The sequence below is a fragment of the Daejeonella sp. JGW-45 genome (assembly GCF_029360805.1).
Lineage (GTDB): Bacteria > Bacteroidota > Bacteroidia > Sphingobacteriales > Sphingobacteriaceae > Daejeonella.
Genome location: NZ_JARKNC010000008.1, coordinates 577,760 through 618,194 on the forward strand (window position 1 = coordinate 577,760; position 40,435 = coordinate 618,194).

The 40,435-nt window shown below is 43.1% G+C and carries 31 protein-coding genes and 1 tRNA gene; 14 read left to right on the plus strand and 18 right to left on the minus strand.

What is annotated here, in order from left to right; all coding sequences use genetic code 11:
• Positions 1-187: 187 nt before the first annotated feature.
• The 3 genes from P2W76_RS12165 to P2W76_RS12175 are packed head-to-tail and all read right to left on the minus strand — an operon-like array spanning position 188 to position 3,803.
• Positions 188-922, minus strand: a complete 735-nt coding sequence (locus tag P2W76_RS12165; RefSeq protein WP_276348098.1) for a glucosamine-6-phosphate deaminase — start codon at positions 920-922, stop codon at positions 188-190.
• 54 nt (positions 923-976) lie between these two features.
• Positions 977-2,398: a Gfo/Idh/MocA family oxidoreductase gene (locus tag P2W76_RS12170; protein WP_276348099.1), complete on the minus strand. Its 1,422-nt coding sequence runs from the start codon at positions 2,396-2,398 to the stop codon at positions 977-979.
• Between the two features lie 37 nt (positions 2,399-2,435).
• A complete protein-coding gene (locus P2W76_RS12175; RefSeq protein WP_276348100.1) occupies positions 2,436-3,803 on the minus strand; it encodes a membrane dipeptidase in 1,368 nt (455 codons plus the stop codon).
• Between the two features lie 558 nt (positions 3,804-4,361).
• Between P2W76_RS12175 and P2W76_RS12180 the strand changes: the two genes are divergently transcribed.
• From P2W76_RS12180 to P2W76_RS12200, 5 genes are all read left to right on the plus strand, one after another.
• Positions 4,362-4,973, plus strand: coding sequence for a DUF3575 domain-containing protein (locus P2W76_RS12180; RefSeq protein ID WP_276348101.1), 612 nt, complete (start codon positions 4,362-4,364; stop codon positions 4,971-4,973).
• A 53-nt stretch (positions 4,974-5,026) separates the two neighbouring features.
• A complete protein-coding gene (locus tag P2W76_RS12185) occupies positions 5,027-6,544 on the plus strand; it encodes an Mfa1 family fimbria major subunit (RefSeq protein ID WP_276348102.1) in 1,518 nt (505 codons plus the stop codon).
• Between the two features lie 81 nt (positions 6,545-6,625).
• A complete protein-coding gene (locus P2W76_RS12190; RefSeq protein WP_276348103.1) occupies positions 6,626-7,570 on the plus strand; it encodes a FimB/Mfa2 family fimbrial subunit in 945 nt (314 codons plus the stop codon).
• On the plus strand, positions 7,557-8,666 hold the full coding sequence (locus tag P2W76_RS12195; RefSeq protein WP_276348104.1) for a hypothetical protein: 1,110 nt from the start codon (positions 7,557-7,559) through the stop codon (positions 8,664-8,666). The genes P2W76_RS12190 and P2W76_RS12195 overlap by 14 nt, the downstream gene beginning before the upstream one ends.
• A gap of 11 nt (positions 8,667-8,677) precedes the next feature.
• Complete coding sequence (locus tag P2W76_RS12200; RefSeq protein WP_276348105.1) at positions 8,678-9,778, plus strand: clostripain-related cysteine peptidase; 1,101 nt, start codon at positions 8,678-8,680, stop codon at positions 9,776-9,778.
• A 19-nt stretch (positions 9,779-9,797) separates the two neighbouring features.
• Here P2W76_RS12200 and P2W76_RS12205 read toward each other — a convergent pair whose 3' ends face one another.
• Entirely contained in the window at positions 9,798-10,772 is a 975-nt protein-coding gene (locus P2W76_RS12205) for a response regulator (protein ID WP_276348106.1), read from the minus strand.
• A 437-nt stretch (positions 10,773-11,209) separates the two neighbouring features.
• On the opposite strand from P2W76_RS12205, the gene P2W76_RS12210 reads away from it, so the two are divergent.
• Positions 11,210-12,031, plus strand: a complete 822-nt coding sequence (locus tag P2W76_RS12210) for a helix-turn-helix domain-containing protein (protein WP_276348107.1) — start codon at positions 11,210-11,212, stop codon at positions 12,029-12,031.
• 13 nt (positions 12,032-12,044) lie between these two features.
• Here the strand turns inward: P2W76_RS12210 and P2W76_RS12215 are convergent, their stop codons facing one another.
• Entirely contained in the window at positions 12,045-13,448 is a 1,404-nt protein-coding gene (locus P2W76_RS12215; protein WP_276348108.1) for a solute carrier family 23 protein, read from the minus strand.
• A gap of 102 nt (positions 13,449-13,550) precedes the next feature.
• Between P2W76_RS12215 and P2W76_RS12220 the strand changes: the two genes are divergently transcribed.
• Together P2W76_RS12220 and P2W76_RS12225 are read left to right on the plus strand one after the other, a co-directional pair.
• The gene (locus P2W76_RS12220) at positions 13,551-14,870 is read left to right on the plus strand and encodes a solute carrier family 23 protein (RefSeq protein ID WP_276348109.1); all 1,320 of its coding nucleotides are present in this window, start codon (positions 13,551-13,553) and stop codon (positions 14,868-14,870) included.
• Between the two features lie 10 nt (positions 14,871-14,880).
• On the plus strand, positions 14,881-15,807 hold the full coding sequence (locus tag P2W76_RS12225) for a cysteine hydrolase (protein ID WP_276348110.1): 927 nt from the start codon (positions 14,881-14,883) through the stop codon (positions 15,805-15,807).
• An 81-nt stretch (positions 15,808-15,888) separates the two neighbouring features.
• On the opposite strand, the gene P2W76_RS12230 is transcribed toward P2W76_RS12225, so the two are convergent.
• Entirely contained in the window at positions 15,889-16,983 is a 1,095-nt protein-coding gene (locus P2W76_RS12230) for an NAD(P)-dependent alcohol dehydrogenase (protein WP_276348111.1), read from the minus strand.
• Between the two features lie 198 nt (positions 16,984-17,181).
• Positions 17,182-19,578, minus strand: coding sequence for an ABC transporter permease (locus tag P2W76_RS12235; protein ID WP_276348112.1), 2,397 nt, complete (start codon positions 19,576-19,578; stop codon positions 17,182-17,184).
• 286 nt (positions 19,579-19,864) lie between these two features.
• On the opposite strand from P2W76_RS12235, the gene P2W76_RS12240 reads away from it, so the two are divergent.
• Complete coding sequence (locus tag P2W76_RS12240) at positions 19,865-20,224, plus strand: response regulator (RefSeq protein ID WP_276348113.1); 360 nt, start codon at positions 19,865-19,867, stop codon at positions 20,222-20,224.
• Between the two features lie 202 nt (positions 20,225-20,426).
• On the opposite strand, the gene P2W76_RS12245 is transcribed toward P2W76_RS12240, so the two are convergent.
• The 4 genes from P2W76_RS12245 to P2W76_RS12260 form a co-directional block, all read right to left on the minus strand.
• A complete protein-coding gene (locus P2W76_RS12245; RefSeq protein WP_276348114.1) occupies positions 20,427-22,106 on the minus strand; it encodes a RagB/SusD family nutrient uptake outer membrane protein in 1,680 nt (559 codons plus the stop codon).
• Positions 22,107-22,183: 77 nt separating this feature from the next.
• Entirely contained in the window at positions 22,184-25,453 is a 3,270-nt protein-coding gene (locus tag P2W76_RS12250; RefSeq protein ID WP_276348115.1) for a TonB-dependent receptor, read from the minus strand.
• A 185-nt stretch (positions 25,454-25,638) separates the two neighbouring features.
• Positions 25,639-26,880 carry a FecR family protein gene (locus tag P2W76_RS12255; RefSeq protein WP_276348116.1) on the minus strand — a complete coding sequence of 414 codons (1,242 nt, stop codon included), beginning with the start codon at positions 26,878-26,880 and terminating at the stop codon, positions 25,639-25,641.
• 74 nt (positions 26,881-26,954) lie between these two features.
• Positions 26,955-27,545, minus strand: coding sequence for an RNA polymerase sigma-70 factor (locus P2W76_RS12260; RefSeq protein WP_276348117.1), 591 nt, complete (start codon positions 27,543-27,545; stop codon positions 26,955-26,957).
• A gap of 94 nt (positions 27,546-27,639) precedes the next feature.
• Between P2W76_RS12260 and P2W76_RS12265 the strand changes: the two genes are divergently transcribed.
• The 4 genes from P2W76_RS12265 (at position 27,640) to P2W76_RS12280 (ending at position 32,142) form a co-directional block, all read left to right on the plus strand.
• Complete coding sequence (locus P2W76_RS12265) at positions 27,640-28,824, plus strand: TolC family protein (protein ID WP_276348118.1); 1,185 nt, start codon at positions 27,640-27,642, stop codon at positions 28,822-28,824.
• Positions 28,825-28,835: 11 nt separating this feature from the next.
• Positions 28,836-30,095 (plus strand): MFS transporter, encoded by a 1,260-nt coding sequence (locus P2W76_RS12270; RefSeq protein ID WP_276348119.1) that lies wholly within the window; start codon positions 28,836-28,838, stop codon positions 30,093-30,095.
• Positions 30,092-30,952: a chromate resistance protein ChrB domain-containing protein gene (locus P2W76_RS12275; protein ID WP_276348120.1), complete on the plus strand. Its 861-nt coding sequence runs from the start codon at positions 30,092-30,094 to the stop codon at positions 30,950-30,952. Before P2W76_RS12270 ends, P2W76_RS12275 begins: the two co-directional genes overlap by 4 nt.
• A 128-nt stretch (positions 30,953-31,080) precedes the next feature.
• Positions 31,081-32,142, plus strand: a complete 1,062-nt coding sequence (locus tag P2W76_RS12280; protein ID WP_276348121.1) for a DUF1259 domain-containing protein — start codon at positions 31,081-31,083, stop codon at positions 32,140-32,142.
• Positions 32,143-32,148: 6 nt separating this feature from the next.
• Here the strand turns inward: P2W76_RS12280 and P2W76_RS12285 are convergent, their stop codons facing one another.
• Positions 32,149-32,619: a JAB domain-containing protein gene (locus tag P2W76_RS12285; protein WP_276348122.1), complete on the minus strand. Its 471-nt coding sequence runs from the start codon at positions 32,617-32,619 to the stop codon at positions 32,149-32,151.
• A gap of 316 nt (positions 32,620-32,935) precedes the next feature.
• Here P2W76_RS12285 and P2W76_RS12290 point away from each other — a divergent pair, with 316 nt between their 5' ends.
• Positions 32,936-33,478: a hypothetical protein gene (locus tag P2W76_RS12290; protein WP_276348123.1), complete on the plus strand. Its 543-nt coding sequence runs from the start codon at positions 32,936-32,938 to the stop codon at positions 33,476-33,478.
• 56 nt (positions 33,479-33,534) lie between these two features.
• On the opposite strand, the gene P2W76_RS12295 is transcribed toward P2W76_RS12290, so the two are convergent.
• The 6 genes from P2W76_RS12295 to P2W76_RS12320 all read right to left on the minus strand — a co-directional run bounded on the left by P2W76_RS12295 (position 33,535) and on the right by P2W76_RS12320 (position 40,142).
• The gene (locus P2W76_RS12295; RefSeq protein WP_276348124.1) at positions 33,535-33,972 is read right to left on the minus strand and encodes a hypothetical protein; all 438 of its coding nucleotides are present in this window, start codon (positions 33,970-33,972) and stop codon (positions 33,535-33,537) included.
• Between the two features lie 41 nt (positions 33,973-34,013).
• Positions 34,014-36,023, minus strand: a complete 2,010-nt coding sequence (gene mobC / locus P2W76_RS12300; RefSeq protein WP_276348125.1) for a conjugal transfer protein MobC — start codon at positions 36,021-36,023, stop codon at positions 34,014-34,016.
• Positions 36,024-36,027: 4 nt separating this feature from the next.
• A complete protein-coding gene (locus P2W76_RS12305; RefSeq protein ID WP_276348126.1) occupies positions 36,028-37,272 on the minus strand; it encodes a relaxase/mobilization nuclease domain-containing protein in 1,245 nt (414 codons plus the stop codon).
• Positions 37,254-37,664 carry a plasmid mobilization relaxosome protein MobC gene (locus P2W76_RS12310; protein ID WP_276348127.1) on the minus strand — a complete coding sequence of 137 codons (411 nt, stop codon included), beginning with the start codon at positions 37,662-37,664 and terminating at the stop codon, positions 37,254-37,256. Before P2W76_RS12310 ends, P2W76_RS12305 begins: the two co-directional genes overlap by 19 nt.
• Before the next feature lie 179 nt (positions 37,665-37,843).
• Positions 37,844-38,011, minus strand: a complete 168-nt coding sequence (locus P2W76_RS12315) for a hypothetical protein (protein WP_276348128.1) — start codon at positions 38,009-38,011, stop codon at positions 37,844-37,846.
• A 2,048-nt stretch (positions 38,012-40,059) separates the two neighbouring features.
• Positions 40,060-40,142: transfer RNA gene (locus P2W76_RS12320), tRNA-Leu, on the minus strand.
• Positions 40,143-40,435: the final 293 nt, after the last annotated feature.

The window sequence follows — 40,435 nt, forward strand, 5'->3', positions numbered from 1 at the left end:
TCAACCCTTTCCCGACCCCGAAGGCGGTCGTATATATTTGAAATTCGCACATGCGACCACCTTCGGGGTCGACTTGTCGGAGATATCAATTACTATAAACATGCGACCCCGTCCGAACGGTGTTCATCCGGGCGGGCACCTCTGGGGGTCGGCAAGCAAAATCCTTTAACACTAAGTGCCTTCGGAATTAAGAAAGCAAACCGGAAGACTCCTTATCAAGGTAAAAAGAACAATTTGAATGCCCCTGCAGGATGCTTGAAGGGAACAAATTACTTACCGGGTTCTCAAGGCAATCTTTAACTGCCTGCGCCTTCCGTGCATCCGGAACAGAACAGATAATAGCTTTTGATTTAAGGATCTGCTTAATCGACATGCTGATAGCTTTACGGGGTACATCCTCGACCGACTTAAACCAACCCTCATTAAACTGTTGTTTCCGGCAGGCTTCATCCAGGTTAACAATGATATACGGATCTTCTACATCAAAATCAGCAGGAGGATCATTAAATGCAAGGTGCCCGTTCTCTCCAATTCCAACCAGGGCTACATCAATCGGGCTTTTTTCGATGATCTCGTTAAGACGCGCACACTCGCCTGCCGGATCGGTTTCACCGTTGATAAGATGAACGGCCTTTAAAGCCGGCACTTTATTCAGGAATCTTTCTTTCAGGTATTTCCTGAAGCTTGCCACTGATGATTCAGGCAGGCCGATATATTCATCCAGGTGGAACATCACTACTTTGCTCCAATCTATATCGGTTTGTGACACCAGTTGTTTTAACGTTTCAAACTGACTTGCACCGGTAGCAAGAATGATATTTGCCTTTCCGTTACGTGCAACAGCGTCCCTTATTAATCCCGCCGCTGCTATTCCTGCAGCTTTACCTAACTCAACCGGGTCATTTTTTATTATTACTTCCATTAATATTAGTTCTGTTTTTAATTTAAAATAATGTGCGTCTGTGTGGCCTCCTGATTATTTAAGCTTCACCTCTGTAGTTCCGCCTTTAGACATGCTTATATCTACAGGCTTGTTCGTTTTCCACGACCCCGCTGTAAAGTCAGGCACATCAACAGAATTCGACCGGTTGTTAACTGACTTCTCACTCAATGGGAAAACCGAACTCCAAAGTGCCGCATCATATACATCCTGATCCAGCGGCAAACCGTTGCGCAGGCAATCGATGGTGCGCCAATCCATTAGAAAATCCATTCCACCATGACCGCCGACCTGCTTGGCCAGTTCACCCACTTTTTTGATAATAGGCGGTGCATACTTTTCTTCAAGGGCTTTAAACTCCTCTTCGGAAAACCAGCCGGTATGACTGTTCGAAATGCGGGCCGGAAGAGGGTACTTCTGCGCCGTGCCTTTTGTGCCGCTTACCAGGTGAATTCTTGAATATGGACGTGGCGACGTAACGTCATGCTGCACCATAATTGTCTTACCCTTATTGGTGCGGATGGTGGTGGTGTTCATATTGCCGTTAAAAGGCTTACCAACGAACTGCTTGTAATGGTCATCCGTTGCAGCCAGCATTTTAGCCTTTTCGTTCATCATAAAATCATTGCTGGAGACAGAAACGAGAAAATCCATTTTATCGCCGCGGTTGATGTCCATAACCTGGCAAACCGGACCCAATCCATGGGTAGGGTACAGATTGCCTTTCCGGCTGGCATCCATTTTCAGACGCCACTGGTCGTAGTATTTGTCTTTCGAAAAATCACCTTCCAGAAGATCGTGTATATAAGCGCCCTCAGCATGTATTATCTCGCCGAAGAAACCCTGGCGGGCCATATTCAGTGTAAGCAGTTCGAAGAAGTCGTAGCAACAGTTTTCAAGCATCATGCAATGCTTGCGCGTCCGCTCTGAAGTTTCTACAAGCTGCCAGCATTCTTCTACAGTTGTGGCGGCAGGCACCTCGACACAGACGTGCTTCCCATGGTTCATGGCATAAACTGCCATAGGCGTATGCAGCACCCATGGGGTAGCAATATAGATCAGGTCGATATCGCCGCGCTCACAGATCTTTTTCCATTCCTCGCTATTGGCGGTGTAAAGCTGCGGATCCTGGCCTGAACCTTCCAATCGCTTTTTCACGGCATTGGCTTTTTCAGCCCGCAGATCGCCTATTGCCTTAATTTCTACACCTCCCACCTTGCTCATTCTTACTACTGCGGCAGAGCCGCGGTTCCCTGTGCCGATAAACCCTATGCGCACCTTATCTAGCTTCGGGGCAGAATAACCCGACATGTTAAAATGCTGCACACGGGGTGTTTCCCCGACCTGCTCAGGCGTCCCTTCCGCCCCCAGGGCATACGAGGGGATAATACCAGCCCCGGCGAGGCCAATTCCAGCCATGCCGGCCAGCTTTAAAAAGTCTCTGCGATTATTTTCCATGTTTATATCAATTGTTTTATGATAAATCAAATATGCTTTATACGCTTAAAGCCGCGCGGGCCACTCTCATAGTGTTTCCACTCAGTATCTTTTGGATCACATCGTCCGGGTATCCCATTTGAACCATACCAACAGTAAACAGCGGCCAGTTGGTCCATGCCATACTTTGTTCCATTTGCGGACTTTCCTTAAAAGGTTCCTCAGGCCAGAGAGCTTCCCAACGGGTTCTGGCGGGTTGCGGCTTAAGGGATAATTTCTTGCTTTCATCGGCAAAGAAGCGGGAACTGTAAGCCACATCTGTTCCGATAGCCACGTGATCACTTCCAAATTTCTTAACCACGTAGTCGATATGCTTCATCATCTGGGCGATATCCCCTGTTCCGCCCAGAAACCTCGGGATACAGCAGATCCCTATGTATCCGCCAGTATCTGCAATTGCACGTATCACATTATCGGGCTTTGCGCGGATATGGTGATTAACAGCCGCTGCCGTTGTATGACTTGCAACCATAGGTTTCTGCGAAACCTGTGCGGCCTCCAGGCTGGTTTGCCAGCCGGAATGGGCGATATCCACTATTACTCCTACTCTGTTCATTTCTTTAACAACTGCTCGCCCAAAGTCACTGAGCCCGCCGTTCGAAGTTTCCGCACATCCATCACCGATCACGTTCCGGCGGTTATAGGTAAGGTGCATCATCCTGATCCCCAATTGATAAAAGACGCTGATATATCGTAACTCTTCTTCGAGCGTGACCCATTCCTGTGGTAATGGAACTCCGTTGCCGGTAAAATAAAGAGCATGGCGACCCTCCTTTTTTGCCAGCAAAATATCGTCCGGCGTTACAGCCTTCGCAACAAAGCCGCGCATCATATCGGTAGCATAGGTGAAGTGCGACAGACGTTTTAGCAAACGTTTGACCTCATTACCTTCTTCGCCGGAATTTTGAATGATACAGGTCACCCCTGATGCCCTCCATGCTGTCTCGAATTCAGCCCTTTCCTTTGTGTCCTTAACAAAACGGGTCATCGTCATATCTTCCTGCATATCCTGCAGCTCCAAAGGTGAGGCCTTAGAACGGATGGCAGCATCAACAGCCGCACCGTCATAGGAAGCCCTCGGCATAAAGCCATAAGCGTCAATTACTACCGAGTTGCGGTGTAATTCCAATCCATGTTCCAGCTGCTTCCGGGTGGGTTTGAGAATATTCTTTGCTAATTCGAAATCAGCGCTGATCCTTTCATTTATTATAACCTGCTGCCTGTTGATATCACCGGCAGCCGCGGGGGTGATTTCCTCCGGCACTTTGAACGGCTGTGCAGTAAAGCTTCCCAGAACACCTTCTCCGGCAATTGCCAATCCGGCGATGCCTGAAAGTTTTAAAAAGTCTCTGCGCTTGTTTCCCATGTTTGCCGATTATTACCTGAATAATGTAATTGTAAAGGTGCAGTATATCTGTCCTGCAACGATCGTACAGCAATATAGCAGCTATTCGCTTCGCTTGCTAGGCATTGGCTAAAAAAAAGAGCGAGAACGTTATCGGAAAAAGGCGGTACGGGCTCAATACTTATCTCATGTAAAACAGGATCTTGCTCTACCTGGAATCTCCAGTGGAATAAACGAAGAACCTCGTAACATACCGGCCCCCGTTCGCGGTATTGATAGAAATTAGATCAATGACACTGATTTAATTTATAAAATGCTTAATAAATGTGTTTAAACTTCCAAAATACATAAGTAAAACCAGTCATTATTCAACAGCGATCGCAAATTTAATGGTCAAAAACCGTCAAAATACCTATTCCCTGGTTGGTAAAATATTATTGATAGAATTTCTTGCAATAATGACAATGTTTTCGAATATTTACCGATCCATTTAGAATAGGCCCTCAAAAGCACAATTCATTCCGTATGACAAGGAGCTGTTTTTCTCAATCGTAAAAAAGCTGCAAAACAAAGGCAACAATGAACAGACTTAAACAAATGCTCGTGCTCCTGATCGGTATTACAGGATTCCACGAAGCACATAGTCAGCGCTTTGAAGCTCCCATCACCACGATTAAGACAAACATTCTGGGAGCCACTTCCGGAAGCATCAACCTGGCGGGCGAATTTACTTTACGGCGCCAACGAACGCTCGATGACCTGATCCTGTCCATGAATCTGCCGGTTTCCTATAATCCTTTCACTTTTGGCGAGAATAAGAGAATGAAACACATAGCCTTCCAACCGGAATACCGTATCCGTAAACAAACGTCGCTGGGTTCGGGCTTTTTCGGGATCAATGCCCATTATGCATACTATAATGTAGGGGGTATCAGCCTACCCTTTAAACTGGCCCCGTCACTGAGGGAACAAAGATTCCAGGGACAACTATACGGCATGGGAGTAACAGGCGGCTATTATTTCAAAATCGGCAAAAGCATGGGTTTTGAAACTACACTCGGTGCCGGGTACGCCTACCTGAACTATGATGTTTACAGATGTGAAACCTGTGGCAGCAAGCTGGGAACTGAAGAAAAAAATTATGTCGGTCTAACACGGGCAGGCTTCTCCCTTGTCTACACCCTGCGATAATGAACAGCATTTAAAATCATTCACTATTAATAAACAAATTAACTCTACACACAATGAAAACTAAATTTTACGCAATTTTACTACTGGCTGCAATGAGCGTCGCAGCCTGTAAAAAAGAGCCTCGCAGCGGCGGCCCGGGAGCAGAAGAGCAGGGAACCGCTAAACTTACACTTAAAATAAAGCAGGCTAAGGGGATAACCACCTACACGCCGGACGACCCGAACGCAACCGATGAAGAAAGCATCGTAAACCGTATAGATGTATTCATTTTTGATGATGGGGCCCCTTTTGGAGTTATACATCGCTCGGTTACCGCAGCGGCGGATATTTACGTGGACCCGCTTAATAAGATCACCAGCGGGCTTAAGCCGATAGAACTCCTGAACGTTAAAACCGGTCGGAAGCGGGTTTATGTAGGAATTAACCTCACAACCGCGGTCGTAAACCGTATCGCTGACAATTATGCCTTCTTAACGGATGGTATATCCTTTAATACGGGTACCATTGCTCCTTATAATACTGATCAGCTGTTTGAGCATTTAGTCGGTACTCCCCTGGTACCAGCTAATAACGACGCCAATCTCGTGATGTTCAACACCTTCGATTTTGATGACGCTGTTCCAGGAAACCGGAACATTATTGACATTACCGAGGCTGGTCCAAATCCTATCACGGTAAATGTTAGCCGGATGCTTGCCAAGGTTGCAGTGAAACAGGACGCAGCCTTAAGCCTGGTAGTCCCGGGGGGTACTCTTTCAGATCTGCGGTTTACTGCAGGCCGCACCAACAACCGCTTGCACCTGGCCCCGCTTAAAAATTTCATCGATGGCAACTGGGCATCTTTCCAAAGTGCAGACTTTAACCTGAATGCCGTAGATGCCGTCTTCCAGCCTTATGCCAACGGAGTGATCGACCCCACCGATAACGATTGGGCCACAGACTTTGACTTCGAAGCTGCTGCCACGCCTAAGATCTATCTGCCGGAAAACACTTCAGAGTTGCATCGTCATAATGATGTGAGCTTTGTAAGCCTGAGAGCAACATTTACTCCAACCGATGACGGAGAGCCTGTGGGATTTGGAACAACTCCCACAGTTACCGGTGCATTCCCGGCGGGAACTTTTTATGCCGTGTTTTCCAATGACCCAGGTGCCGTTCTCACACCAACCCCGGGCATGGCGATCCACTATTTCCCAAGCACCGGCGAGGCGGATGCAGATGCTTTTGCCACTGCACATAGCGGAGTAAAAATTACCTATACCGGCGGTTTCTGTTATTACAGGATCTATCTAAACGCATCAGGAAATGGGACAACAACCGGGAATCCATACGATGTACTGAGAAATGTGTTTTATAAGGTTAATATCACAAAAATTAATACGATTGGTAACTCCCACCCCGACGATATTCCTGGCGCCAGTGGAACGCCTGCATTCCCGGGAGGTTCGGTGGTAGCTGAAAATCCAGAAGTGCTGCCGACAACGGTAATTTCACCTCCTGTAAACGCTGACATTGAAACCACCGTAACGATAGCGGATTGGGTTTCACAACCGGAAGACGTAGAATTCTAGATAGGCAGTACACCCTTAGACGATATAGAGCCAGGGTCATAAGCGCTGTTTTCAGCAGCGTTTATGACCTAAACTCGCGTGATGAAACAGTTTTTCAAAACCAGGCTGATCATGCTGCTGCCTTTACTAATGCTGCATGCTTGTATAAAGGAGGACCTGTCAGAATGCGTATATCACCTGCAGTTCAACTTTGAGCCGAAAAACCTTCCTGCAAGCAAATCGCCGTTTTTCCGGGGTGTTAAAACCTTATCCATATTCGCCTTTGATGAAGAGGGTTTATTTGTGAAGGAATTTGTTGTACAAGACCCGGAACAAAGCACATTACTGGAATTGCGTCTGCCTGACGGTTTGTATTCATTCATGGCATGGGCAGGATACAATGCGGAACAGCATGGTAACCTGGCGCTGGAGGCTGGAGTGAGCACTATTAATGATTTTAATATCCGGGCTTACACAGTGAACGGGGCGGAAAATGCTGTACCTGCGCAGACATTATTTTATGGCATGGTGAACGATATCGCTATAACGGTACCACCCAGCGTTCTCAGGGAAGAGATCGTGATGTCGGCAAGTACAAAACCGCTCAATCTGCAGATCATGGGACTCGATGTCAGTAACTATCAGCTTATCATTACCGATAACGCCGGCCGGTATGATGCTTACAACAACCTGCTCTTGCCTCACAATAACGATAAGAATAGCAAAGCTGCCATGAATCTGGTAAAAACAGACGAAGGTAAAAAGGGGGTTAAGGGAACTTATAAAGATGGAGTTACCGGCACTTATTCGGTTTCAACTGCATTGCTCTGGCCCTCGGGACATGGCGATAGAAAAATAAGTATAGTAGATCGTAATACCGGTTACACGGTGCTTTCGTTAACCCTTTCGGAGCTCCTCGGCAAACTTCCCGGCTATAACTTCGACCATGAAGCCGCTATTACTATCCTGATCAATTACCGATCCGAGATTAGCATCGACGTTAATATCAATGGCTGGTGGATAATCCATTCGAATGATGAAGTGTAAACGTTATTTATTGCCCGTGCTGTTTTTGGCCGTGTTCAGCTCCTGCAGAAAGGAAGATCTGCCCTCAAAAAGCATCGAATTGGTCAACCTGGAATTCAAACTGGGAACACCTAATTCCAGGCAGCAATCGATACAAACCTATTCCCTTACGCCTGCAGATGAAAATGCGATAAAATCTATCATCCTCCTCGCCTTCAAGGTAGTTTCTCCCGGCGTGGAAACCTTTCAATACCATAAGGAAGGCATGCAGATTTATCCGGGGTCCACCGTAAACGAAAAGAAATTTTTCACCTCAATACAGAAAAGCCCCGAAACCTACCGTTTTGTGCTCCTGGTAAACGGCGGTGACCAGGTCAGCGATCAAGTGGAAAACCTGGTTCCCAACACCGCAAAGGAAGATGTCATTCAGAACCTCAGCTATTTGATCACTACGAAATGGGATGCCAGTTCCTCCGCGACTTTCACCCCCTTACCGATGTGGGGCGAAAGCAGTGAGATCGCGGGAATTCATGCCCAAACGGTGCTGCCGCAGGTCGAGTTGCTAAGAAGTTTGTCGCGGATAGATATTAAGCTGGATCCCACCCTGTCCCCTACGCACACTATCACAGATATTTATGTACAGAACGCCAACGATAAAGCAAGCATGGCCCCCTTCCCTTCGAGCTATGATGGCCTGGGAAACCTTATATCGCCCAGCATCCCTCCGGGCACTAATCCGCTTGGCGTACAACATTATGATTTTACAGGAGATAATTTAACAAGCATTGAAGGCGAGATTTACTTGCTCGAAGCCGAAGCAGCCAGCAGTCCCGGTGCGTCCGATGCTACAGCTCTTGCTATCGGAATAAGCGAAAATGGTGGAGCGACTGAATATTACCGGATTGATTTTCTAAGCAGCGGGGTCCCTATTCCATTGTTGCGAAACAGGAAGTATTCCATAACCATCTCCAATATAGTGGGTACAGGAGAATTGAACCCATTAGATGTTTTTAGCCTGGCACCTCCTGACAGGACTGTAGCTGAAGGATATAAAATCTCCGGGAACCGTATAACCCGCGAAAACGGATTATCTATCAGAATAGACACAGAACAATAATTAGCAGGAAAATGAAAGACCAGTTCGCCTTCGGCCTCATGCACATTTGCTTCCTATTTATTCTCAGCCTTTCTGCTTGCAAAAAAAACATTTTACCTGATGAGAATCTACGTACCGTTCTTGTGTACATGGGCGGTGATAATAACCTGAGTGATGAAACTGATGAAAAAATAGCCTCACTGCGAAAATCTGTCATTCCGAATGAAGGCAGGCTGCTCATCTTCCAGGATGCATTAAATCAAAGCCCCAGGCTATTGGAAATTAAATCAGGCAATCTGACAACACTGAAAGTCTACGATCCGGAAAGTTCCGCCAGTCCGGAAGTCTTCAAACTTGTACTTCAAGATATACAAAGGCTTGCGCCGGCATCCAGCTATGGGCTTATACTGTTTTCCCACGCCTCCGGCTGGCTTCCCGAACGAACCCTTATTAAACCCTACGCCGTGGTCCAGGACGGCAAAGAAGACCTTGAGCTCAGGGACTTCGCAGCAGTTATACCGGAAAGCTTTTTTGATTTTATGATCTTTGAAGCGTGTTTCATGGCGGGCATTGAGGTATTATACGAGCTCCGCAGTAAAACTGATTTTATTGTGGCATCCGCCACTGAAATACTCTCACCCGGCTTTACGCCGATCTATCCCGATTTAATCCCAACCTTATTCCAGGAAGAACCAGGTTTGAAAAGATTCGCCGAAATATTTTTCAATTATTGCAACTTACAGCAGGGGGATTACCAGGCGGCCTCAATCGCTGTAGTCCGCACCGCTGCATTACAATCACTGGCAGCCTGGACAAAAGTCCACAAAGACAAAACCCTGCCACCTGCCGACTTAAAATACATCCAGAAATTTGACCGGTACGGCGATTACACGCTATTCCTCGATTTTGAAGATTATTTTCAGCGCGTGAGTTCACCAGATTCTCACGAAGCCCTGAATAAAATTTTGAATGATGTCGTTATCTATAAAGCCGCCACGAAGGCCTTTATGAAAGGAAGTTCAGGATTTGACATTAACCGTTTTTCCGGACTAAGCACCTATGTTCCTCAACCACAGTTTCCCTACCTGAACGAAGAGTACACAAGGCTCAGGTGGTCAAAGGCAGCACTATAATTTGCATCCCCATACACACCTATAGGCGGATCAAATTCTCAATTTTCTCAAAGGTCAGCGGCTTACTAAGAAAATCTCTGACACAATGGTAAGTGAGCGCCCGTAGCTTTTCGCTGGCGTCAATGGACGACGAAACAACGACCACATCCATACTTATAGCCAGGTGCGTAAGCTTTTCAAGAAATTCGAAGCCACTGATCAAGGGCATATTTAAATCAAGAAGCAGCAGATCGGGCGTATTGTTCCGCACATAGTCGAGCGCCTCAAAAGGATCAGCAAAGGCGACAACGTTTTTGTCAGAATACTTAGAGAACAGCATTTTATGAAGCTTATTAACAATAGGATCATCGTCGACCAGAACAATATTCCGTATGGCTTTCTGAATTGTCTTGGGTGGAAATTCAGACACCACTTCGTCCTGATTGATCAAGGAATTCAGGTTCAGTAATATGCTGTCCAATTGACGGGCCTGCTGGTTAATATCTGATAAAAGCGATTTGATCTTTGAATAATTGAAGTTCTCCAGGCGGGGATGCGAGATCAGATCGGAAAGGCTGAGAATATTGCAAAGTGGTGCACGAAGCTTATGCGAGGTGACAAAAGACAGATCTTCTCCATACCACGGCAATCCTTCCCAATTTAAGTTAACCAAAACACCCGATAACTGATTGCCAACCGACACCGGTGTGCACATTATATGCACCGCCTGACTAACAGAATCGTTTATCTTAATGGTCCGGCGTATGCTGACAGGATACCCCATAAGACAATGGTCAATCATCTTATTGAACGTATTCTTATATTTTTTTGAAACAAGATTTAAAACAAATTCGTCTGAATCGTTAGCATGGCCGACTCCCTGAAGATGTACTAAATCCTCAACATCGTAATATTCTATCTTCTTTCGATGATCAATAAGCAGAAGCGCGTAGGGAGCGGATGAGAAGTCCTTAAAAGCTCGGGCACGGGTAAACCTTTCTTTTAATTTTGACATTTGGGTCTTCTCCATTATATTCTGTTGTGCACCGGTATTGATTGGTGCAGAGTGCTTTTCATAAGCAACAAATATATCATTTGATTTCGTAAATGCAAGAAATTCCATCAACAAACATGTACAGGTCAACAGGTTCAAATATCAATTTACACGAAAGTCGATTATACAGGAAAGGGGCTTGCTTATCCGTTTATAATGAATCTGTATTACGAAACCGCCGCAACGGAGTTTAGTATTTCGCTAAATTGTTAGTCGATCCTGCAATATGAAACCATAATGCTTTTGCTAAAACCCGCAGGGGTCTGATTATCAAATCATGATTGCTTCATCACCAATAAAAAACAATCTATGGCAGATGAAAATATTGGTCTGTAATTTGACTAGTATTACCCAAAAATGTTACAAATCGGGATCATACCAGAATTATTAAGTAATATATGCAAGAAATCCTTTCACGCGAGTCTATTGGTTCGAGAATTCGCAGCCTGAGAGTCCAAAATAACCATTCTCAGGAAACTGTGTCAAAATTCCTGGGAATGTCCCGGGGCAATTATTCACAGATTGAGCTTGGGAACCAGTTCCCCACATATGATATGCTCTACAAGATATCAATCTTCTATAACAAGTCGTACGAATGGCTTTTACATGGTCAGCATGCCGTTCTGCCCGATAAAGCGTTACCTAAACCGACCCTGGGTTCTTCAGCAAGCACTGTTCATCTGGTGAAGAATTCAGACTTCTATCATTATCTTACCTCCAGGTCTAAAAAAGCATATATTGATAGTTTGGGGACGGTAGATATTAGTCGCGCCGAGCAGGAAGTCACCTATTTAAGCGGGGTTTACCGGGCTTTCGAGGTTCCCGATTCAGGCATGAACGGAATATTTCAGCAAGGCGATGTGGTTACAGCCCGGTGTGCCAGCCGCATTTCAGATATCCGTCTAAATGAGTTTTATGTGTTGATCACCCACGAAGAGATCCTGGTAAGACGCGTTGCAGCATACTTTGCCGATACGAAAACGCTCGTGTGTAAAACTGATAATCCCGGTTACCCTATTGTTGTAATTAAGGCGGACGACCTTTGTGAGCTTTGGCAAGTGTGGGGCATATATTCTACAAAAGTGGGGGATATTGTAGAACAAATGGGGCGGCAGCTTAAGAAGTTCGAAAAATCAATTACGGTCTTGAAAAAAAATATTGAAAATATTAAGACTGAGGTTATTGAGAATGAGAGCGATAGTCTGCCTTCTGTTCATTGAGGCACAACGCCCCTCAGGATTTGCGCTTGCCGGAAGTTCCGGTAAGCCAGCCACTCATTCCCCTTTCTTCCGGGGTCCCCGGTAAGATATTGTCGAGAAGGAAGGCCCAAAGACCGGATACCATCATGGGTGTAGCTAATACTACGTTTATAAAGACCATCAGGGACGTGTTTTCCAATTGGATCGGATTTTCTTTCATGTAGGAGGGCAGAGAAAGACCTAACATTAATGACGTTCCGATCAGTACCTGATTCCGGGATATATTTATTTTAGCTCTCAAGATTAATTCCAGGCCCGTCATAGCTAAAACACCAAATGCCACAAGATAAACAGCACCCAGGATAACCTCTGGTATTTCCGCCATAAAAGCTCCGAATTTCCCGACTATGCCGATAAAAAGTAATATTATACCGGCGACTATACAGACAAAGCGACTTGCAATGCCGCTCAATCTAATCACGCCAATATTCTGAGAAAATGTCGAAGTAGCACTTCCTCCCAGCACACTGGAAATAATACTCCCTACTCCTTCAGCAGCGATCCCACGGCTTATTTGCTTTATTTTAGGCGGATCCGTTCCCGTTACTTTTGAAAGCGCCATATAGTCGCCGAAAGATTCAAGTGATGCCGTTAAATATGGAATAGACATCGCAAAAATAAACCCCATATTAAATTTCGGGGCGCCCCATGGGAAAAACTCGGGGACAGTGAACCATTTGCTTTCAGCTATCGTCTGAAGGTTAACATACATCAGGTGCTTTTCCGGGAACCATTCCAGCCAGGTTCCGACCATGGCGGCCGCATAGGCAATAATTACAGCCAGAAATAGAGACATAGTTTTCGTCATTACCCCAAAGGCGAAACTGAAAGAGATCACCATTATAATGACAATCATCGCGTAATGCCAGGCGTCTCCTATGAACTCCGTAATGACAGGCCACAAACCCAGGCCGATCATCATAATTATAATTCCTACGGTCATTGGCGAGATAAGCCGGCTTACCCACTTAAGGACATTCAAAAAACCTAAAGCTGATTGAAAAACCGCACCAACCAGCAAGGCTCCACCCAGATATTGCATGGTGATGAGGGGATCGGAATAGAGAGAAACACCTAAAGAGCCTAAGGCCAGGTAAGCCGGTATATGGCCTGACGTAGAACCTTGAATAACCGGCAAGCGTACCCCAAGCATCACCTGGATAATAGTCGCTATTCCTACCGCAACATTGATATAGCCGATCAGCAAGCCTATTTGTGAAGTAGTCAGTCCGACAGTCGTCCCTATAATTACAGCCGTAGTGATACTTCCCAGGATCATGGCGAAGATGTGCTGAAAACCATAAACCACTGATGCACCAATTGGCGGCTTTTCATCCATTTCGTAAACTAAAGATTTACTCTCAGTGTTTTTGGCCATGACTTTCTGATATAAGTGATCGTCTTTTTGTTCTCTACCAAATCGGGCTTCTTACAAACAAGTACAATAACCTTTTGTTGTGATATTAACAAATTGCTTGTCGTGGCAAAAAATAACACTGAGAATCCGGCACTGGTTTATAACGCCGATGACCAACCCCGGTCAGCCCGCGATTGGATTATTTACAGTCTGCAGTGGGTAGTTACTATGGTCTATGCTGTTGTTTGGGGATATGCTATAGTAGGTATTGAAATGGGGTTTTCTTCTGCCGAACTTTCCGGCTATATGTCTTCGATCGTTCTCACTATCGGACTTTCAACTTTACTTCAGGCCTGGCTGGGACATCGAATGGCCATGGTTTCAGGACCTAACGTTATCCCGTCCCTCGCTATTGTTACAGCCATCACTGCCGGCGGCAAAGAATATGCCCAGCAAGCCTTTTTTGCCCAGTCCGTTGCAGGTATTGTCGTTATCATATTAATACTTTTTGGAGCTGTAAAACTCATAAACAAGGTCTGGAGCCCGCTAATTCTCGGATCGATGGTCATACTTGTGGGTCTCTCAATATCTAAACAGGGTCTCGCCCTGTTGGTCGACCTGGGATTCGGATGGCAATTTTTCACGGGCCTGGTACTCGCATTAGCGGGTACATTTGTCGCCATCCGTACAAAAGGGATATGGGGAACACTTCCGCCCTTAATCGTAATTGTTCTGGGCTATGCCGTCTTTATGACCATGAACGAATTCGAATGGAAACTCATGCAAGAACCCGACCCGTTTGTATTGCCTGAAATCCTGCCCTATGGTTTAGAGATGCCGCCCTTTGATTTGATTGCAATCATGATAGTTGTAAATCTTATGGCGGCTCTTAATATGTTTGGTAATCTCACGGGCTATTCGGGCGTAACCAAGCATAAATTAGACGACAAAACAATGAACAGGTCGTTTCTGTTCTTCGGGACGATCGAAACATGCCTTGCCGGGATACTTGGCGTCCCGGCTACTGTAGCCTATGGCGAGAATCTTGGAATTGTGATGTTAACGCGCGTCGCAGCCCGAAGTTTCATTATTGTTGCCTCTGTCATTTTTATATTTTTTGCTTTCATCGGGCCTGTTGGAGGATTGATGGCGGCTATGCCTAAGCCGGTAGCCGGGGCGGTATTGCTGGGAATTGCCTCTACCGTCGTAGGTATCGGAGCCAACATGATGGCCGCCGCACCGAGCTTTGGAAGAAGAGAACAAAGCCTGGTGGGTTTCTCAATTTTCCTGAGCCTGGGTTTATTCCTTCTGCCGCCGGAAACGTGGGAGAACGTACCGAGAATCATCACAACCATCTTCAGCAACCCCATTATATCCGTAATCATATTTGTCATGCTGTTCGAACAGATCATTTTCCGGCAAAAACAGCCTGATAAAAAATAAAATCATTTCTATGAAAAAGCAGACAAGCAAAGAACAGAAAATTAAACCTGGCACATCAGCAAAATGGCAGCCCGGTACTGTTTCAAATATGGCCGATGAGCGACGATATGAAGAGGTGCTTGATAAGCGGCGTGAAACTATTCTCGCACAAGCCCAAAAGGACTATGATGATTTTTTGAAAAACCGGACCTTTAGATTTCCGATCTGGCAATACGGGCAACCCAAAGGAAAGCTTTTCAGAGTTGAATGTGAAGACAACCCGAATTTCGGAGAAACGTCCTTTCTTGAATTCGATTCAGGCAGGACAGCATTTGTTTTGATAGACTTTCAGATCGATTTTTGCGGGGAGAAAGGTTATGTAGACGTGATGAAGTATCCCCTGGAAAACACTGCTGTGCCTTTACTTGCCACCCGGAAAGTTCTGGATGCTGTTCGAAACACTGACATCACGGTTATTCACACCCGGGAAGGCCATCTGCCGGATTTAAGCGACTGCCCTTACAATAAACTTCTGCGAAGTAAAATTATAGGTAAAGGTGTAGGCATAGGAGAAAAACCCAAAGGTGGTATTGGCCGGCTCCTGGTCAGGGGATCCAAGAGCTGGGGTATTGTTAAGGAGGTAGAACCCGTTGAGGGCGAGATTCTCGTTGACAAGGCAGGAAAGGGAGCAGGTGGCTTGAGTACCCTTTACCCTACGCTGCGTAATTTAGGCATAACGCATTTGGTAATTGTAGGAATAACTACCGATGTATGCGTAAATAGCATCATGACCGAAGCAAACGACCTTGGTTTCTGGTGCTTGCTCCTGAAAGATTGTACGGGCGCAACTGATAAAGGTAATTACGCGGCGGCTATAAAAAGCACTAAAATGCAGGGCGGAGTTTTTGGATGGGTTTCAGATTCTGAAAAATTTATAAGCGCATTAAATGATGTATAATTGCAGGAAATTCCCGTTAAATATTCATTAAAAATAACCTTGCTCTGCATATTGTAAAGAGGAGCTGTTGTGGTTTCCATTCTATTGCTTGATCGTAGCCATGTCAATTACGAAGCGATACTTCACATCTCCTTTCAGCAAACGCTCATAAGCTTCATTGATCTGTTGAATGCTGATCATCTCGATATCCGATACGATGTTATGCTGACCACAAAAGTCAAGCATTTCCTGTGTTTCGGCTATCCCTCCTATCATCGAACCTGCGAAATTCCGGCGATAGGGAATAAGGCTGAATGCTGCAACCGGAAGCGGATTCTCCGGAGCGCCAACCAGAGCAAGAGAGCCATCGACCTTCAAAAGGCTCAGGTAAAGATTAATGTCGTGCTGCGCAGAAACCGCGTCGAGAACGAAGTGCAGCTTTCCCCTATATTTCGTCATCTGCTGTTCGTCTGAAGAAAGCACCACATCATCTGCTCCCAGGCGTTTGGCATCGTCTGCCTTCCCCGCTGATGTCGTGAACACAATAACCTCTGCGCCCATTGCCTTCGCAAGCTTCACAGCCATATGTCCTAATCCGCCAATACCCACTATTCCGACTTTTTTCCCGGGTCCGACATTCCAGTGCTTCAGCGGAGAATAAGTAGTTATTCCCGCGCATAACAGTGGCGCAGTGGCCGCCAGATCAAGATTTTCCGGCACCCTCAGTACGAAGGCCTCGTCAACAACAATACTTTCCGAATAACCTCCGTAGGTTTGCGTGCCCAAATATTTATCCGGTGAGTTATATGTTCCAATATTGCCTTCCCCGCAATATTGCTCCAGGCCATCTTTACAGTATTCACACTCACGGCAGCTATCTACCATACAGCCGACACCGGCCACGTCGCCAACCTTGAATTTGGTCACATGATTCCCAACAGCCACAATCTTGCCCACAATTTCATGGCCCGGAACACATGGATACACGGTACTGTGCCACTCGTTTCTGGCCGTGTGAAGGTCTGAATGGCAAACGCCGCAGAACTGTATCTCAATTTCCACGTCATGTGGCCCGGGATTTCTGCGCCTGATGTTTAACGGTTTCAGTGCATCTGCTGCTGCCTCCGTACCGAAAGCCCTGGTTTCTTTTGCGTGAACAGAAACTGCGCCTTCTGCTGTTGCTCTAATCGTCTCCATATGCGTTTGTTAATGTTTGGCAATATACGCACTAAGCTCAACACATCTGCCGGTTTATTGGTTCGTAATAACTTACAATCAACCCGGACTATACCCTGCGGATGACCATCGTTTATCCAATGAATCTGTCGATTTAATCTGCGAGAGAAAAAATCACGCAAGTAAGATGGAACCTTGCGGCCGGCAACCCACATTGATTCATTCTCGCCTCAAGCTCTCTGCAGGCCTGTTGAAGGCGGTTTTTATTGCCTGGAAACTAACGGTCAGCAAAGTGATCAATAGGGAACATGCACATGCAGCCACAAATATACCCGCTGATAAGTTAGTTCGGTATTGATAGCCCTCCAACCATCCTCTCATAAAATACAAGCTCATAGGAATGGCTATGATACTCGAGATCAATACAAGTATTATATAGTCCTTCGAAAGCAACATCCAAAGGTTAATTACTGATGCACCGAGAATCTTGCGCACTCCGATCTCTTTGGATCTCTGTTCGGCCACAAATGAAGCCAAACCAAATAGACCCAGGCAAGAGATAAGGATAGTAAGCCCTGCAAAAACGCCCGCAAGCTTTCCGATCCTTTCCTCAGAACTGAATTTGAGGCTATATTCGGTATCCACAAATTTATAGTCGGAAGGGACAGATGGAGTGAGTTCCCCGAAAACATTTTCAATCTTCATTAATGCATTGCCTATGCTGCTACCTTGCTTAATACGGATAAACAGCCAGTTCTTTGAATCATCGGGAGAAAGGAAAAATATAGTAGGTACTGCGGGGTTATACGGCGATTCCATGATCATGTCTTTCACTACACCCAATATCCTAAAGTTCTTACCGCTGTATCTTTCCCAGGTTATCACTTCTCCGACCGGGTCTTTTAACCCCATGTACTTCACGGCGGCCTCATTAATTACAAATCCGGCAGAATCACCGGGCAGCTTTGCATTAAAGTCGCGGCCGTTTACAAACTTCCAGCCTACGGTTTTGCCGTATTCATGCGTTACCGATAACGTCCCGAACTGATCCTTAACGGAGGAATCCTTGTCTTTCCAGGTGAAGCCGCCATTACCGGAATCAATCCCCGTGATGGAACTGGCAGATTCAGCGACCTCTTCTATCATTCCTGTTGCCTTCAGCTTATTCCTGAAAAGATCATACTTTCCCTGAAACTCTTCTGTTGTCATGGGTATTGCAATCAAACCTTTTTGATCATAGCCGACATCCCGATCCTTCGCGAACTGAACCTGACGGTAAACTACTACAGTGCCAATAATCATCGCAATGGAAACTGTAAACTGTAACACCACAAGAAATTGCCGTGGTAATGCCGCAAGACGGCCGGGCTTAAACGTTCCTTTTAACACTTTCACCGGGTTAAAAGATGAAAGATATAGTGCGGGGTAACTTCCGGCAAGGACACCCGTAAACAGGCTGAAAGATATTCCCGCAAGCAAGAACCATCCATTCAGCAATGGCAGTTTAATATCCTTGCCTGCAACTGCATTAAACTCCGGCAATGCAAGGAAAACTATCCCCATGGAAATTATAAAAGAGCACAAAGCAACCAAAATGGACTCGCAAAAGAACTGCAAGATCAATTGCCCGCGAACTGACCCTACCGCTTTGCGGATACCAACTTCGCGAGCACGCTTTTCCGAACGTGCAGTACTAAGGTTCATAAAATTAATGCAGGCTAATAGCAGCACAAAGAAACCTATGGTTGAATAGAACCAGATCGCCTGTAGTTTGACGCTTGTTACAGGCACACCGCCATTCGCAAAGCTGGAATATAAATGCCAACGGTCCATGGGATGAATAAACAAATTCGGCTCTGCCGCAGCTTCTTCCTTGCTTACGTGCGGAGTTTTAACGTGCCGTATTTTTGCTGAAGCCGTATTGAAATCAGAGACAGGAGACAACAAAGTATAAATATTTACCCATGTGTTATTCCAATCGTTACGCTTTCTTTCCACCCAGTCGTTAGACGATATATAAAGCTCCCACGTCGAGAGGAAACTCACGCCATAGAGATCGGTATTCTTTGCAAAATCACTATATACACCCGTGATCGTCAGGGGTAGACGATTATCCATCATCAGTACCTTTCCTACCGGGTCAATATCTCCAAAAAACTTGTCTGACAGCGAGCTGCTGATCATTATAGAATTGATATCATCCAGGCCGGCTTTGCTTCCATGAATTACCTGTATACTGAACACGTCTGTCGCTTCAGCTTCTATAAACAGCCCCGTTTGTTTCATTTTTTTGTCAGCAGATGACAATACATGATTTTCCGCGCCGGTAGAAAGCAGAACCTGCTCAAAATCGTCCTTATATGAAGTTTTTAATTCCACACCAAGCGGCATAGGTTGAGATGTGCCAACCCTTGGCGATTCTTCCCATCGTGTTAGCACCTTGCCAATCCGGCCATGATTATCAAAGCTTTTATTAAAAGAAAGCTCGTCATGTATCCACAAGCCAATGAGAATGGCCACAGACATGCCGGCTGCCAGACCTCCGATATTAATAAATGACGATACTCCATTCTTCAAAAGGTTACGCCAGGCAATTTTAACATAGCTTTTTAACATGTTTATCGGGTTATAAATTCCAATTTATAGAAGATGCAGTGTTGGTATAAAATGCATGCCATTGCCGCAATTAATTCTATTTCAAATACTTACACATAAAATAAGTAAGCCTTAGGTGTTCGGATACGAACAGCGTTCGTACGTTTAAGGACGATGGCAGGCGTCCAGAATAACTGGTCAACCTTCCTATGCATGCCTTCTTATTCAGTTAATGCTTCGGAGAACGAATAAAAGGCCTCTTGTATATTATTGAAAAAATTAGTATTTTACTTTAATTTTTAATTGGATGAAAAAGAAAATACTTGTAGTTGAAAGAGATGAGGACATTCTATATATAATTCGTCACCTCTTGGAAGAACAAGGGTACGCGGTCGGAGTATCCATAACGGAAGAAGGCATAGTAGACAGGGTAATTAAGGAAAAACCTGATATAATACTTCTAGATATTATTAAACCCACAGCAGAAGGAACGGCCTTATGTAATGCGCTTAAAAGGGTTCCTTCAATTAAACATATCCCTGTAATTGTGTTGTCTACTTATCCGCAGATTCAAACAGTTAAAATTGAATGCGCAGATGATATAATTGACAAGCCTTTTGATATTTCTGAAATAATCAATGTAATTGAAGATCATCTTGCCGCTTAACGAGTCCGGGTAGCTGCGTTGGACAAGTAGAGGTGGTGAAGATTGATTCAATAAACCACTTCCCCTTGCGAGTCCCTTGTCTGCCACGGCACTTTAGGATTCTAAAACCCGGTTTATCAGTTGTCTAAAAAACCGATAAACCGGGTATTATAAAGAAGAGAGAACTTAATCACTCAGCACTACCAGAATTAGCATCTACCTGCTATAAGTATCCTGGATTCTGTGGAAATTTTGCCCCCACATTCAGATCGATCTGTTGCTGCGGAATAGGCCAGCGGAAATTATGGGGCTTAATAAACGCACCCGGACAAAGTGGATTATCATTGTATTTCAACACCCTTTCAATAAGCTTATTTGTACGTCTTAATGTGATGAGTCTCCATTCTTCTCCATAAAGTTCTCTTGCGCGTTCATCTAAAATATAATCAATATTAACATCGCCGGCTAAAACAGGAGTTGCGTTTGCCCGCCGCCTAACTTTATTTAGATCTTCTGCTGCTAGTCCTGTATTGCCGACTCCCAAATAGGCTTCAGCCCGCAAAAGCAAGGTTTCTGCAAAGCGCAATGCATACCAATCTTTATGTGTAATACCACCGCCCGATCTGTTAGGCTGCAAGAAGTAGTTGAGCGGGTCTGTAAATTTGGTATGGATTGGAAAAATAATCTTAGTTGTATCTGCAAGTGGATTGGGTCGTTTGGGATTATACAAGTTGAAATCGATCTTCTTCTTGTGATAAGCAGATTCCGGATTGTCATAGTAGAAATTCCTTTTCAGGTTATGCTCAGCATTTCGAGTATCGTTATTCCAATTATTCTTCCAGATATTATAATAAACAAGGCTCGTTCCCCGGCCATTTGCTGTAGGTCTGCCTAAAGTATCAGAATATCCCGTATACAAACCATTAAATAATTCACCGCGAATACCTTTCTTTCCATCGGGTGTAAGTCCGATATCAAAATAACGAGGCCCATAGATATAAGCACTTGCTATCTGTCCCCCGCCGGTAATAAATGGTTCAACCTGAATCACCCACATTGACTCTGTATTCTCTGCTAAGTTGTGGTTTCCATATCCAAACAGATCAAAAAATGCATCGCCTGCTCCAAACACATCTTTGGCAAGCCTGGTTCCGAAACGGCGATCCATCAACTTATAATTGTAGTCGTTAATTACTTTTGATGATGCTTCAACCGCTAATTGAGCTTTTCCCTGTTCCAGATATGTTTCTGCCAGATAATGCCAGGCTGGCCCTTGCGTAATTCTTCCCGGGGCATCTTCTTGTCCGGGTCTGGGTAGGTTTGCAGCTGCAAATTTGAAATCCTCAACCATCAGATTATGAATATCTGCAACGGGATTTCTAATAAAATCTGCTTTGGCTGTTTTAACTGGTTCAGTTAGAAGGGGAATATCGCCGTAAGTTGAAACCAGGTAACGGTATGAAAAAGCTCTGAAAAATCTGGCCTCAGCGATATATTTATTTTTACCGGCTTCTCCACCCTGGAAGGCGGCTGGATCAGCGTTCTCCATTCTGTCTATCAACACATTAGCCCATTGAATAACTTGAAACCCTACATTCCATGTATCAACTACGTTTCTCCACACAGGAGTCATATCTTCATACGAGTTGAGATATACGCCTCCCGCCGCAGGGGTCTCGCCATTATATCCAAGATCAGATCCGTGTGTGGCCCAATTCATTACACCAAACTCGCCAAACGAATAATACGCCGAGCGAACGCGGTCGTGGATTGCTGTAATACCCTGTTGCGCACCTGCTTCGGTAAGATAAGCATTATCAGGCGATAAAAAATCAAGTGGTTTCTCATCAAGAATACTATCGCTACAGGAGGTAACTGTAAATAACGCAATCAGAATTGCCAAGCATTTCAAGCTTAGTTTTTTTATGCTATAGTTCATGTTTTTAGTCTTAGAATACATAACAATTAGTTAACAGAGCTTTATAAACTAATATTTAAACCGAAAATCAAGTTTCTCATCATAGGGGTATCGCTGATCCCGATTTCCGGATCCCAGCCATCCCAATTAGTCCACACGTAAGGATTCTTACTTGATAAATAAACCTGTGCTGATCTCAGATTTACCTTCTCTAACAAGCTTTTTCCGAAAGAATAGCCAATCGAAACATCCTGCAATCTGACAAAACTTCTGCTTTGGTACACCCCGCTTTGACGAAGAGGAACGTTATAAATCCCGGTAGTGTTAGTCGTTGGAGCCTCAGGCGTCCAATATGCGTTAATTGCAGAGTTATTGTGTCTCTCCGGAAAATAGAATAATGGATTGATAATCAAGGCATTGTTTGCCATATAGCGATTTTTTCCACCTTGAATCGAATTAATAAACACCGATAGTGAGAAATTCTTATAAGTGAGGGAATTGTTTATACTAAAGCGGTAGCTTGGCGACTCGTATCCGATAACTGTTCTGTCATTAGTGGGTTCAATCGAGCCATCGCCATTTTGATCAACATATCTAAATTGGCCGGGATACCAGCCTGTCAGCGTCCGTCTGTTAAAAAACTCCTCTTCGGTCCATACGCCTCCAGCCATTTCGTAGTCGTAAATAGCGCTGATAGGCTCTCCCACAAACCATGAGTTACCAATATCATTATCGTTTTCCCCTCCGTATAATTTACTGATCTTATCACGGTTTAGGGCGAACGTAAAATTGCTTTCCCATCTTAAGGCTCCGTTTAGGTTAATAGTTTTAAGATCGAGTTCAATTCCTTTGTTTTTGATTCCGCCTATATTCGTCCATATAGAGGCGTAACCTGCAGTTCTGGGGAGCTGCCGTTGAACAAGTACGTCTGTAGTATTCGCAGTATAAAGGTCTAATGACCCCGTGATTCTGTTTTTAAGAAATCCGAAATCTAACCCGCCGTTATAAGATGCTGTGGTTTCCCAGGCTAAATCTTCATTACCCAATGTGTTTGGAAAAAGACCGATAGCGGTTGATTGTCCGTACACATAGTATCTTGTGCCCATTCTTGACAAACTTGAATATCTTCCAATTCCCTGGTTCCCGTTTTTACCGTAAGAGGTTCTTAATTTCAAATAGAAGCCCATATCTTTCAGGAAAGGCTCTTCGGTAGCTACCCATGCAACAGACGCCGATGGGAATGTTGCCCACTTATTTCCAGGTCCGAATCCGGAGAAACCATCTCGGCGAACTGTGGCTGTAAACATATATCGAGACAAATAGCTATAATTAACCCTTGCCATGTAGGAGAGACTACTTTCTTCATATGCTGTAGATCCTACCGTTGCCACCTCAGCTAAGCCGACATTGTTATAACCCAATATTTCATTGTCAAAACCAGAAGCATTAAGCTCTGATTGACTTCCTTTTCTTCCCTCCCTGCTAAAAAGCAAGGTTGAATTTACCTGGTGGTCACCAAATTCGCGCTGATAGGTAACTATATTATTAAGAGTCCAGTCTCTTGCCTCGCTTGGCACTTTGACCGCAAGTCCTCTATTTGCAACACCCGCCGGAGTACTGCTTGTGTTGAATGTGTTATTGTTACGGGTTGAATATATATTTGAATAATTAAACTCATATCTCAAACCCTTAACCCAGGGTACGGTTACTCTGGCAGTTCCCACAGCAAACAGCTCATTGCTGATATCAGAATTGTCTATAAAAAGGTTAACCAAAGGATAGGGCTGAAATAGCTCTCCCCCGAGATAGATATCGTAATTGGGTTTTCCTATATAATTGTTAACGAGCGGACTAGCTATCCTTGCATTGGCGAGACTAGCGGATATACCGGAATTGTCTCTTGAAGAATAAGAAGCGTTTACTCCAACAGTAAGCCAGTCGCTTACCTGACTTTCCAAATTATTGTGAAGTGTAATCCGCTTTAATCTGTCGTTGAGCTGAATTCCTTCTACATCAGTATAAGATCCGGAAATGTAGTAGGTAGTTCTTTCAGATCTTCCTTGCAGGCTAAGGTTATAGTTTTGCATTGGTGCGGTTTGCAGAACTTCGTCCACCCAGTTTATCTCCCTTCCTGCCAAATAATTTTCCTGCTCTTCAAGTGTCTTAAGATATGATGCCACCGTCGCACGGTTTGTTACATCCGGTCTTTGAGGACGACCTACGGCACTGGTAGGATTAGTTTTATACCACGCATATACTTTACTTTGCCAATCCCAGTCAGCTAGCCTTACGGCAAACTCATCACCGTTCATAACTCTCATGGAGTTGTTAGTCATGTCCTGAAAACCAGCATAGCTGTTAAATGAAATAACCGGCTTGTCTGTTTTACCTTTTTTGGTGGTAATAAGCATTACTCCGTTGGCAGATCTTGATCCATATACAGCAGCAGAACTAGCATCTTTCAGGATATCGATCGTCTCCACATCATTAATGTTGATATTAGATATACTCCCATTATAAATCACCCCATCAAGCACAATTAAAGGCTGATCTGACGCAGATAAGGAAGTTTTACCTCTTACCGAAAGAGTTGGCTCGCTTGCGGCACCACCTCTTCCTTCCAAATTCACCCCTGCTGCGGCTCCAACTAATGCCTGGAAAAGGTTTACGTTTGCCAGCGTGGCCTTATCACTCATCGTGATTCTGGCTACTGACCCTGTCAGATCACTTTTCTTTTGCGTGCCATAACCCACAACCACCACCTCGCTAAGGTTTTGCAAATCTTCTTTCAGAATTATACTCACGCTGCGTTGATTGTTAACAGCAAACTCCGTGGTTACAAACCCGAGATAAGTAACCACCAGTACAGACATTTCATCGATGCCCTTTAATGTAAATTCTCCATTAACATTGGTACTTGTTGCAGTATTGCTACCCTTTATTTCCACCGATGCCCCCGGAAGAGGCACGCCTTTCTCATCAGTTACTTTCCCCTGCACATCTATCGCTTTAGGCTGCACCCAGAAATCTGGTTTTAATATTTTCTCTTTAATTACTATAAATTTATCTGCAATAGCATACGTTAAGGGTTGTCCCTTAAGACATTCATCTAAAACCTGCTCTATTGTGGCATTTTTAACATTTATATCAATACGCTGTCTCTTCTGAATAATACTCGCATCATATAGAAAGTCGTATTTGCTTTGCTTTCTAATTTCCTTAAATAGCTTTTGTAGAGTTATTGATTCTTGAGAAAGAGTAATTTTCTGAGCATATCCAGCTGCATTTACCTGCAATAGGACTGAAAGTGTCAAAACAATAGTGAGTTTCATAATCAGCAATGTTTTGCTTTTTACCCGAGCGATCTCAGGCAAATTAATCATGTAAAATTTCATACATTTGGTTGTTTTGGGTTGGTTTGGTAAGTTGTACACGCGATTTATTCAACAGATACCCAGACCTGGCCGGGAGTGTTCCACCACTTCTGGCCTTTTGGATACCTTAAAAAAAGTAACGTTTAAGGCATAACAATAATCCTCCTTCCTTCTATCTTGAAGTGAACTTTTCCCGTCAATTCCATGTTGCTCAGAATTGCAGATATATTTCTTGAACGAGAAACCAGTCCACTAAATATTAAATTTTCATTAATCCCTTTTTCATATGACACATCGACGTCATACCATTTAGAAACTTTCCGCATGATACTTGCCAGACTTTCCTCTTTAAATACAAAATCTCCATGTTTCCACGCAGTAACTATCTCTATATCAGCTTCCTGAATTTTTATTTCATTTTTCCCTACAAGCGACTGCTGTCCTGGTTTTAACACTTTATTCTCTAACCCGGTAGAGCTATCTGACTGTATAGATACAAGCCCCTCTATTAAAGTTGTTCTTACTACAGGCTCATCCTTATACGCATTTACATTGAAATGGGTTCCTAATACTTCTATCAATTGATTCCGGCTTTTTACCCGAAAAGGCATCAACTTATTCGATGTCACCTCGAAATAAGCCTCGCCATAAACTTCTACCTTTCGTTCATTCCCTTTAAACCGGGTAGGATAAATGAGAGATGATTCCGCGTTTAACCAAACCCTGGATCCGTCAGGTAAGTTAACCTGATACTGTCCGCCCCGCGGAGTTTCAATAGTATTGTATCCCACCTCCTCATTATCTGCAGCTGATCCTGCATCGGAAATTGTATAAATTAATTGGCCGTCATCGGCTTTTATCACGCTGATACCTGCCTGTCTGGCTACTTCTCCATTTTTGGCATCATTCAGTATAATTTTGGAGCCATCCGACAGTGTTAATATCGCCTTATTTCTTCCCGGACCGATGTCTTGAACAGGTTTACTTTGAACACTTTTAAATTGAGTATCGCTTTTATCATAAAAAAAGTAAGTCCCTATAGATACCAAAATAAAGATGGCGGCAGCGGCGGCCCCGGCTATATAATGTGACCTTGTTTTCTTCTTTGTTAAAAGCTTATGATAAGAAGACTGATCACTTTCACCCGAAGCTTGTGCAGAAGTACTGTCTACAGATTTCATAAATGAATGGTAAATAAGATCCCATTCTTCTTCAGTATGCGACTTATCGGCAGGTATCTCGTTCCAGAGATGTCTTAATGAACTCCGGATATGAGGTTCCATGTCCGACCGGTCTGCTAACCTCAGGAGTTCTTTCAGTTCTTCGCGTGAACAAGAATTGCTTAAGTACTTTTGAAATAAATAATCTAGTCTTTCCTCTGGCATTTTCAGGCTGCCTTTTACTTTAGCAACCAAATAAAAGACGAGAAAAAATGAAGTCAGGCCTAGCGGCTATTAAATTATTTTACCCAAAGAATTAATATTACCAGGAGCGAGTCTGCAGGAGCATTTAAATTCTGACGCATAAAGCGGATTGCGTCAAGCATGTGGTTTTTAACCGTGCCTTTTGACAAATGTAAATGACAGGCTATTTGATCATAAGTCATACCTTGCTCACGGCTTAAGCGGAATACAGCCTGACGCTGTTTTGGCAGTTTCTGCACCAGTGTATCAATGGTGTGCTTTAACTCCCGTAAATTAAGATTTTGATCACTCTCACTGTCGCTTGCTGCCTGTATCTCATACCACACCAATTCTTCCAGCTTCCTGTCTTTAGCTGCCGTTCTAAGAAAGTCAAGCGACTTATTGCAGGCTACTTTGAAGATAAAGCCCTCGAAATTTTCAATTTCCGTAGCCAGATTACGGCTCAGCCAGAGCTTCATAAATACATCCATTACAATTTCTTCGGATGCTTCCCTGGATTTGGTTATTTTAAAGATATAGGCGAATAACTTATCTCTATAAATTTTAAATAAGGATTTCAACACGCTCTCATCGCCCTCAGCAAGAAGATGTAATAATTCTTTCGTATGTACGGTGTAAGACCTCATCAGTACGTAAACAAATATATAATATTAACATCATCATTCGACAGGCCCGATTCCAATAAGTTGGAACAGCTAGTTAAAACTCTGGATAATTTTGATGAAATTGATAATTAGTTTGTATTGCCTGCTGATAAGCACAACTGTCTATTCCCAAACGGGGATAGACAGTCTTCTGGCGCAGGTAAGCAGAAACAATAAGGCCATACAGGCCAACCGGGAATATCAACTCGCAAGAAAGGCCGAATTTAAAACCGGGCTTACACCCTATGATCCGAAAGTAGAGTACGATTATCTTTCAGGTACACCGGCAGGTGCGGGAAACCAGCGTGATTTTACAATTACTCAACAACTGGATTTCCCGACGGTTTACAGCAGTAAAAGAAAACTGTCAGATCAACAATCCATTCAATCCGATCTTCAGCATCGCGTCTTTACACTGGACATTTTGCTAAACGCGAAATTGGAGGCGCTGGAACTCATCTACCTCAACAAGCAGGCGGTTGAGCTAAAACGCAGGCTTGCCCGTACACAAGCTTTGGTTTCAGACTATCAAAAGAAACTTGATAAGGGAGATGCGATTATTCTCGACGTAAATAAGGCGAAGTTACAGCTGCTGAATATTCAACAGGACGTGATGCTGAATGACAACACGATCAGACAGACTCTTACACGGTTAAAAGAGCTTAACGGTGGTATGGATGTGACCCTTACAGATACAATCTATCCTATTGTCGCTCAAGTTCCTGACTTTAAAACGTTGGATAGCCTAATAGAAAAGAATGATCCTATTTTGCAAGTTTATGAACAGGAACAGCTCATCAGGCAGCAGCAGATAACCGTTCAAAAGCGGCTGAATCTTCCGAAGATCGAAACCGGATATCATTATCAGGGAATCCTTGGTCAGAGTTATAAAGGAGTTCATGGAGGAATTAGCATTCCACTTTGGGAAAATAAGAACCGGATAAAAGCGGCAGAAGCAAACTTGAATTACGCCAACTTCAGTGCTATAAACCATCGATTAGAACATCAGCTTGAAAACAAACAGTATTTTGATCAGCTTGAGGTTCGCAAAAACGCAATGGCAGAATATCGTAGATTGCTTTCGTCTCTGAACAATGCGGTATTACTGGACAAAGCTCTTCAATACGGGCAAATCACAATTATACAGTATGCACAAGACGAACGGTTTTATTTTGACTCTTATTCAAGATATTTACAACTTGAAGCAGAATATCATAAAGCTATTGCAAGGTTGTACAAATTCAAACTTACGACCAATTAACCCATCTATTAATGTCCCCCTCCTTATCTTTCAACCGAAACTGGCTAAAAGAGCTGGGCAGTTCATTTACCGTGCTCAGGAGCCGGGTATTTGCAACGCTTTTCTTTTCCCAGGCTATCAGCATGCTCGGCGATGCCTTTACTTGGCTGGGACTTGCTTTGCTGTCCTATCAGTTCGGGCCGGAGCGATCATCGGTTATCATGGCTACTGCGCTTACCTTACGTGTTACTGCATTTATAATCTTTTCCCCGTTGGCAGGCACTTTGGCAGACCGATTGAGCCGAAAGAAGATTTTATACATCACGCATTTTCTGCGCATGGCGATCGTTGCCTGTTTTCCTTTCGTTACCGCTGAATGGCAAATTTACGGATTGGTGTTTTTGCTCAACGTGTTCAATGCCTTTTTTACGCCCACCTATCAATCGGTAATACCGCAGGTCAGTCCCAGCGGTCAATACCGGCAGGCAATCGGGCTATCTACCGCGAGTTTTCAACTATTGGGAGTATTGGGCCCCGGACTGGCGGGAATTTTTGCCGTTTGGTTCGGCCCAAGAGAGATTTTTTACATCGATGCCCTTACGTTTATCATCGCGGCATTACTCATAGTTGCTTTACCAGCCGCGGCTATCAACAGGAACGGGAATCATGCACAGCCGGCTCTTACTGGCTGGCAGGATGTGGCGAAAGGTATTAAACTACTGTTTGGCCAACCCCTAATCCGATTCGGCTTATTTATTGAGTTAGTTACCTCAATAGCCGGAGCACATATTCTGGTCAATTCTGTGGGATACGTGAAGTCAGGGCTCCGGCTAACGGATAGCCATTACGGGTGGGTCATGGGGGCCTTCGGCATAGGAGCTAGTGTGGCTGCCTTTACAGCAGGAAGCCTTGATCGCACCAAAACACGCCGGGTATCCCTGATCGCTGGGGCAACACTGCTGGCTACAGCCATCTGTTTCACGAATTTTGTGGGATACGAACTTATGCTGATATTGTGGGTATTTGCTGGGCTGGGGCAGAGTTTTGCTGAAATGCCGACCGAAACGCTGATCGGTGAAACTATCAGCAAAAATGAGCAGGGAAAAGTCTACGGGTCTCACTTCGCTTTTTCGCATTTATGGTGGGCTTTCGCCTACCCGATTGCGGGATTTGCAGGCAGCCACTACAAGGGATATGACTTTTTGATTGGCGGTATAGTTTCATTAGTATTATTAGCCATGGTATTAGTCCTGTCAAACAGACGGGATCGTACCAAACTGAAAAAGTTATGAAATGGATCACTAGAGAACATCCAAAAATAGATCGCATCGCCTGTCCCTGGTTGATCAAACGCTTTGTAGATGCAAATGCGGAAATTATTTACGTGCCATACGATCAGGTATTATTGATTGCTCAACAAACCGGTGCTATTCCTTTTGATTTACCCGGAGTAGAATATAGCCATTATGAGGATCAATGCACCTTCGATTACATTCTTAAAAAGCATCAGCTGAAAGATCCGGCTCTTCATCGCATCGCGGCCATAGTACGCGGAGCCGATACTGATCGTCACGATTTCGCTCCACAGGCTGCGGGGCTTGAAGCAATTTTTTCAGGATTAGCTTACAACAGTACGAGTGACCGGGATTTGCTGGACCTCGGACTAATTATTTATGACGGCCTTTATAGCTGGGCCCAACATCTGTTTAAAAAGAAGCATACTCAGGGAGATTCCGTCGAGCAGCTGTTACTACAGGTTTACCACCAATACTTAAAGCAAGAAAAAGGCAGCAGAACCCCAGCCTGGGCGAAGTCGCTCAAAGAAATGATCCAGGATCAGTTGGATACCAACATGACTCTAAGCTTGCAGCAAGCATCCGAAGAATTGGAAATCAACCCGGCTTATCTCTCACGCGAGTTTTCGAAGCATTTTGACAATCTTACGTTTGGCGATTATATGCGCAAGTTGCGGATCAAAAAAGCCTGTCAGCTAATGGAAGACAGTGATCACAACCTGACCGAAATAGCTTACCTAACAGGCTTTTCGGATCAGAGCCATTTCACGCGGATATTTAAAAAACAAACAGGTTTAAATCCAGCCACTTACAGAAAAAACCTTCAAAAAAGTAAAAAGGATTCTAAAAGTTAAGAACCTTCTATTTTATGTTTTCATGGGGTCGTAATCTTGTAGGAAGATTATAAAATGAAAATACATCAACCATTAAAGACAGCTACAATAAAGCTTTTGGCTTTAATAACAGCAACTATTTCGTTGCTGTGCCAAAAACACAATTGGACTTTTTCCTAAGAAGGGAAATCGCGATCTTTATGAAAATAGACATTATGAAAAATAGCCCAATATCAGCATTATCAAGAAGAACATGGCTAAAAGCAAGCGCTCTGGCTATAGGTGCCAGCGTCATTGATGTAAAAACAGCCGACGCTTCCTTTCTTGAAATAGCAAAGAAAACACCTCCTTTGACGCAGCAGGAAATAACTTCCATTGAGTCTGCCCTTGGGAAAAAAGGAACATACAAAGAGGCTGAAGCAACGCATACAACACCTCTGCCAAGAAACGATTTGAAAATTACTCTAAAAGGGGAAGCAGTACCTATACCATTCGGTTTTGGGGGCTGGGTTTCTATCAAAAAAACGTTAAACGGAAAATCAGCGGTATTAATGAGTGATTGTGTACTTCTGCAGGAAGAAGTGAATCCATTGATATCTGCCGCGCATGCAAATGGCTTGGAAGTAAGTGCAATACACAATCATTTCTTTTATGAAGAACCGCGGATATTTTATATGCATGTTCATGGAATGGGCTCTCCTGAAGAACTCGCAAAAAAATATGCAAATGCAATAGCACAGACCAAAATTTCGCCTAAAAATCAACCCCCGGCAGGACCTCCCCCAGCCAGAATGGGAAGTGATATTTTCAACGTGACTCAACTTAACAGTATAGTGAAATATGAGGCAGCAGTAAATGGGCCAACCATAAAGTATACTATTGGAAGGGATGATCTAACCATAACCGCTATGGGAGCTGAAATGACTGCATCTATTGGCTTAAATTCCTGGGCTTCGTTTACAGGATCAATGGACAAAGCTTACATAGCCGGTGATATTGCTATGCAGGAACATGAGGTCAATGCGGTGGTTAAGTCCCTTCGATCGAATAACATTGAAGTTGTTGCACTTCATAATCATATGCTAGGAGATAACCCCAGGATGATATTCCTTCACTATTTGGGTAGCGGGCCTGCAGCGACGTTGGCTCAAAGCTTCAGAAGTGCATTAAATCAATTGGGTAAAAGCAAGGGAATGAATATGATGCATTAAAAAGGGCTATATAAGCCCTTCATCAGAAAATGAGAAATAACCTTCTGCTGTGAGGATTATGTGGTCTAACACAGCTATATCCAGGAAACTTCCAGCTTTACATAATTTAGCAGTTAACTGTTTATCTGCCTCGCTTGGTCGTAGATTACCCGAAGGATGGTTATGGGCTAGAATAATTGAAGTAGCATTCCCTTTCAAAGCTGTGCTAAATATCACTTTGGGATCAGCAACTGTACCTACAATACCCCCGGTTGATACTTCAAAGATTCCCAAAACCTTTTGAGCACGGTTCAACAGCATGATTTTAAATTGCTCAAGCATCTCGATACGAGTATTATCCCAGTGGCTTGCAAAACATTCATAGACATCTTTAGAGGTTGATACCATAGGTCTTTGAGACGCTCTAATCTTTGGGATATAGCTTACAGTTATTTCAGCAACCTTGAACACTTCATTCACATTTCTTACAGTTTCCATAATTTCTTTGATTTAAGAGTTAAGAATTAATTATGGCGCTGTTCCGGCTGTAGAGCGGACTAAAGGCAAAGTGGAGATTAAAAAAATGTGGAGGCTCCGCGATAGCGGATACCCATTTTTTTAATACTACTTTGGCGGAGCGAACCTGTGTCCGCGATGGCCGAATTTCGTGCAAAATGATTAATATTAATTCGGGAATTGGCTTGCAAAAATGATATTGTGGGATATACAAAGTATAAGACAATATTGCTTTCTTCATAGCAATATTGAATTGTTTCAATTTTGATCATTTATTTGATGTTTAAAAAATAGGATTATGAACATTATCAAAGACCTGGAGAGCAAAATTATTGCAAACATTTGCGGCGATGAGGAAGATGATAACCAGTTGGATTCATTGATTGAGGTTAATGCATGGTTTGAACCTACTACAAGTCAACAATGTAGCGAGCTTTCATGTGCTATTCAGAGTTTAATTACCAATAATAAAATCTGCGTAACGTTCGAACAAGAATCAAGTGACTATATTGTTGATGAAGCAGTTATCTATTCTGCCTTAATTGATAAAAAGCACCTATTTCTAAGATTCACTCAACTGTTCAAAGAGCAAATAATTCTTTGGAGAAAGTTATCTAGGGAATTGATAGAAAAGGAAAGAGAATTAGAACTGCAAACCATAAAAGACGTTCAGCATATCTACGAAAATAAAAAATCCATTAAGAATTCTATTGAGCGAGAAACGGGGACTAACTGGTTTCAGAAACTGTTGGGCTTTATTTTATTTTTGGCTTTTTTGGTGTTTTGCGTGGTAGTCTTACTTCCAATTATATTAAACTTAATATTAACACCAATGCGTTAAAAATCTGACAGCGGATTAAACATGCAGTTCGAAGATAATAATTGCAATTTTTATTTTCACTTTAATTCTTCAGCATTATTTAAGTCACTTTTTCTTATTAAAAATGGTGCATTCTCTAATTTTAAATATCTCATTAAACTTATTCTGTGCTGCCCATCCAAGACCTTCCAATACACATTCTTAATATAAACGATTTCGGGTGGTATTATCTTCTCACCACTTTCAATAAATTCTATTAAACTTACCGTAAAGTGATCTAGAAATAAGGTATTTTGAGGGAATCGCTTTTCGCCATCATGTTCAAGTTGTTGTACGACTTTATTCACATTTAAATATAAAACCTCATAATCCTCAATATTACTTGAAAATTCCGTTCTAAGTTTATGCATTGGCATTTGGGAAATTGAATTTGTAAATCTCATTTCTAAATTGAATTCACCTGCAATTATTTTATCCTCATAATATTTAATTTTTGACTCTATCCCTATATCCATACAATAGATTAATATTTAATATAAAATACAAAACTTTCCAATTAGAACGAAACTAACCGTTGGTCACTGGAAGAATTGTCCTGATCGCTCTCATCTTTTGGAATATTTATATCAAGCTTTTTGAGTTCGTCTTTAAACAGCTCTTCAATATCCTGTTTAATCCTAATATAATTTTCCTGAATGTCTTCCGGTGTAACCTTTGCTATCACGGGAATATCATTATAAGCTTTTTCTTCTTTATGAATAGCAAAATGATCATTTAAAATTTCATTGTGGAACATCTTTAAGGAAATTTTTTGATCAGGGTTGTCAACAATAATCCCAACGAACTCACCGGAAGACAATGAAGCAATTTTCGCAGCTGGTATAGCATAATCAAGTTGTGTAGATTTTGAAACGGACGTATCAGAGCTATTGATACTTCGGCTTTCTCTATCCTGCATGATTTTTCCAAAAGTTTCAGATAGCTTCCTTGCTGTATCACCTGTAACTTGACCACTAATGATATTACCAACAATACCTGTGATAACCTCTGCTTGTTCTGCCCCATAATCCTTTTTTAGCTGGCTAAAGTCCTGTACAGCTAGAGCCGTAGCTACCTTGTTACTCCTTGCTGTGGCTATAAGGCTGTCCATATTATTAAAATAGATAGTTGGGAATTCATCAAATACCAGGCTGCTTTTTAGCTGACCTTTACGATTTACAAGCTTTATCATCCGGGATATATAAAGTGATAGCACGGCACCATAAACTTGTAGTTTTTGTGGGTTGTTTCCCACACAAACGATTTTAGGCTTTTCGGGATTATTTATGTCAAGAGTAAAGTCATTACCGCTTAGTACGTAATAAAGTTGTGGGGATGAAAGTCGGGCAAGTCCGATTTTAGCACTGGCTATCTGCCCTTCAAGCTGTTCTTTGGCTTTATTCTGAAAAGCAGAAACGAAGGGATTGATCAATACCTTTATCTCTTCCTGTTGCTGCAGTATGGCAAATAGCGGATCATAATCGGCCTGCATTAGCTCTATCACATGTGGAAGAGTACAATATCTGCCATCTTGATATTTGCGCAAATACCATATAATAGCCGTGAGGAAATTGATAGGTGATTCAACAAAGAAATCTCCCTGTTTCCTGATCCAGTCTCGATTTAGCCCAAGCATTATAGTACGGCTAGCCTCAGTTGCATCGGTTATATCCTCCATCCCGGACGGATCCAGTGGATTACAGCGATGTGTCCGGTTCAGATCTTCAAAATTGATTACGTAGAACTGAGGCTTTACCTTATAGTTGTTTCGGTATTTGAGCAGCTTATTATAGGCAATCCTGCTTAGATCATCATATTTAAAGTCATATAAGAACATGGAAAAACCTTTTTTAATATGCTGATCAATAATATGCCTGATAACAAAATATGATTTACCTGATCCCGGAGTTCCGGCTATAAGAGTTCCTCTAAAGGGATTAATCAAATTGATCCAGCTATTCCGCTTTTTACCTTTTAAATTATAAATAGCGGGCAGGTTAACAGAATATTCGTTTTCCAAAAGCCGTTCTTCCTGGGGGAATGTTTCATTTTCAGCATTAAAAATATCTGAATTTAAATTAATCCGGATAAGCCGGGACAGTAAGCCTCCACCTGCAAGGATAAGCAGGTAGCCAAGCGAAGTGAGACCGATATATAATATGGCGATCATGACTGCCTGTGAATTCAGATAGAAACAGAATACGCTTATAAAATATAATAGCAGTCCTGTAAATAGGTAAGCTCCAATAGCATTCTTCTGTATCTTTTCATCCTTTCGGCCTTTATTACCGACCAGGGATATGAACAAAAATAGCAGAGCAACGAGTTTTGGTTTGAGGAGGTCGCTAAATAACCCGGTCTGGGATATGTCGGCGATAATACGGTCAGTGATTTCCGCTGTCCAACCCCAATTCCTAAAAGCTTTGTAGCAACACAGGTAAAAATGAAGTGATAATATAAAAATACTTATTAAGCGAGTAAAATCTATGATCTTCCTTAATCCTTGTACGTCTTCTCCGGTATTCATGTTATTATCGTTTAATATTTAATCGCTTCTTTTTTTTAGGTAGCATAGGTGAAGTATCAGGATGCTGGCTATTAAGCAGGTCCTTCAAGTAGTTGACTGGAGCAACTGATTCGACATAAGTGTTTGCCTCTTCTTTGTCTCTAAAATAAGTTCGTTGAGGTCCGGTCGGTTTGAGATAAACTTTCGGCTGGTCAGTTGTTCCTAATCGCTCAGTTATACTTTTAGCGCTATACGCTTTGCCCAAATCACTGCCGTTGAAAACGGTTTTATTGTCATGATCTATAAAAGTAGCTCCATAGATAAGTCCTTGTTCATTCTGCCTGAGGATAAGGCTAATTCCACTCCTTCTAAGTTCGCTTATTAGTGTATTTTGAGTTAGCTGGCTATACTTTTGGAATATTCGGTCTAATCTGGCAGCCAGGCTACGCTTGTGGGGCCGTCGCTTTTCCTCATTCGTCTCGAATTTCTTTTCGATATTACGGAGCGTTGGCTTATGATAGAAATCGCTTGCCTTTATAGGTACTCCCGTCTTATTTCCATTACGATCCAGTAGAAAATAAACTAGTCCTTTCTTCCGGAACATTTCAGTATTTTCTTTACCGCGATCGGCTACAACATTGAATTGCTTGAGCACTGCATTAAATTCGGCAAGTGAAGTATAGCTGTAGGAGTTCATTACAGCAGTTACTACGTTGCTTATTACTCTCTTTGTAGGCAAGCGACCGTAGAGCGCTTTTTCAGGATCAGCAGCTTTTATTCCTGGCTCGGGCTTAAATGATTTACTTTCCGCCCTGATCAGACCAAAGTCTTCCTCCACAGCCTTCCGGGCCGGTTCAGAAAGAGTCCTCCCAATGTTATGCAGGTTTATAGATGTGCCATCTCTGCGGATACAGGTGGTGACGATATGCAGATGCTGGTGGGCAACGTCACAATGCCGATAAACTAGATACGGCTGGTCTCCAAAGCCAACTCGGTCCATATAGCTCATAGCAATCTGTTGCATTTTATGCTCGTCAAGCTTCTCCGCGACGTCGAAATTTAAAGTTATATGCAAAGCATTCGTCTTCACACTAGGTTTAAGTTCTATCAGATGCTGGAACCGCTGCAGTTTCGTCTCAAAATTCATCTGGTTAACCTCCCCTGCAAAACCATTTGCCAATAACAGGGTAGCTTCGCTGCTTATTACCTTGCTTTCATTATAGCGCAATATTCCTCGAATACTCTTACCTATTACGATTTTTGTAACCATTTTGCCGCCAGTTCTGATACAATCGTTAAAAGCCTGTCAACCTTCACATCAACCTCTTTATATAAGTCTGCTACTTTCAAAACATAATACGCCCGATGCATACCTTCTTTATCCTGATTAAAACTGCGCGTAATCTGATTGATATTTATACCGATAGATTTGAGTTCTTTTCGGATTAAGGCTAGTTCTTCCATTGTGCTGTTCATTGAAATATCTTTATAAAACAGCTTGACCTTTCGATTGGATAAAATACGTCGTGCTACTTCACCAATACTATTCAGATTCCCATCCTTACGGATTTCTTCAAGGCGGTCGAAAACGGGTTTCGAAACCCGGATGATAATCGGGTGGCTTAATACGCTATCTTGGTCAGTGGCTTTCTTTCTTGGCATTTCAAAACTTTTATGGAGGTTCAAGCTTCACGAGTTCCGAGTGAAGCCCAGGCCACAAGGCCTGGCAAAGAGATTTCCGTATACGGAAATACATCTTTGCTAAGCCCCCTCGGGCTTGAACGCTCCTGTTCCAGAAGATAACTTTGGCTGCTACTTATAAGCTGTTTTTATTCGAATTTTTATTGCTTGTCGCTCATGTCGGTTACAGTACCATCAAGTGGAACGAACGATCGGAGAAGTTGTCGGATCTTTTGCCTGGGTTCCGTTTTGATACGCTTTATTCGCAGGTGAACCCTGCCATTGAAAGGCCGGCCCTGAAGTTCATGGATGCTTTTAAGATTTTTCATAACTATCTGAATTGATAGCCAAAAGTGAGAAGCATCAGGAGTAAGAACACGAAAGCATGACGGAAGGTCCGTAAAATTCTTTAACAGAATTAAATTGAGAATTGATAATGTTTTAACCCAACTTTGGTTGGTTCTACTAATAAGCCACTACCTAACTGCCCCAATCAGACTACATATTTATTTCAGGGACCTTCCGTTGTAGTTGCCCTCTACTTCTATCGCGGTCTTACACATTTGCCTTTATCAATAAAAGGCAAGTGAGTTATGATTGTAGTTAAGCGATCGGTGACACCAGAAAAGGCGGTGGAAATCCTTCGGGAACATGGAACAATTGTTACAATTGAAGAAGCAAAAATAATTTTGGATTTTATGTACAATTTTAGTAAATTAGCTATTAATCAGATAGTTACAAAAGCAAAACCCAAATAAAGCTGCGATGGAAAACACAAATTTGCTTCACTATAGAGACAGAAGAACGCACAAGCCTAAACAGAAGTCTAAGCTAACCAATATACCGACTGATACGCGAAAGGTAGCCTTCTTATACATCCGGGTTAGTACTGATGAACAAGCAGACCGGGGATTCTCACAAAGAGATCAAGATCAGCGACTACACGAATATTGTGAACGGAATAACATTAGGGTTGGACGGGTAATCTATGAAGATTTTTCGGCTAAAACCTTTAAACGTAGACCGGCATGGACGCAAATGTTATCTGAACTCAGAAAGACAAATGGTAGACTTTGCGACATGATATTGTTCACAAAATGGGATCGATTTAGCCGAAACACCGCTAATGCTTATAATATGATCGATATTTTGGCAACGTTAAATATCGATCCAAACGCCATCGATCAATATCTGGACTTGAAAATTCCAGAAAGCAGGATCATGCTTGCAGTATACATTGCGCAAGCTGAAGCTGATAATTTAAGAAGGGGTTTAAATGTAGTTGTGGGGATGCGAAGAGGTAGACTGGAAGGACGTTGGATGGGAAAGGCACCGGCTGGTTATATCAATCGAGTTCAGGATAAAACCAAATACATTGAAATTCATGAGCCTGAAGCTAGCCATATGCGATGGGCATTTCAAACCATCGCCGAAGGGGCGTTCGGCACAGAGGCTGTTTGGAGACTAGCAAAAGAAAGAGGACTGAAAAGTACAAGAAATACTTTTTGGGCGAACATCCGAAACCCTGTGTATTGCGGAAAGATCATTGTCCCAGCTGATGAACATAATGAACTGTTTCTGTCAGATGGGAAACATACTCCAATTATAAGTGAAAAACTGTTCTGGGAAGTTCAGGATGCACTTAATGGTAGAAAGAAAGTGCAGCGCTTTCGTCTTGAAACGCCATTAACCCTTCCGTTAAGAGGATTTCTAACTTGCCCTGATTGTGGCCGTGTACTTACCGGTAGCGCATCTAAAGGTCGCCCCGGCCGTTATTACTATTACCACTGCAAAGCGCCATGCAAAGCACGATTTAAAGCTCACGAAGTCAATGAAGAGTTTGAAAGAGACTTGCACAAGTTTGTACCCAAACCTGGCATGGCAGAGTTGTACAAGGAAGTAATTTTGGATGTTACTAAGGGCAATGGGCAAAACTTTGAAGTTGAGCGTAAAAAGCTGATTACAGAAATTTCAGATCAGCAAAATCTCATCACAAAAATCAGAGCTATGCTTTTATCCGATGAGATCGACCCGCAAGATTTCAAAATAATGAAAACACAATGTGAAGAAAAAATAGTCAGACTTGAAGCGTCGTTAAAAGACTTAAAAGAAAATAATGAAGCAAAAACTGATCTAAGCGCAATAGTCGATGAAGCACTAATCCGGCTCAAAAAGCTAGCAGAACTATATAAAAACGGCAGTATTGAGCAAAAAAGGTATATCATCGGTTCGATCTACCCTGAAAAATGGACAATTTTTGATAACGAAGGTCGAACCGCTAAAGTGAACCCCGCAGCCCTCCTTATCTATCAGATTAACAATAAGTTATGGAATAAAAAAGCCGGAGTTAGAACTAAAATTAGAACTAACTCCGGCTTGGTACCCAGCGCCGGAATCGAACCGGCACAGTTTCCTATCGGTGTTTGAGACCGACGCGTCTACCAGTTCCGCCAGCTGGGCTTTTCATTGGCCACGCTTACATATTACAAATAAGCTCCAACGAGCTACAAACATAATAAAATTTTAATTATTAATAACCCCCGGATATTTCTGAGTGACCCGCAAAATTACCGTATTGCCTCCCGGTGGCTCAGGAATAATCCACGGATTACCTGTTCAGGTCTAAAAATTTAGTGTTTGAGACCGACGCGTCCACCATCCCGATAGCTATCGGGACCGCCAGCTGGGCATTTAATTGGTCATACTCATATATTACAGATAAGCCCAACGAGCTACAAACATCATAAAATTTT

Bases quoted from the DNA above. Each gene is read 5' to 3' on its own strand.
- P2W76_RS12165 (WP_276348098.1), bottom strand. From the start codon at position 922: ATGGAAGTAATAATAAAAAATGACCCGGTTGAGTTAGGTAAAGCTGCA.
- P2W76_RS12170 (WP_276348099.1), bottom strand. From the start codon at position 2,398: ATGGAAAATAATCGCAGAGACTTTTTAAAGCTGGCCGGCATGGCTGGA.
- P2W76_RS12175 (WP_276348100.1), bottom strand. From the start codon at position 3,803: ATGGGAAACAAGCGCAGAGACTTTTTAAAACTTTCAGGCATCGCCGGA.
- P2W76_RS12180 (WP_276348101.1), top strand. From the start codon at position 4,362: ATGAACAGACTTAAACAAATGCTCGTGCTCCTGATCGGTATTACAGGA.
- P2W76_RS12185 (WP_276348102.1), top strand. From the start codon at position 5,027: ATGAAAACTAAATTTTACGCAATTTTACTACTGGCTGCAATGAGCGTC.
- P2W76_RS12190 (WP_276348103.1), top strand. From the start codon at position 6,626: ATGAAACAGTTTTTCAAAACCAGGCTGATCATGCTGCTGCCTTTACTA.
- P2W76_RS12195 (WP_276348104.1), top strand. From the start codon at position 7,557: ATGATGAAGTGTAAACGTTATTTATTGCCCGTGCTGTTTTTGGCCGTG.
- P2W76_RS12200 (WP_276348105.1), top strand. From the start codon at position 8,678: ATGAAAGACCAGTTCGCCTTCGGCCTCATGCACATTTGCTTCCTATTT.
- P2W76_RS12205 (WP_276348106.1), bottom strand. From the start codon at position 10,772: ATGTCAAAATTAAAAGAAAGGTTTACCCGTGCCCGAGCTTTTAAGGAC.
- P2W76_RS12210 (WP_276348107.1), top strand. From the start codon at position 11,210: ATGCAAGAAATCCTTTCACGCGAGTCTATTGGTTCGAGAATTCGCAGC.
- P2W76_RS12215 (WP_276348108.1), bottom strand. From the start codon at position 13,448: ATGGCCAAAAACACTGAGAGTAAATCTTTAGTTTACGAAATGGATGAA.
- P2W76_RS12225 (WP_276348110.1), top strand. From the start codon at position 14,881: ATGAAAAAGCAGACAAGCAAAGAACAGAAAATTAAACCTGGCACATCA.
- P2W76_RS12230 (WP_276348111.1), bottom strand. From the start codon at position 16,983: ATGGAGACGATTAGAGCAACAGCAGAAGGCGCAGTTTCTGTTCACGCA.
- P2W76_RS12235 (WP_276348112.1), bottom strand. From the start codon at position 19,578: ATGTTAAAAAGCTATGTTAAAATTGCCTGGCGTAACCTTTTGAAGAAT.
- P2W76_RS12240 (WP_276348113.1), top strand. From the start codon at position 19,865: ATGAAAAAGAAAATACTTGTAGTTGAAAGAGATGAGGACATTCTATAT.
- P2W76_RS12250 (WP_276348115.1), bottom strand. From the start codon at position 25,453: ATGAAACTCACTATTGTTTTGACACTTTCAGTCCTATTGCAGGTAAAT.
- P2W76_RS12255 (WP_276348116.1), bottom strand. From the start codon at position 26,880: ATGCCAGAGGAAAGACTAGATTATTTATTTCAAAAGTACTTAAGCAAT.
- P2W76_RS12260 (WP_276348117.1), bottom strand. From the start codon at position 27,545: ATGAGGTCTTACACCGTACATACGAAAGAATTATTACATCTTCTTGCT.
- P2W76_RS12265 (WP_276348118.1), top strand. From the start codon at position 27,640: ATGAAATTGATAATTAGTTTGTATTGCCTGCTGATAAGCACAACTGTC.
- P2W76_RS12270 (WP_276348119.1), top strand. From the start codon at position 28,836: ATGTCCCCCTCCTTATCTTTCAACCGAAACTGGCTAAAAGAGCTGGGC.
- P2W76_RS12275 (WP_276348120.1), top strand. From the start codon at position 30,092: ATGAAATGGATCACTAGAGAACATCCAAAAATAGATCGCATCGCCTGT.
- P2W76_RS12285 (WP_276348122.1), bottom strand. From the start codon at position 32,619: ATGGAAACTGTAAGAAATGTGAATGAAGTGTTCAAGGTTGCTGAAATA.
- P2W76_RS12290 (WP_276348123.1), top strand. From the start codon at position 32,936: ATGAACATTATCAAAGACCTGGAGAGCAAAATTATTGCAAACATTTGC.
- P2W76_RS12295 (WP_276348124.1), bottom strand. From the start codon at position 33,972: ATGGATATAGGGATAGAGTCAAAAATTAAATATTATGAGGATAAAATA.
- mobC (WP_276348125.1), bottom strand. From the start codon at position 36,023: ATGAATACCGGAGAAGACGTACAAGGATTAAGGAAGATCATAGATTTT.
- P2W76_RS12305 (WP_276348126.1), bottom strand. From the start codon at position 37,272: ATGGTTACAAAAATCGTAATAGGTAAGAGTATTCGAGGAATATTGCGC.
- P2W76_RS12310 (WP_276348127.1), bottom strand. From the start codon at position 37,664: ATGCCAAGAAAGAAAGCCACTGACCAAGATAGCGTATTAAGCCACCCG.
- P2W76_RS12315 (WP_276348128.1), bottom strand. From the start codon at position 38,011: ATGAAAAATCTTAAAAGCATCCATGAACTTCAGGGCCGGCCTTTCAAT.